51 protein-coding genes, 3 tRNA genes and 2 rRNA genes (2 of these 56 running past the window's edge) are annotated in these 57,671 nt (G+C 28.8%); 41 read left to right on the forward strand and 15 right to left on the reverse strand.

The window, feature by feature from the left end:
- The 19 genes from HTZ87_RS00500 to HTZ87_RS00590 all read left to right on the forward strand — a co-directional run.
- Positions 1 to 1,302, forward strand: partial view of an ABC-F family ATP-binding cassette domain-containing protein gene (locus HTZ87_RS00500; RefSeq protein ID WP_174892622.1) — the 3' portion only. Its footprint begins 327 nt before the window's first position; only the last 1,302 of its 1,629 coding nucleotides appear in the window; its start codon lies beyond the left edge, outside the window; the stop codon is at positions 1,300 to 1,302.
- Positions 1,302 to 1,991: a 16S rRNA (uracil(1498)-N(3))-methyltransferase gene (locus HTZ87_RS00505; protein ID WP_174892623.1), complete on the forward strand. Its 690-nt coding sequence runs from the start codon at positions 1,302 to 1,304 to the stop codon at positions 1,989 to 1,991. The genes HTZ87_RS00500 and HTZ87_RS00505 overlap by 1 nt, the downstream gene beginning before the upstream one ends.
- Positions 1,992 to 2,125: 134 nt before the next feature.
- The gene (gene pyk / locus HTZ87_RS00510; RefSeq protein WP_174892624.1) at positions 2,126 to 3,559 is read left to right on the forward strand and encodes a pyruvate kinase; all 1,434 of its coding nucleotides are present in this window, start codon (positions 2,126 to 2,128) and stop codon (positions 3,557 to 3,559) included.
- Between the two features lie 115 nt (positions 3,560 to 3,674).
- Positions 3,675 to 3,758 (forward strand) — tRNA-Tyr (locus tag HTZ87_RS00515).
- Between the two features lie 5 nt (positions 3,759 to 3,763).
- Positions 3,764 to 3,838: transfer RNA gene (locus tag HTZ87_RS00520), tRNA-Gln, on the forward strand.
- A 97-nt stretch (positions 3,839 to 3,935) separates the two neighbouring features.
- On the forward strand, positions 3,936 to 5,384 hold the full coding sequence (gene proS, locus HTZ87_RS00525; protein WP_174892625.1) for a proline--tRNA ligase: 1,449 nt from the start codon (positions 3,936 to 3,938) through the stop codon (positions 5,382 to 5,384).
- A 128-nt stretch (positions 5,385 to 5,512) separates the two neighbouring features.
- Positions 5,513 to 5,965 carry an MG284/MPN403 family protein gene (locus tag HTZ87_RS00530; protein ID WP_174892626.1) on the forward strand — a complete coding sequence of 151 codons (453 nt, stop codon included), beginning with the start codon at positions 5,513 to 5,515 and terminating at the stop codon, positions 5,963 to 5,965.
- A complete protein-coding gene (locus HTZ87_RS00535; RefSeq protein WP_174892627.1) occupies positions 5,934 to 7,040 on the forward strand; it encodes a hypothetical protein in 1,107 nt (368 codons plus the stop codon). The genes HTZ87_RS00530 and HTZ87_RS00535 overlap by 32 nt, the downstream gene beginning before the upstream one ends.
- Positions 7,018 to 7,422 carry an MHO_1590 family protein gene (locus HTZ87_RS00540; RefSeq protein ID WP_174892628.1) on the forward strand — a complete coding sequence of 135 codons (405 nt, stop codon included), beginning with the start codon at positions 7,018 to 7,020 and terminating at the stop codon, positions 7,420 to 7,422. Before HTZ87_RS00535 ends, HTZ87_RS00540 begins: the two co-directional genes overlap by 23 nt.
- 16 nt (positions 7,423 to 7,438) lie before the next feature.
- Positions 7,439 to 7,672, forward strand: coding sequence for a phosphopantetheine-binding protein (locus HTZ87_RS00545; RefSeq protein ID WP_174892629.1), 234 nt, complete (start codon positions 7,439 to 7,441; stop codon positions 7,670 to 7,672).
- Positions 7,673 to 7,713: 41 nt separating this feature from the next.
- The gene (gene truB / locus HTZ87_RS00550) at positions 7,714 to 8,562 is read left to right on the forward strand and encodes a tRNA pseudouridine(55) synthase TruB (protein WP_174892630.1); all 849 of its coding nucleotides are present in this window, start codon (positions 7,714 to 7,716) and stop codon (positions 8,560 to 8,562) included.
- Positions 8,550 to 9,374, forward strand: coding sequence for a YcsE-related riboflavin metabolism phosphatase (locus HTZ87_RS00555; RefSeq protein ID WP_174892631.1), 825 nt, complete (start codon positions 8,550 to 8,552; stop codon positions 9,372 to 9,374). The genes truB and HTZ87_RS00555 overlap by 13 nt, the downstream gene beginning before the upstream one ends.
- A 1-nt stretch (position 9,375) precedes the next feature.
- Complete coding sequence (locus HTZ87_RS00560; protein WP_174892632.1) at positions 9,376 to 10,242, forward strand: FAD synthase; 867 nt, start codon at positions 9,376 to 9,378, stop codon at positions 10,240 to 10,242.
- Between the two features lie 125 nt (positions 10,243 to 10,367).
- The gene (gene rpsO, locus HTZ87_RS00565) at positions 10,368 to 10,634 is read left to right on the forward strand and encodes a 30S ribosomal protein S15 (protein ID WP_174892633.1); all 267 of its coding nucleotides are present in this window, start codon (positions 10,368 to 10,370) and stop codon (positions 10,632 to 10,634) included.
- 61 nt (positions 10,635 to 10,695) lie between these two features.
- On the forward strand, positions 10,696 to 10,887 hold the full coding sequence (gene rpmB, locus HTZ87_RS00570) for a 50S ribosomal protein L28 (protein ID WP_174892634.1): 192 nt from the start codon (positions 10,696 to 10,698) through the stop codon (positions 10,885 to 10,887).
- Positions 10,888 to 11,112: 225 nt separating this feature from the next.
- Positions 11,113 to 12,618: ribosomal RNA gene (locus tag HTZ87_RS00575) — 16S ribosomal RNA — on the forward strand.
- 311 nt (positions 12,619 to 12,929) lie between these two features.
- Positions 12,930 to 15,816, forward strand: a 23S ribosomal RNA gene (locus tag HTZ87_RS00580).
- Together the 16S and 23S rRNA genes form the textbook arrangement of a ribosomal RNA operon.
- A 165-nt stretch (positions 15,817 to 15,981) precedes the next feature.
- On the forward strand, positions 15,982 to 16,953 hold the full coding sequence (gene recA, locus HTZ87_RS00585) for a recombinase RecA (protein WP_174892635.1): 972 nt from the start codon (positions 15,982 to 15,984) through the stop codon (positions 16,951 to 16,953).
- A 53-nt stretch (positions 16,954 to 17,006) separates the two neighbouring features.
- Entirely contained in the window at positions 17,007 to 17,558 is a 552-nt protein-coding gene (locus HTZ87_RS00590; RefSeq protein ID WP_174892636.1) for an inorganic diphosphatase, read from the forward strand.
- Positions 17,559 to 17,609: 51 nt separating this feature from the next.
- Here the strand turns inward: HTZ87_RS00590 and HTZ87_RS00595 are convergent.
- Positions 17,610 to 17,685 (reverse strand) — tRNA-Lys (locus HTZ87_RS00595).
- 62 nt (positions 17,686 to 17,747) lie between these two features.
- On the opposite strand from HTZ87_RS00595, the gene gltX reads away from it, so the two are divergent.
- Together gltX and HTZ87_RS00605 are read left to right on the forward strand one after the other, a co-directional pair.
- A complete protein-coding gene (gene gltX / locus HTZ87_RS00600; protein ID WP_174892637.1) occupies positions 17,748 to 19,157 on the forward strand; it encodes a glutamate--tRNA ligase in 1,410 nt (469 codons plus the stop codon).
- Position 19,158: 1 nt separating this feature from the next.
- Positions 19,159 to 19,530 (forward strand): hypothetical protein, encoded by a 372-nt coding sequence (locus HTZ87_RS00605; protein WP_174892638.1) that lies wholly within the window; start codon positions 19,159 to 19,161, stop codon positions 19,528 to 19,530.
- 48 nt (positions 19,531 to 19,578) lie between these two features.
- On the opposite strand, the gene HTZ87_RS00610 is transcribed toward HTZ87_RS00605, so the two are convergent.
- A complete protein-coding gene (locus HTZ87_RS00610) occupies positions 19,579 to 22,473 on the reverse strand; it encodes a hypothetical protein (RefSeq protein WP_174892639.1) in 2,895 nt (964 codons plus the stop codon).
- A 265-nt stretch (positions 22,474 to 22,738) separates the two neighbouring features.
- Between HTZ87_RS00610 and HTZ87_RS00615 the strand changes: the two genes are divergently transcribed.
- The 11 genes from HTZ87_RS00615 (at position 22,739) to rplA (ending at position 34,214) form a co-directional block, all read left to right on the forward strand.
- A complete protein-coding gene (locus tag HTZ87_RS00615) occupies positions 22,739 to 25,225 on the forward strand; it encodes a valine--tRNA ligase (protein ID WP_174892640.1) in 2,487 nt (828 codons plus the stop codon).
- The gene (locus HTZ87_RS00620) at positions 25,213 to 26,043 is read left to right on the forward strand and encodes a bifunctional 5,10-methylenetetrahydrofolate dehydrogenase/5,10-methenyltetrahydrofolate cyclohydrolase (protein WP_174892641.1); all 831 of its coding nucleotides are present in this window, start codon (positions 25,213 to 25,215) and stop codon (positions 26,041 to 26,043) included. The genes HTZ87_RS00615 and HTZ87_RS00620 overlap by 13 nt, the downstream gene beginning before the upstream one ends.
- Positions 26,044 to 26,060: 17 nt before the next feature.
- Positions 26,061 to 27,035, forward strand: coding sequence for a 6-phosphofructokinase (gene pfkA / locus HTZ87_RS00625; RefSeq protein ID WP_174892642.1), 975 nt, complete (start codon positions 26,061 to 26,063; stop codon positions 27,033 to 27,035).
- A 360-nt stretch (positions 27,036 to 27,395) separates the two neighbouring features.
- The gene (locus tag HTZ87_RS00630) at positions 27,396 to 28,385 is read left to right on the forward strand and encodes a LacI family DNA-binding transcriptional regulator (RefSeq protein WP_254616017.1); all 990 of its coding nucleotides are present in this window, start codon (positions 27,396 to 27,398) and stop codon (positions 28,383 to 28,385) included.
- Positions 28,386 to 28,425: 40 nt separating this feature from the next.
- On the forward strand, positions 28,426 to 29,508 hold the full coding sequence (locus HTZ87_RS00635) for a potassium channel family protein (protein ID WP_174892643.1): 1,083 nt from the start codon (positions 28,426 to 28,428) through the stop codon (positions 29,506 to 29,508).
- Positions 29,501 to 30,328 carry a deoxyribonuclease IV gene (locus HTZ87_RS00640; protein ID WP_174892644.1) on the forward strand — a complete coding sequence of 276 codons (828 nt, stop codon included), beginning with the start codon at positions 29,501 to 29,503 and terminating at the stop codon, positions 30,326 to 30,328. Before HTZ87_RS00635 ends, HTZ87_RS00640 begins: the two co-directional genes overlap by 8 nt.
- Positions 30,329 to 30,444: 116 nt before the next feature.
- Positions 30,445 to 30,597 carry a 50S ribosomal protein L33 gene (gene rpmG, locus HTZ87_RS00645; RefSeq protein ID WP_174892645.1) on the forward strand — a complete coding sequence of 51 codons (153 nt, stop codon included), beginning with the start codon at positions 30,445 to 30,447 and terminating at the stop codon, positions 30,595 to 30,597.
- Positions 30,598 to 30,696: 99 nt separating this feature from the next.
- On the forward strand, positions 30,697 to 31,779 hold the full coding sequence (locus HTZ87_RS00650) for a M24 family metallopeptidase (protein WP_174892646.1): 1,083 nt from the start codon (positions 30,697 to 30,699) through the stop codon (positions 31,777 to 31,779).
- A 13-nt stretch (positions 31,780 to 31,792) separates the two neighbouring features.
- Positions 31,793 to 32,686, forward strand: a complete 894-nt coding sequence (locus HTZ87_RS00655) for a MurR/RpiR family transcriptional regulator (RefSeq protein WP_174892647.1) — start codon at positions 31,793 to 31,795, stop codon at positions 32,684 to 32,686.
- Between the two features lie 233 nt (positions 32,687 to 32,919).
- Positions 32,920 to 33,516: a 50S ribosomal protein L11 gene (gene rplK / locus HTZ87_RS00660; RefSeq protein WP_174892648.1), complete on the forward strand. Its 597-nt coding sequence runs from the start codon at positions 32,920 to 32,922 to the stop codon at positions 33,514 to 33,516.
- Positions 33,517 to 33,530: 14 nt separating this feature from the next.
- Positions 33,531 to 34,214, forward strand: coding sequence for a 50S ribosomal protein L1 (rplA, locus tag HTZ87_RS00665; RefSeq protein ID WP_371813983.1), 684 nt, complete (start codon positions 33,531 to 33,533; stop codon positions 34,212 to 34,214).
- 264 nt (positions 34,215 to 34,478) lie between these two features.
- Here rplA and obgE read toward each other — a convergent pair whose 3' ends face one another.
- From obgE to HTZ87_RS00690, 5 genes are all read right to left on the reverse strand, one after another.
- On the reverse strand, positions 34,479 to 35,747 hold the full coding sequence (obgE, locus tag HTZ87_RS00670) for a GTPase ObgE (RefSeq protein ID WP_174892650.1): 1,269 nt from the start codon (positions 35,745 to 35,747) through the stop codon (positions 34,479 to 34,481).
- A gap of 143 nt (positions 35,748 to 35,890) precedes the next feature.
- On the reverse strand, positions 35,891 to 37,870 hold the full coding sequence (uvrB, locus tag HTZ87_RS00675) for an excinuclease ABC subunit UvrB (RefSeq protein WP_174892651.1): 1,980 nt from the start codon (positions 37,868 to 37,870) through the stop codon (positions 35,891 to 35,893).
- 46 nt (positions 37,871 to 37,916) lie between these two features.
- Positions 37,917 to 38,642, reverse strand: coding sequence for a glucosamine-6-phosphate deaminase (nagB, locus tag HTZ87_RS00680; protein ID WP_174892652.1), 726 nt, complete (start codon positions 38,640 to 38,642; stop codon positions 37,917 to 37,919).
- Between the two features lie 2 nt (positions 38,643 to 38,644).
- Positions 38,645 to 39,766 (reverse strand): N-acetylglucosamine-6-phosphate deacetylase, encoded by a 1,122-nt coding sequence (gene nagA / locus HTZ87_RS00685; RefSeq protein WP_174892653.1) that lies wholly within the window; start codon positions 39,764 to 39,766, stop codon positions 38,645 to 38,647.
- Entirely contained in the window at positions 39,759 to 40,610 is an 852-nt protein-coding gene (locus HTZ87_RS00690; RefSeq protein WP_174892654.1) for an N-acetylmuramic acid 6-phosphate etherase, read from the reverse strand. Before HTZ87_RS00690 ends, nagA begins: the two co-directional genes overlap by 8 nt.
- 250 nt (positions 40,611 to 40,860) lie before the next feature.
- Between HTZ87_RS00690 and HTZ87_RS00695 the strand changes: the two genes are divergently transcribed.
- A complete protein-coding gene (locus tag HTZ87_RS00695; RefSeq protein ID WP_174892655.1) occupies positions 40,861 to 41,154 on the forward strand; it encodes a hypothetical protein in 294 nt (97 codons plus the stop codon).
- 2 nt (positions 41,155 to 41,156) lie between these two features.
- Entirely contained in the window at positions 41,157 to 42,812 is a 1,656-nt protein-coding gene (locus tag HTZ87_RS00700) for a PTS transporter subunit EIIC (RefSeq protein ID WP_371813978.1), read from the forward strand.
- 81 nt (positions 42,813 to 42,893) lie between these two features.
- On the opposite strand, the gene tsaD is transcribed toward HTZ87_RS00700, so the two are convergent.
- Genes tsaD through HTZ87_RS00720 form a run of 4 tightly spaced genes read right to left on the reverse strand, consistent with a single transcriptional unit; the run spans position 42,894 to position 45,618 of the window.
- A complete protein-coding gene (gene tsaD / locus HTZ87_RS00705; protein WP_174892657.1) occupies positions 42,894 to 43,826 on the reverse strand; it encodes a tRNA (adenosine(37)-N6)-threonylcarbamoyltransferase complex transferase subunit TsaD in 933 nt (310 codons plus the stop codon).
- Positions 43,826 to 44,383, reverse strand: a complete 558-nt coding sequence (locus HTZ87_RS00710; RefSeq protein WP_174892658.1) for a hypothetical protein — start codon at positions 44,381 to 44,383, stop codon at positions 43,826 to 43,828. Before HTZ87_RS00710 ends, tsaD begins: the two co-directional genes overlap by 1 nt.
- A gap of 1 nt (position 44,384) precedes the next feature.
- Positions 44,385 to 44,768 (reverse strand): tRNA (adenosine(37)-N6)-threonylcarbamoyltransferase complex ATPase subunit type 1 TsaE, encoded by a 384-nt coding sequence (gene tsaE / locus HTZ87_RS00715; protein WP_174892659.1) that lies wholly within the window; start codon positions 44,766 to 44,768, stop codon positions 44,385 to 44,387.
- Positions 44,752 to 45,618, reverse strand: coding sequence for a DegV family protein (locus HTZ87_RS00720; protein ID WP_174892660.1), 867 nt, complete (start codon positions 45,616 to 45,618; stop codon positions 44,752 to 44,754). The genes tsaE and HTZ87_RS00720 overlap by 17 nt, the downstream gene beginning before the upstream one ends.
- Before the next feature lie 48 nt (positions 45,619 to 45,666).
- On the opposite strand from HTZ87_RS00720, the gene tapR reads away from it, so the two are divergent.
- Positions 45,667 to 46,257, forward strand: coding sequence for a TyrS-associated PheT N-terminal domain-related protein TapR (gene tapR, locus HTZ87_RS00725; RefSeq protein WP_174892661.1), 591 nt, complete (start codon positions 45,667 to 45,669; stop codon positions 46,255 to 46,257).
- Positions 46,242 to 47,483: a tyrosine--tRNA ligase gene (tyrS, locus tag HTZ87_RS00730; RefSeq protein ID WP_174892662.1), complete on the forward strand. Its 1,242-nt coding sequence runs from the start codon at positions 46,242 to 46,244 to the stop codon at positions 47,481 to 47,483. Before tapR ends, tyrS begins: the two co-directional genes overlap by 16 nt.
- Before the next feature lie 50 nt (positions 47,484 to 47,533).
- On the opposite strand, the gene HTZ87_RS03560 is transcribed toward tyrS, so the two are convergent.
- Together HTZ87_RS03560 and HTZ87_RS00735 are read right to left on the reverse strand one after the other, a co-directional pair.
- A complete protein-coding gene (locus HTZ87_RS03560) occupies positions 47,534 to 48,238 on the reverse strand; it encodes a DNA topoisomerase (RefSeq protein WP_371813984.1) in 705 nt (234 codons plus the stop codon).
- Positions 48,138 to 49,388: a type IA DNA topoisomerase gene (locus tag HTZ87_RS00735; protein ID WP_371813979.1), complete on the reverse strand. Its 1,251-nt coding sequence runs from the start codon at positions 49,386 to 49,388 to the stop codon at positions 48,138 to 48,140. The genes HTZ87_RS03560 and HTZ87_RS00735 overlap by 101 nt, the downstream gene beginning before the upstream one ends.
- A gap of 187 nt (positions 49,389 to 49,575) precedes the next feature.
- On the opposite strand from HTZ87_RS00735, the gene rpsF reads away from it, so the two are divergent.
- From rpsF to rpsR, 3 genes are read left to right on the forward strand one after another with little or no spacing between them, the layout of a single operon-like run.
- Positions 49,576 to 50,001 (forward strand): 30S ribosomal protein S6, encoded by a 426-nt coding sequence (rpsF, locus tag HTZ87_RS00740; protein ID WP_174892663.1) that lies wholly within the window; start codon positions 49,576 to 49,578, stop codon positions 49,999 to 50,001.
- Between the two features lie 25 nt (positions 50,002 to 50,026).
- Positions 50,027 to 50,581, forward strand: a complete 555-nt coding sequence (locus HTZ87_RS00745) for a single-stranded DNA-binding protein (RefSeq protein ID WP_174892664.1) — start codon at positions 50,027 to 50,029, stop codon at positions 50,579 to 50,581.
- A gap of 17 nt (positions 50,582 to 50,598) precedes the next feature.
- The gene (gene rpsR / locus HTZ87_RS00750) at positions 50,599 to 50,859 is read left to right on the forward strand and encodes a 30S ribosomal protein S18 (RefSeq protein WP_174892665.1); all 261 of its coding nucleotides are present in this window, start codon (positions 50,599 to 50,601) and stop codon (positions 50,857 to 50,859) included.
- Between the two features lie 119 nt (positions 50,860 to 50,978).
- Here the strand turns inward: rpsR and HTZ87_RS00755 are convergent, their stop codons facing one another.
- Complete coding sequence (locus HTZ87_RS00755; protein WP_174892666.1) at positions 50,979 to 53,363, reverse strand: putative immunoglobulin-blocking virulence protein; 2,385 nt, start codon at positions 53,361 to 53,363, stop codon at positions 50,979 to 50,981.
- Positions 53,364 to 53,379: 16 nt separating this feature from the next.
- The gene (locus HTZ87_RS00760) at positions 53,380 to 55,752 is read right to left on the reverse strand and encodes a putative immunoglobulin-blocking virulence protein (protein WP_174892667.1); all 2,373 of its coding nucleotides are present in this window, start codon (positions 55,750 to 55,752) and stop codon (positions 53,380 to 53,382) included.
- Positions 55,753 to 56,142: 390 nt separating this feature from the next.
- Here HTZ87_RS00760 and HTZ87_RS00765 point away from each other — a divergent pair, with 390 nt between their 5' ends.
- Positions 56,143 to 56,592 carry a hypothetical protein gene (locus HTZ87_RS00765; protein WP_174892668.1) on the forward strand — a complete coding sequence of 150 codons (450 nt, stop codon included), beginning with the start codon at positions 56,143 to 56,145 and terminating at the stop codon, positions 56,590 to 56,592.
- 19 nt (positions 56,593 to 56,611) lie between these two features.
- Positions 56,612 to 57,671: the beginning of a hypothetical protein gene (locus tag HTZ87_RS00770; RefSeq protein ID WP_174892669.1), read on the forward strand. It continues 10,112 nt past the right edge of the window; only the first 1,060 of its 11,172 coding nucleotides appear in the window; its start codon is at positions 56,612 to 56,614; its stop codon lies off the right edge, out of view.

The raw sequence follows: 57,671 nt of genomic DNA on the forward strand, positions 1-57,671 counted from the left end.
ATGGAAGATTATACAAGAGCAGGAGAATTGGAAGATAAATATGGTGAATTGGGTGGATGAACAGCTGAAAATGACGCTCAAGAATTATTAAGTAATTTATCTATTCCAAAAGAAAAATGAAACGTAAACATGAGTGAGTTAACAGCTAACCAAAAAATTAAGGTTTTATTAGCTAAAGCCTTATTCGGAAATCCAGATATTTTAATAATGGATGAGCCGACTAACCACCTTGACTTACGTTCAATTAAATGATTAGAAAACTTCTTGATCGATTATCCTAACGTTGTTATTGTTGTTAGTCACGACAGCGATTTCTTAGATTCAATTTGTACACATATAGTTGATATTGACTATAGTGAAGCTAAAATTTATACAGGTAACTACAGTTTCTGAAAACAATCTTCAGAATTAGCACGTGAAATGATGAAACAAAGTAACCTTAAAAAAGAAGCTCAAATGGAAAAACTTAAAGATTTCATTGCTCGTTTTAGCGCTAATGCATCTAAATCAAAACAAGCAACATCTAGAAAGAAAGCTTTAGAAAAAATTTCATTAGATGAAATTAAGCCTTCAAATCGTAAATATCCATATATACGTTGAGACATGAATCGTGAACATGGAAAACAAATTTTAAATGTTGAAAACTTAACATACAAAAACGATTTAGGACAAACATTATTTGAAAATGTTTCATTTACATTGAGGCCAGGTGAAAAAATGGTTATTGTTGGTGACGATGATATCGCAAAAACAAGATTATTAGAAATAATTTTTGGTGAACGTGAAGCAACTTCAGGAACAGTTGAATGAGGTCAAACAATTACACCAAGTTATTTCCCAAATGATAACGCAAAATACTTCAATACTGATGAAAACATTTTAGAATGAATTTCGAAATGACCACTTCTAAATAAAATTAAAGAAAACCAGGAAAATGATGACGCTAGAATGCGTGGATTCTTAGGTAGAATGTTATTTAGTGCTGACTCAGTATTCAAAAAAGTTAATGTAACTAGCGGGGGTGAAAAAGCACGTTTAATGTTCTCTAGAATGATGCTTTTAGAATCTAATTTTATTATTTTAGATCAACCTTTAGATCACTTAGATACAGAAAGTATTGATTCAGTTATTGAAGGTGTTCAAAACTATAAAGGTGGAGCTATTTTCACAACTTACAACAGAGCATTTGTTAACCAATGTGCTGACGTAATTTTAGAATTACAATCTCCAACAAAAAGCTTTTTATTTAGAGGTACTTTAGAAGAGTACGAAGAAATTATGATGCAAGATCAGGATAAATAATGAACCGTTTCTTTGTTAAAGAAAAACAAGATAACTATTTTATTTTAGATAAAGAGGCTCAAAAACATATAAAAGTTTTAAGACTCGATGGTAAAAAAATTATTTGTGTATACCAAAATAGTTTTTTTGAATGTCAAGTAGAGTCAAATAGAGCAATTATTCTAAAGCAAATAGAAGAAAATCATGAATTTCAAAACGATGTAATTTTATTAATGAGTTTAATTAAATACGATCGTTTTGAGTGGCTTTTGCAAAAAAGTACAGAATTAGGTGTTAAAAAAATAATACCGATAATAACCGAACATACAAATGGTGAGCTATATTCTTATAATAAATTTGAAAAAAAACGTCAAAGATTTGAAGAGATTTTAAAAAATGCAGCTGAGCAGTCATTTAGAAATCAGATTCCGGTTTTAGGTGAATTAGTCAAGCTATCACAATTTAATTTTGATGACGATTATGAAATTTATTTAGCACACGAAAAAATTGATTCTAAAAGTCAATTAATTCCTGATTCTATACAACAAAATGTTTATTATGTTGTTGGTCCAGAGGGTGGGTTTTCTGATTCTGAACTAGATAAGTTATCAGAAAAACAAAAAAATATTAATTTTGTCTCTTTAGGTAATAGAATTCTAAGAGCAGAAACAGCTGCTATTTATATGATTTCCAAAACTAAAAATTCTTAATATCATTAAGTTACGCTTGAAAAACTTAATATATCAAGAATTTTTTTAAATATACTTTAAAATCATTATCATAAAAGCATTTTTTTGGTAAAATAATGAATATAAAATAATCAAAATAATTAGGAGAAAATTAAATGAAAATTATAGATAAAAGAACTAAATTAGTTGCTACTATCGGACCTTCAAGTGATAATATTGACACATTACGTACATTAATTGAAAATGGTGTAACAACAATTAGAGCAAACTTCAGTCACGGTTCACACGAAGAACAAGCAAACAAATTCAACATGGCAAAACAACTTTCTAAAGAACTTAGAATTCCTGTTTCTTTAATGTTAGATACAAAAGGACCAGAAATTCGTGTTGGAAAAATGAAAGATGGTGCTCAAGTTGTTGAAGCAGGTTCAACAGTTTTAATTCACACAACACAAGATAAATACCTTAACTTTGAAGGTATCCCAACAGAAATCACAGTTGCATATGACATGGATAAAGATTTAGTTGTTGGAAACCAAGTTTTAATCGATGACGGTAAATTATCAACAGTTGTAACAGAAGTTGGTGAAGGATACGTTAAAGTTAAAGCAGAAAACACACACAAAGTTAAAACAAACAAACGTGTTAACTTACCAGGTGTTGACTTCTCATTACCATTCTTAGCAGAAAAAGATATCAATGATATTAAATTTGGTATTACACAAGGAATCAACTATGTAGCTGCTTCATTTGTTAACTCAGCAAGAAACGTAAACGAATTAAGACAATTATTAAATGAAAACGGTGGATCACACGTTCAAATTATTTCTAAAATTGAATCACACTTAGGATGTGTAAACATCGATGAAATTATCGAAGCATCAGATGGAATCATGGTTGCTCGTGGAGACTTAGGTCTTGAAATTCCTTACTACGATGTTCCATATCACCAAAAAAACATGATCAGAAAATGTCGTGAAGCAGGTAAACCAGTTATTGTTGCTACACAAATGTTAGACTCAATGGAAAACACACCACACCCTACACGTGCAGAAGTAACAGACGTTTACTACGCAGTTGAATTAGGTGCTGACTCTACAATGTTATCAGGTGAAAGCGCAAACGGACAATTCCCACTTGAATCAGTTAAAACAATGACAGCTATTTCAAAACGTGCAGAAAAAGAATTTTACTCAAGAAACTACTACGAAAGACAATTAGAAAAAGTTTGAGGAAATTCAAATCAATCAGATAAAAGAACTAAAATAGCTTATGAAATTGCTAAAAAAGCAAAAGATGGTGATTACAAATTTGCAGTTGTTTTATCAAGAACAGGTGAATTATTAAAACAAGTTTCTAAATTTAGACCTAATACAATCACAATTGGTATTTTAAATGATGAAAAATTAATTAACGGATTTGGTGCATACTCAGGTGTATTCGTGTCAGTTGATTCATTAGACTTATTTGATAAAGTTAAAGCTGATAACTCATTAGCTGAAGAAGCTTTAAAACCATACGGAATCCAAAAAGGTGATAAATACTTAGTGGTTGAAAACGAAAGTTTTACAGAACACGAAGTTAAATAATATAATACAAACTAAAAGTGCTTAGGCACTTTTTTATTTACTTTTTATTAAAAAATAAATAAAAAAATCCTTGACGCAAATGATTTATATGTTATAATATTAAAGCAAATTACATGGGGGGATAGCAAAGCGGCCAAATGCGGGTGGCTGTAACCCACTTTCTTAGGATTCGGGGGTTCGAATCCCTCTCCCCCCACCATTTTTTGTCCCATAGCCAAGCGGTAAGGCATCGGGTTTTGGTTCCGACACGCGTTAGTTCGAATCTAACTGGGACAGCCATATCACTCTGAAAAGAGTGTTTTTTTATATTTTTTTTGGGCAAAAATTTACTTATTGCATTTTTTTAAAATATATTTTGTTATATAATTATGATAATATGAATAAAGAAAAACAAATAGATAAAATAACTCCAATGGAGTTTGATTTTGCTAAATGATATACAGATGTTGTTAAAAATGGTGATCTTATAGCTTATGGGCCAGCAAAAGGTTCAATTATTTATAAACCAAATTCTTTTGGTATTTGAGAATTAATACAAAAAGAATTAAACAACATATTTAAGTCAAAAGGAATTCAAAATGTTTATTTGCCTCTTTTAATTCCTGAGAACTTATTTCAATTAGAAAAAGAACACATTGAAGGTTTTAACCCAGAATTAGCAACTGTAACTAAAGTAGGTGATAAAGAATTAAGTGAAAAATTATTTATCAGACCTACATCAGAAGTTTTATTTGCTGATTTATTTAAAAAATCAATTAACTCATACAATGATTTACCAATTGTGTACAATCAATGAGCTAATGTTTTAAGATGAGAAAAAACAACAAACCCATTTTTACGTACTAGAGAATTTTTATGACAAGAAGGACACACATGTCATGATAATCCACTTGAAGCACGTAAATTAACACGTGAAATGATTTCTACATATGCTAAATTCTTAAAAAATTATTTAGCTATACCAACAATAGTAGGTAAAAAAACACCAAGAGAAAAATTTGCTGGTGCTTGTTCTACATATACAATTGAAGCTATGATGAAAGATGGTAAAGCTTTACAATCTGGAACAAGTCACTACTTAAATCAAAATTTCTCTAAACCATACGGAATTAAATTTAAAAATAAAGAAAATAAAGACGAATTCGTATACCAGACTTCATGAGGTATTTCTACTCGTTTATTAGGTGCAATTATTATGACTCATGGTGATAATAGAGGTATAATAATTCCTCCTAGAGTTGCTCCAATTCAAGTTGACATTCTTGAATTATTTGCTAAAAAAGAACCTAAAGTTCATGAAGTTGCAGCTGACTTAAAAGCAAAAATTGGTCGTAAATTCAGAGTGCGTTTAGATTCTACCGATAAAAATCCTGGTTACAAAGCTTCAAATAGTGAAATACAAGGTGTTCCATTACGTATCGAAGTTGGACCAAGAGATCTTGCTGAAAATAAAGTATTAGTTGTTAGAAGAGATACTTTAGAAAAACAATTATTAGATATTGATGAATTAAAAGATTTAATACCAACATTACTTGATGATATTCATAATAATTTATATGATTTAGCACAAAAAAGATTAGAAGATAATACAGAGTACGTTTATAACTACGCTGACTTTAAAGAAAAAATTAAAGAAAATAAATTTATAGTAGCTCCATTTTGTTGTGATGACTACGTAGAAGAAAAAATTAAAGAAGAAACAGGAGCTACAGCAAGATGTATTCCTATTAAATTGTTCAAAAAGCCATTTAAAGATAAAAAATGTTTTATTGATGGTTGTGATAAACAAACTAATAGATACGTTGTTTTTGCGAAGGCATATTAAAAACTGGTAAAATTTTCATTTTTCGCAAAATTAAAAAGGAAAAATCGGCATTTTTTCCTTTTTTTGTTCATTTTTAAGAAATTTCCAAAAAAATTTATATAAATAAAAGTGGAAGGAGAATTAGAAAAATGAATAATGTAAGTGTTGATCCAGAAGTAAAAGCATTTGAAGAGTTGAGATTACATGATATTGTAAAAGATGTTGAAAACGACAAAGAGCTTTATGCTTATGAGTATAAATTGGTTGAAATGATTTTCAAAACACATTGAAAATTTAGAGAGATATTCAAAAGAAAATTAATGGGAGAAAATTTTAAAGAGAGGTTTTATCATAAAAAATTAAACGACGAACAAAGAGAGTGGCTGCTTAAAATGGCAGAAGGTAAAAATAGCATTGTAAGAATGATTTTAGATAATATGACACATAAACATTCGTGAATATTAGAAAAATGTTATTTAGATAAAAGTACAATGGATAATACTTTGTGATATGAACAACATTTTTCTAAGACAACTTTTTACAAAGTTAAACGTGAGGCGGTAAAAGAGTTTGTTTCATACTATACAGGAATATTCAATTAGAAACAATGAATATGTTTCTAAAAATTTAGTTTATGAATATAACGATTTTAGAATTAATAGAAAAGTTTATGAAGATGGTCTAAATTTAGATTATCATTTGGAAATTTTTAATTATAAAAATAATAAAGATCTATATTTATTTTGTGATTTTATAAGTAATAGAGAAACTAAAGATTGGGTCGTAGAATTATGATTTAAAGGAATTAAACAAATAAGTTCAAATAATTCTAAATTTATCACAAATCTTTCGTCACTAACAAAATCTAAAAATGAACATTTAGATAATTTTAAGATTATCATTAAATCTGTTAAAACGAATAAAATAGTTGAAAGTGCAGAGTTTACTCGTTATATAAATGATAATCAAGAAATTTTCAAAATGCAAAATAAGAGCAATCTTTTAAAAATACAGTATTCTACTATTTTTAGAATCAAAAATAATCAAGTATTGACACACAAAAAATACTGGAATTTAATATTTGATCTTGAAAACTTAAAAAATGCTATACCCATTTTTAATGTTTTAAATTTATTTGTAACATTCGACGCAAATACCGTATCTTTAAAATCTTACCAAACTAGTTCTTTAGATTTTAATGTAAATAATATATCTTTAAACATAAACGGTCTGGGTTTAAAAAACGAAAAAATAAAACTAAAAAGCATAAGAAATACCTTAAAAAATAACGAGAATAAATTTGACTTGTTAAATTTTTATATTGATGAATATATTAAATATATACCTGATGAACAAAAATATATAAAATCTCTAGATGAGAACAGTAATAAGAAAATTGTTATTCCAAAAAATTACAACGGTAAATTAGTTTTTATATTTGATATAGATACTACTTTTGGAAGTTTCAAAATTTTAAAAGAAATGAATTTTGAAAATAGTTTATCTGTTGAAAAACAAAAAACTAAAAAATTTGAATTAAATGATATAACCGATAAGAGAATTTTTTTGAGTAAATTAAAATATACCATTTCTTTTAGAGATTTTTATGATCTTAAAAATAAAGCTAATATTAGTTATTTTTTAAAGAAAAATGATGAATATCAGGTTAATTTATAAAATCGGATCTTTTATTTTAACTTCAAGTATTGTAATTGGTTTGGTTTATTTAGGTTATAAAAAAATAAAGAATAAAAATATAGGATCAAATAGCGAAGGTGAAATAAAAGATAAAAAATATAATTCTAGCGATTCTTTTGTTTTTCCGGAAATAGATAAAAAATCTTTGATTAAATTTATTAAAAAAGATGAATTTGGTGAAAATTTTATTGATCAAGAAATCGTTAAAAATTTAATATATAATTTGATACTTAATGCAAATGAAAATAATGCAGAATTAAATTTTGATTTTATACAAAAAAGTAATACAGAGATAGAAGTTTATATCGAAGTATCTTACAAAAACGAAAAATACTACAAAGTATATGAAATTAAAATTTAATTGATATAATTAAAATATGAGTTTAGATTATCAAAAATGAATTATTAGTCAAATAGAACGTTTATCAAAGAAAAAAGTCGAATATGATGCATATATTAAGGATATTAATATTGACTCTTTAGACTTAGCAGAAGTAATTATTAATCTAGAAGAAAAGTACGGAATTGTAATTTCTGATGAAGAAATTATGAATATTGAAAAAGTAAAAGATGTACTAGAATTAGTCTCAAAAAAGGTTGACGAAAAGTAAGCTATTTTAATTTTTAATTAGAATAGCTAACTTTTTATTTTATGTTTTATAAATATCATAAAGCAACAGGAACAATGACTAATAAGAGTGTTAGAGGTTTATCTAAAGTTTTTTTTACCAAAAAAATAGGTCATACTGGAATTTTAGACCCATTAGCATCGGGGTTAATTGTTGTTGCAACCGAATATGATACTAAGTTGTTAGAATATATTAATCACAAAAATAAAATTTATATTGCAACTTCTCAACTTAATTTAAGTTCTGATACTTTAGATATTGATGGTGATGTGACTATACATAATTTTCCTAAAGTAACTTTAGAAGATTTAAAAAGAGCAATAGAAATTGTTACAAAAAGAAAAACACAAATACCACCAAAATATAGTTCTAAAAAAATAAATGGTCAACACGCCTATGATTTAGTTAGACAAGGTAAGGAATTTGAATTGAAACCTCAAAATATTGAAGTTATTGATTATAAATTAATTGATTTTGACTATGAAAAGCAAGAATATAAAATAATGTTTAATGTTTCGGAAGGGACTTATATTCGAACTTTATTGTACGATATTTCGTTAGAGTTAAATAATACTAGTGTAATGACTTCATTAAAAAGAACTGGCGTTGGTAACGTGAATCTTGATGATTTAGATATCGAAGATTATAAACAAATAGATTTTGACTTACTCTTCGATATTGAATCAATTTATCTAACCGAAGAGTGATCTAAAAAGTTATTTAACGGTCAAAGTTTCAAAATCTCAAAAGAAGACAAAGATGTATTTTTTATTAAAAATACTAACAATGAAGTTTGTTGTGTCGGGAGAATTGAAAGCAACTTTTTTTATCCTAAAAAAGTTTTTACAGAAAGGCTATTATGGAAAGCGTAAAATTAGAAAATATTATTAAATTAGCTGCATTTGATGTGGATGAAACTTTATTACCAAATGGATATACAAAGTTTTCAGAAAATACAAAATCTATCTTTAAAAGTTTAAATGATAAAGGTATTAAAACTGTTGTTTCAACTGCTAGAGAATTTGCTACAATAGGTGATTTTTTAGAGCAGCTATCACCTGTGGATTATTTTATGGGAGCAAACGGGGCATTTATCTGAGATGTAAAAAATAAAAAGTTTATTTTTAAAAATACATTAAAACGTGAAGATGTTATTAAACTTTACGAAAAATTTGGAGAAAAAGTTAGAGGATTTGCGGTAAGTGATTTTGATAAAATTTATAATTCTGAGGGTATGAATTTAAACACTTGATTCATAAAACCTTTTGAAAAAAATTATCGTGCATTTCAACCTGAATTATTAAGTGAAGATGACTTATATTTAGTAACAATTACTTCTACAGAAAATATTAGAGAATTACATGAAGAATTCAAAAAATTTATTGAAGAAAATAATCTAAATATGGAAATATCATCACGTTGATCTCAAGGTTTCTTTATAAACCCGTTATCAGTTAATAAAAGTAATACTTTAAAATTTCTATTAGATAAATTAAATTTAACTTATGATAACTTAATTAGTTTCGGAGATAGCTCAAACGATTTCGAAATGATTAGGGATGCTTATTATGGTGTTGCAATGCAAAGAGCTGGCGAAAAAATAAAAGCTGTTGCAAATGATATTGCATTGGACGCTATTCACGATGGTGTTTATTTAAAATTAAAAGAATTGAAATTGATTTAAATTGACAAACGATTTACTTATTTATAATTTAAAAAATTTTGAAGCACAAGAAAACGATGCTTTTTTAATCGGAGCCTTCGAATCTTTTCATTTAGGACACTATCAACTTTATAAGGAATTATTGAATTATAAAGGCAGAAAAATATTAATAAACTTCAACAACGACGATACTAAGCATTTATTTGATAAAGATATCATTTACACAAATGAATCAAAATATTTTTCTATTTTGGAACTAGAATTTGATGCGATAATAGAACTTAATTTTTCTGAAATAAAGAATTTAGATGGTATTGAGTTTATTAAAAAAATTGCACAAAATAAGAAAGTTTCATTTATTGCTGGTAATGATTTTCGTTTTGGGAAAAACGCACAATATAAATTGCAAGATATTCCCAAATATATTGAAAATATAGAAGTTAAAAATATCGAGATTTTTAAACTATTAAATATCAAAATAAGTTCCTCGATGATTAAAGATTCTTTAAAATTTGGTGATATTGATTTGGCAAATAAATTATTAGTAAGAAATTATATTTTTAATGGAGTTCTAAAGGAAAATATGACTTTAGAATTACCTAATAATTTATTAAGAATGCAACCCGGAATTTATACATCCTTCATGCATATGAATGATTTTACTTTTTTCTCACTTCTATATATAAATTTAGAAAGCGAATATCAAGTCCTATTATTTGAAGCTGACCAAGATTTTGATTGACATTCTTTTCACAATAAAGAAGTTTTCGTTGAAGTTCTAAGACAGTATAGAAAAATATCAGATAAAAATTCAGATAAAATTTTAGATACTGATTTTATAGATAATAAAAAATACTTTTTAGAAAAATATTCAAATGATAAATATTAAATATATGTTATAATTCAAAAGCATTTAACAAATAAAAGTATGCAAAACATAAATTTTAACTAGGTTTAATTTTAAATTAATAATTATGCTTGGTTAAAACATAATTTTAAATTTTAAGGAGAATTATGGTTTCAAAAACTAGAAAAGCTGAATTAGTTTCACAATTCGGTAAAAATGCAAAAGATACAGGAAACATTTCTGTTCAAATTGCTATTTTAACTGAAGACATTGAAAAATTAAAACCACATTTTTTAAACAATCCAAAAGACAATCACTCACGTAGAGGTTTCTTAGCTAAAATCTCACAACGTAAAGTTTTATTAAAACATTTAAAAGCATCTGATTTAAACGAATACAACAAAGTAACTGATTTATTAAACATTCGTAAGTAATAATCTTTTATATTATATTTACACAATAATAATTAATTTAATATAACAAGGAGATTAATATATGTCAAGAAGATGTCAAATATCAGGTGTTGGACCACAATCAGGTAACAAACGTTCACACGCTTTAAATGCTTCAAAAAGAAAATTTAATGTTAACTTACAAAAAGTGAGAGTTACAATCGATGGACAAAGAATGTCATTAAGAGTTTCAGCTAAAACTTTAAAAACTTTGAAAAACCAAGGTTTAATATAAAAATAAAAAAAGTGCGAAAAAGCGCTTTTTTTATTTTTGTTTTAGGTTATAATTATTCCAACACATTTATCCAGATAAATATTCTATATTTATAATTATTTAAAAAAATAAAAAAATATTTCTTGTTATTTGATTTATGTGCTATAATAATTGAGCTACCCATTAAGAAGGTAGACAAAAAGTTCTTTGAAAACTAGATATATACAATAAAACATGACAGTCAATTTTTTCGAGAGTTTGATCCTGGCTCAGGATGAACGCTGGCTGTGTGCCTAATACATGCATGTCGAGCGGAGTTCTTCGGAACTTAGCGGCGAATGGGTGAGTAACACGTACTTAACGTGCCCTCTAGATTGGGATAACGATGAGAAATTATCGCTAATACCGGATACTTATTAGTTTGGCATCAAACTAATATAAAAGGAGCGTTTGCTTCACTAGGGGATCGGGGTGCGGAACATTAGTTTGTTGGTGAGGTAATGGCTCACCAAGACGATGATGTTTAGCGGGGTTGAGAGACTGATCCGCCACACTGGGACTGAGATACGGCCCAGACTCCTACGGGAGGCAGCAGTAGGGAATTTTCCACAATGGACGAAAGTCTGATGGAGCGACACAGCGTGCAGGAAGACGGCCTTCGGGTTGTAAACTGCTGTTATAAGGGAAGAAAAAGCAATAGAGGAAATGCTATTGCCTTGACGGTACCTTGTCAGAAAGCAACGGCTAACTATGTGCCAGCAGCCGCGGTAATACATAGGTTGCAAGCGTTATCCGGAATTATTGGGCGTAAAGCGTCTGTAGGTTGTGTGTTAAGTCTGGCGTTAAAACTTGGGGCTCAACCCCAAATTGCGTTGGATACTGGCACGCTAGAATTGTGTAGAGGTTAGCGGAATTCCTAGTGAAGCGGTGAAATGCGTAGATATTAGGAAGAACACCAACATGGCGAAGGCAGCTAACTGGGCACATATTGACACTGAGAGACGAAAGCGTGGGGAGCAAACAGGATTAGATACCCTGGTAGTCCACGCTGTAAACGATGATGATTAGCTGATAGAGAACTATCGGCGCAGCTAACGCATTAAATCATCCGCCTGAGTAGTATGCTCGCAAGAGTGAAACTTAAAGGAATTGACGGGGACCCGCACAAGCGGTGGAGCATGTGGTTTAATTTGAAGATACGCGTAGAACCTTACCCACTCTTGACATCTTCCGCAAAGCTATAGAGATATAGTGGAGGCTAACGGAATGACAGATGGTGCATGGTTGTCGTCAGCTCGTGTCGTGAGATGTTCGGTTAAGTCCTGCAACGAGCGCAACCCTCATCCTTAGTTAAATATCCTAAGGAGACTGCCCGAGTAATTGGGAGGAAGGTGGGGACGACGTCAAATCATCATGCCTCTTACGAGTGGGGCAACACACGTGCTACAATGGATAGTACAAAGAGAAGCAATACGGTGACGTGGAGCAAATCTCAAAAAACTATTCTCAGTTCGGATTGTAGTCTGCAACTCGACTACATGAAGTCGGAATCGCTAGTAATCGTAGATCAGCTACGCTACGGTGAATACGTTCTCGGGTCTTGTACACACCGCCCGTCACACCATGGGAGCTGGTAATGCCCGAAGTCGGTTTTGTTAACTACGGAGACAACTGCCTAAGGCAGGGCCGGTGACTGGGGTGAAGTCGTAACAAGGTATCCCTACGAGAACGTGGGGATGGATTACCTCCTTTCTACGGAGTACATAAGTTACAATTCATTTTAGTAACAATTACTAACTTTTAAGACCATTTTTATTTATTTAATATTTGAGTCATGGCTTTCTTTAATGGTCAGAAAGATTTATATATCTAGTTTTGAGAGAACTTCTCTCTTTGTTCTTTGAAAACTGAATAGTAAAGATAAATTAATATAACAACGACATCAAAAAAATAAATTAAATTAGTCAATTTGTTTTGTGATACCGAGTAATTATTATTAAAATAATAATTTATTAAAATGTCTTTGAATACATCAACAAACAATAGGAAAATATTGAAATAACTTTTAAATAAGTAAGAGTGAGTTGTGGATGCCTTGGGTCTGGAAGTCGAAGAAGGACGTGATTACCTGCGATAAGCCTCGTGGAGCTGGATATAAGCTACGATACGGGGATTTCCGAATGGGGAAACCTAATTAGAGTAATATCTAATTGCATTAGAATGAATACATAGTTCTAATGACGAGACACGTTGTGAACTGAAACATCTTAGTAGCAACAGGAAGAGAAAATAAATAATGATTCCATTAGTAGCGGCGAGCGAACATGGAAGAGCCCAAACCAACATTTATGTTGGGGTTGTAGGACTATCTACATGAAGTTACAAAATTTTGTCATAGCAGAATAAGTTGGGAAACTTTAGCATAGAGGGTGATACTCCCGTATGCGAAATGGCAAGATCTTCTGATAGTATCCTGAGTAGGGCGGGGCACGTGAAACCCTGTCTGAATCTGCCGGGACCATCCGGTAAGGCTAAATACTAACCAGACACCGATAGTGAACTAGTACCGTGAGGGAAAGGTGAAAAGAACCCCGGGAGGGGAGTGAAATAGAATCTGAAACAACTTACTTACAATTAGTCAGAGCGCGTTAATGCGTGATGGCGTACATCTTGCAGTATGGACCGGCGAGTTATGTTAACATGCGAGGTTAAGTGGATAAAAGCGGAGCCGTAGAGAAATCGAGTCTTAATAGGGCGCTTAGTATGTTGACATATACCCGAAACCATGTGATCTATTCATGAGCAGGCTGAAGCTTGGATAACACCAAGTGGAGGGCCGAACCGTAGTACGCTGAAAAGTGCCCGGATGACTTGTGAATAGCGGAGAAATTCCAATCGAACTTGGAGATAGCTGGTTCTCCTCGAAATAGCTTTAGGGCTAGCGTGTGATGTTAAACTTTGGTGGTAGAGCACTGAATATGGAATGGCCGCGCCTAGCGGTACTGACTATAATCAAACTCCGAATACCATTGTGTATTATCATGCAGTCGGAACCGGGGTGCTAACGTCCCGGCTCGCGAGGGCAACAACCCAGATCGTCGGCTAAGGTCCCAAAATCGTGTTAAGTCAGAAAGGTTGTGAGTTTTCATAAACAACTAGGAGGTTGGCTTAGAAGCAGCCACCCTTTAAAGAGTGCGTAATAGCTCACTAGTCAAGAGAACTTGCGCCAATAATGTAACGGGAGTAAAACACGATACCGAAGCCACGGGTACGAAAGTACGTTAGAGGAGCGTTCTTAGTGCGGCGAAGTCAGACCGTGAGGACTGGTGGAGCGCTAAGAAGTGAGAATGCCGGTATGAGTAACGATTTGAGGTGAGAATCCTCAACGCCTATTGGGAAAGGTTTCCTGGGGAAGGTTCGTCCACCCAGGGTTAGTCAGGACCTAAGGAGAGGCCGAAAGGCGTATCCGATGGATAACAGGTTAATATTCCTGTACTGGCTGTACGTAGTGATGGAGTGACGGAGAAGGATAACACTACCACTTAATGGATTGTGGGGTAAGTAACGACTGGTGGATATAGTTAAATGCGTATCCTCTAACCGGGAGTTGCGAGTCATAGGCCGAAAGGCTGAATTGTGTGATTTCATGCTTCCAAGAAAAGCTTCTAAACGTTTAAACGTATGGTCACCTGTACCGAGAACGGACACACGTTCCCAAGATGAGTATTCTAAGGCGAGCGAGAAAACCAATGTTAAGGAACTCTGCAAATTAACCCCGTAAGTTCGCGAGAAGGGGTGCCAACTTTTGGTTGGCCACAGTAAATTGTGAGGGGCAACTGTTTATCAAAAACACAACTCTCTGCTAAACCGCAAGGTGATGTATAGGGGGTGAAGCCTGCCCAGTGCCCGAAGGTTAAGTGGATGCGTTAGCTTATGCGAAGCGTTGAAATGAAGCCCGGGTGAACGGCGGCCGTAACTATAACGGTCCTAAGGTAGCGAAATTCCTTGTCGGCTAAATACTGACCTGCACGAAAGGCGCAATGATCTCTCAACTGTCTCAACATTGGACTCGGTGAAATTATGGTCCCAGTGAAAACGCTGGGTACCCGCATCAAGACGAAAAGACCCCATGGAGCTTTACTACAACTTCGTATTGGAACTTGGCCTAACATGTGTAGGATAGGTGGGAGACGCTGATGCTAAGACGCTAGTCTTAGAGTAGTCGACCTTGAAATACCACCCTTGGTATGTTGAGTTTCTAACCTGTCGCCGTCATCCGGCGAGGAGACAGTGCGTGGTGGGTAGTTTGACTGGGGCGGTCGCCTCCTAAAAAGTAACGGAGGCGTTCAAAGGTACACTCAATACAGTCAGAAACTGTATGTAGAGCGCAAAGGTAGAAGTGTGCTTAACTGCGAGACCTACAAGTCGAGCAGGTGCGAAAGCAGGACTTAGTGATCCGGCTGTACGTCATGGAACGGCAGTCGCTCAACGGATAAAAGTTACCCTGGGGATAACAGGCTTATCTTGCCCAAGAGATCACATCGACGGCAAGGTTTGGCACCTCGATGTCGGCTCATCGCATCCTGGAGCTGGAGTCGGTTCCAAGGGTTTGGCTGTTCGCCAATTAAAGCGGTACGCGAGCTGGGTTCAGAACGTCGTGAGACAGTTCGGTCCCTATCTGATGTGGGCGTTGGAATATTGATGAGAGCTGCTCTTAGTACGAGAGGACCGGAGTGGACGTACCGCTGGTGTTCCAGTTGTTCCGCCAGGAGCATAGCTGGGTAGCTAAGTACGGAAAGGATAACCGCTGAAAGCATCTAAGTGGGAAGCCTCCTCAGAGATAAGTATTCCCTTGAAATTCCTTGTAGACTACGAGGTTGATAGGATGGATGTGTAAGTGTAGTAATACATTTAGCTGACCATTACTAATAAATTGATAGGTTTAGAAGTTAAGGTGTATTTAAGACATTTTAATGAATTATTAATTTACTATTCAGTTTTCAGAGAATAAGCCCAGAAGGGCATTTTTTTATATAATTTATTATATATTTTAATAAAAAGTGTTCTTTTATAGTGCTATTTTAGTTTTACAGACAATTATTATTCGGAGGAATAATGAATAACGATCAAGAATTAAAAAATATTATAAATATAATTGAGAAAAAATATGGTAAAGAAACTATCATGTTTCTCGGAGATGTACCAGAAATAGATTTAGAAACATTTCACAGTGGGAGTTATATACTTGATAACTTGTTAGGAGGATTCGGGTATCCAAAAGGTAGAATTATAGAAATATACGGACCAGAAAGTTCAGGTAAAACAACTCTAACTTTACATGCTATTGCTGAAGTTCAAAAACAAGGAGGTTTAGCTGCTTTTATTGATGCTGAACACTCTATTGATCCTAGTTTTGCACAAAAAATTGGGGTAGATACAGATCAGCTAATTTTATCTCAACCAGATTCAGGAGAACAAGCTTTAGATATTGTTGATATTTTGGTTAAATCAGGAAAAATTGACTTAATTGTTGTAGATAGTGTTGCAGCTTTGGTTCCTGAATCCGAATTAAATGGTGAGATGAGTGATCAACAAATCGGTGCACAAGCAAGACTTATGTCAAAAGCACTTAGAAAAATAACTGCAAATTCAAACAAAAATAAAACTACTATAATATTTATTAACCAAATAAGAGAAAAGGTAGGAGTTATTTTTGGTAGTCCTGAAACAACACCAGGAGGACGTGCTTTAAAATTCTATTCATCAATTAGGGTTGAAGTTAGAAAAGGTAGTCCGATTGTTGAAAATAAAGATATTATTGGTGCAGAGATAAAATTAAAAGTTGTAAAAAATAAAATAGCACCACCGTATAAAAATGCACAAACTGAGTTCTTTTTTGATTCAGGAATTGATAAATTAAATGAACTTGTTGATATGGGTGAACTATTAGGTAAATTTACTAAAAAAGGAGCTTGATACTATGTTGATGGAAATAGTGTAGCTCAAGGTAAAAAGAACATGAAGGAATATTTAAAAGAAAATACTGAATTACAGCAGGAAATAATTAATTCTCTTAGAAATAATTAAAGTTTATTAGTATTAGTTTAAATATTGTCTTTAAATTATTGTATAATATAGGAATGAAAAATATAATAGATGTAAAAATTGAAATACAAAAAAATTCAAGAATAAAATATGAATACAATAGAAAAACAAAAGCTATAGAAGTTGACCGTATTTTACGTGGAGACTTCGTTTATCCATGTAATTATGGTTTTGTTCCAAATGCTCTTGATTGAGACGGTGATGAATTAGATGTTTTATTATATTCTGAAGAAACATTCCAACCAGGAGTTTCATTAAAAGCTAGAATTATTGGTGCAATGAAAATGATTGATGATGGTGAAACTGATACAAAATTAGTTGCAGTACATGCTGATGATTATCGTTTAGATAACATAAAAACTTTAGAAGATCTACCGGAACCATTTTTAAAAACAGTTGAAACATTTTTCAGTACTTATAAAAATTGAAAAAGACCAGGGATTACAAAAGTATCTGGTTTTGAAAATGTAGATTGAGCTTTACAAGAATATGAAGAATGTGTACATTTAATGAACGAATACGGTTCAATGGATAAAAAAGAATTTATAACAAAAATGCAACAAGAACATCCTGAAAAGTATGAATAATATAAAAATGCTAGGTTGCTAGCATTTTTGAATAAAAAAAGTATAAAAAAATGGTACATCATACAGGGTTCGAACCTGCGACCCACTGGTTAAGAGCCAGTTGCTCTACCCGCTGAGCTAATGATGCACTAAAATTATATTCTTTTTACAAAAATATAAATTTATTTTTTAAAAAAAGGAAAATACAATATGAAAAAAATTAGAACAAGATATGCACCTAGCCCTACAGGGTTTTTACACATAGGTGGTGCTAGAACTGCGTTATTTAATTATTTATTTGCTAAACATAATAATGGTGATTTTATTTTCAGACTAGAAGATACTGATATTAAAAGAAATGTTGAAGGTGGAGAAGAATCTCAATTAGAAAATCTTGCTTGACTAGGTATAGTGCCAGATGAATCACCACTTAAACCAAATGAAAAATATGGTAAATATAGACAAAGTGAAAAGTTAGATAGATATAGAGAAGTTTTAAATCAATTATTCGAATTAGGTGTTGTTTATAAAGCGTATGATACTACTGAAGAATTAGAACAACAAAAATTAGAGAGTGATCAAAAAGGAATTCCTAACTTTAGATATGATAAAAACTGATTAAAAATCAGTGATGAAGAACGTCAAAAAAGAGATAAAAATGGTGAATATTCAATAAGATTAAGTATTCCTAAAAATGAAGAATTATCTTGAAATGATATTGTTAGAGGTAAAATTTCATTTAACTCAAGTGATATCACAGATTGAGTTGTATTTAAATCTGACGGGTATCCAACTTATAATTTTGCGGTTGTTGTTGATGATCATGACATGGAAATTACACACGTTTTAAGAGGTGAAGAACACATCGGGAACACTCCTAAACAATTAGTTTTATACAATTACTTAAAATGAGATAGACCTGAATTTGGACACCTAACCATTATTACAAATATGGAGGGTAAAAAGTTATCTAAACGTGATACATCATTAAAACAATTCATTTCTGACTATAAAGAAGAAGGGTATGTTCCACACGGTATATTTAACTTTTTAACACTATTAGGTTGAACCGCACATGATGGTAGCGAATTAATGTCTCACGAAGAAATAATTGCTAAATTTGAAGCAGAAAGATTAAGTAAGAGCCCTACAAAATTTGATATCTCTAAAATGAACTGATTTTCAAAACAATATCTAAAAAACACTGATAGTACAGAATTACTTTACTTATTTGAAAACGAAAGTAACTTTTCGAATGAATGATTAAATATCTTTATAGATACATTTAAGCAAAGTTGTGCAACAACAAGTGAATTACTTGCTAATTTAGATATCTATAAAAATCCTATTAATACAAAAATTGAATTTTCACAAGAAGAATTAGAAGTTGTGTATAAGTTTAAAGAATTACTAGTTAATAAAGTCAAAAACAACTTGTTCACAATTGAAGACATTCAAGAAGTAATTCAAAGTGTTCAAAAAGAATTAAATGTAAAAGGTAAAAAGTTATTTATGCCTATTAGATTAGCAGCAACTTCACATGAACATGGTCCTGAATTAGCTAAAGCAATTTATTTATTTGGACAAGATTTTATTTTAGAATCTTTAAATAAGTACTAATATGAAATTAAAATTTTTATCAATAATTCATCAAAATGGTGAAGATAACAAAATTGAATTTGAAGTAGAATACCAAAAAGCAGTTGATGGTAAATTTACTTCATATGACTTTTTAGATCCGCAAAGTAAAGATAAAAATAGAATTGAAATTAGCGAAGATGAAATAAATATTTTTTCATCTAATGCAAGCATATTTTTAGCTTACCAAAACGAAGTTGACTTTGAATACGAAATAGGTGAACAAAGTATCTCTTTAACATCACACTGAACTTTTAAAGACTTTAATGATACTAAATATCAATTTAAATATTCTTTAAGTAGTAGTGGAATGGAAATAGGTAATTACGATATTACAATTGAATTAATAAAATAATTAAAAATACTAAGCGTTATTGCTTAGTATTTTTACATACATTAATTATTAAATATCTTTAATTAATTCAAGTAGTGTATTATTGATTTTAAATGTTGGTTCATCGACAAAGTAACCATCATCGTAACTGTTATTTTTAAAATTAAAGTTTTCAGTAAACGCATTTCATATAGTACTCATTCTATCGTCTGTATATTGGTCCGAATTTATGAATTTAGCTATTTTATATAAAACATAAATTATTTCATAATTGATTAATTTATCATCATAATATTTATTTATAAAGTTTTTAAAGTTTAAATATTTTTCTTCAGCTGATGAAACATCACCATATTCAAATTGCTTGTTGACTACATATAAACCTCTTCAATTTAAAATATCACTTGGGTTATGTATTATATTGAAATCCATTTCTTTTGAATTAATAAATATATTCTCAATTTTTTGTCTTGTAATATATGCAACTTTTTGTTCGTCAGTTAAAGCGTCAATTAATGATTTAAAGTGTTTTTTAATATCTTCTTGATAGAAGTTATATTTTTCTTGTTGGTTTCCTTCAAAGAAATTATTAGTTTTACTTCAATAGAACTTTTTATCAACTTTGTTACTTTCAAAGAAATCTGCTTTTTTAGCGAATGCTTGATCGATGTAATCATAAATTTCTTTTAAATTTAATTTATTATTGTTATTTGAAAGGTTATAAATAAATGAATCAAAACCGTATTGTAAATTAAGTCTAAAGTTTTTGCCTATTTTATCTGTGTTAAAACTTAAAATTTTACTTCATATTTCAGGTTTATTATTTAAATCATGATTATAATATTTTTTAACTTCGGGATCTGTTATATCTTCACCATTTGGATGGATATAATCAATTCCAAAGAATAAATAAGATGTATTGAAGAATATTGAATCATTGATATTATTTTTGAAATCTGACAAGTAATTATAAATATTATCTTTAAATTCTTTGTTTTTATTTAAATATCATTCGTTGTATGTTTTTTCTAAGTATTCATTTGATTTTTTAACATCAATTGAATTTGAAGGGTTTTTTACATCTTCTGAATTTCTAGGTACTTTATTATTTGAGCTTAATATATTTTTATTCTCATCTAGTTTTAATAATTCTTCGTTAAAGCTTCATAATAGAGCTGAAATATAATGATCTCTAAAGTCACCAGATTTCATCTTATTTAAATCAGAAATACTTAATTCATTATTATCATTTTTCGCTTTTAATTCATTAAGTTTTTCTTTAAAAATATTTTTTATATTTGTAATATCTACCGTTTTGTTTTTAATTGCATCTGGAGTAAATTTCTCAAAATTATTAAGTAATGCAACATAATATTCTTTAAATTTTAAATATTCTTCATCTTTGCTTAATATATCTCAAATTTCACTAGTTGGTTTATGAGATTCGACTAATATTTCTTGGGCATCTAAGGCTGTAGCCATGTAAATTTCTTTAATAAAGTTCTCAGAATAAACTAGTTTTGCAAGATCTAATAATTTCATTTGATCGTTAGTAGATTCGATTAATTCATTTAAGTTTTCAAACTGCTTTTCAAAGATTTCGGTTGATAAAGAATTTATATCATTTAATATTTTTGAAAAATTGTTTGAGACTCTGTTAAAAGTTTTAAATGTCTCAATTTGATTGTTATTATACAACTTGTAGTTTTGTAAATTATCTAATCAATATCAATCAGAATTAACAGTATCGGTTTCTAATATAGATTTATCATTGTAATATTTAGATTTAGAATCAATTTTTGGAATATCTCTATAGTAATTATCTGTAAGTCATTTATATCGGTTATTTTCGACCAACTCTTGTTTTCGACCAAATCTAAAGTGGTCTGTAGCTATATGATATTTATCCATTGTATAATTAGAAAATAGTCATTGGTTAATTATTTTTTCTAATTTTTCTAAATTACTTAGCTCAATTTTGTTGAAGTTAGTTAGAAAATCTTCATCATGTGACATTTTGTTTAAAAAGCTAATTAAACCAGTTTTGGCTTCGACAATATCATTAGGCAATTTTATCTTGTCTTGATCTTCAGTTTTTGTATCATTATATATTTTTATAAAATCAAATATGTATGCATTCTTTTCATCATCAACATTGTAGTTTTCAAAATTATATACTAGATATCTTGAAATCCCTTCTTCAATTGTTTTATTCTCTTTTGAGTAAAAAATATTAAGTTTGTCAAAAGTATTTTTAATTTCTTGAACGTTATTTTTAATTTGATTTTTACGTAAATTTATTTGTTCAGAAGCGTATAATACTTCGGTTTTCTTATCTAAAGTAATTGTTAAAATAGCTTGAATATTATTAACATTTGTTTCGTTCTCGAGTGATTTTTTAGCTAAATTAATATAAGTGTTAGCTTTTTTAGTCACCTCATCTAAAGCAGGATCATTTGTTTCTGTTTCAATTTTTTGAATTTCATTTATAGCGTTATTAAGTTCTTTAGTTACATTTTCTCTTGCTATATTTGCAGGAACATTGATGATTTTGTCTTTTAATTTTTCTTCTTCAACTTCATCTACTTTTTTAGCATCTTCTATTAAGTTATTTATTTCGTTAATTTCACTTAATATTTTTTTGTTATCTCTAATTGTTGTTTTTAAATTCTTGGTTGTATCATTTAATTTATCTTGCAATTTAGTTATTTTTGCATTTTCAACATCGGATGAATTATTTCTTATAAAATCTTGAGCATCAAGTAATTTCTCTGCTAAAGAGTTAATAAGTAAGGTTTTATAGTCTATGCTTACATCATTAGGATCTTTCTCGTTTAAATTAATATACCTATGTAAATCTTTTTGCTTTTTATGTCTTAGCATTACAAGAGCTGTAGTTGTAGCTGAAATACTTAACATAGCAGTACCGATTAACAGTAATTTTGTTATTTTATTTCTCTTCATTTGTTTCCTTATTTGATTTATTAGTTTTTCTTTTATATTTTTATTATATCATTTTATGAATTTAACCCGATTTTGTGGTTAAAACCCGGTTTTTTATTTATTTTTTTCCATTTTTTTAAATTAAATTTATATTATTCCCCTTCAAAAAATATTCATTTTAAAGCTATTTTTATGTAACTTTATCATTCTATTTTTTTGAGTAAAATAATGTATAATTAAAATATTAGATTGATAATAGTTATTTACACTTTAAATAAGGGGTTTTATGGACAAAGTTTATAATCACAAAAAAGTTGAAAATGGTATTGAACAAAAATGAAGAGATAAAAGATTTTTTATGGATCATAACGTAAAAAATAAACCATTTTCTATATTATTACCTCCACCAAATGTTACTGGAAAGTTACATATTGGACATGCTTTAGATTCTTATATACCAGATACAATTATTAGATATAAAAAACTTAAGGGTTTTGATGTTCTATGATTACCTGGTATGGATCATGCTGGAATTGCTACCCAATCAAAAATAGAAGATATTCTATTTAAAACAACAGGACAAACTAGACATGATTTAGGTTATGAAGCATTTATTAACAAAATTTGAGAATGAAAAGAAGAATATGCTAACTATTTTAGAAACCAATGACAAACATTAGGTTTAGCGTTAGACTACTCAAAAGAACGTTTCACACTTGATGATGAAAGTAATGAAGCTGTTCTAAAAGTTTTTGTTGATTTATATAACAAAGGACTTATTTACAAAGGAGTTCGTGCAGTTAGTTGAGACATAAAACTTCAAACAGCAGTTTCAAATATTGAAATTAATAATGTTCCTACTGAACAAAAAATGTTTTACATTAAATATTATCTTGAAAATTCAGATAAATATTTAACAGTAGCTACAGTACGTAGTGAAACTTTATATGGTGATGTTGCTTTAGTTGTTAACCCTAAAGATAAAAGGTTTACTGACTTAGTTGGTAAAAAGGTTATGCACCCACTTAGAAATGTCTTAATACCTATAATTGCGGATACTTATGTAGATCCTAAATTTGGTACTGGTGTAATGAAACTATCAACACACGCCGAAAGCGATATTGAAATAATTCAAAAACATGGTTTTGAATTAATCGAAACAATAGATAAATTTGGTTACTTAAATGTTCCTAATACTCAATTCGATAAAATGGAACGTTTTGAAGCTAGAGAAGCTATTGGACAATACTTAGACAAAATTAATATGCTTGAAAAGGTTGAATTAACCACATCAAATATTTCTGTTTCAGATCGTTCAAAAACAGTTATTGAAACATTAATACTTCCACAATGATTCTTAAAAATGGATACATTTAGAGATTCTATTTTAAAAGATCTTAAATCAAAAGATGGTGTTAAATTCTTACCTAAGAAGTATAAAAAAACAATGAAACAATGAATGGACAAAGTTTACGATTGAACTATTTCAAGACAACTTTGATGAGGACATCAAATTCCTGCTTGATATAAAGATGGAGAAGTTAAAGTTCAAATTGAATCACCCGGTGACGATTGAACACGTGAAACTGACGTTTTAGACACTTGATTCTCTTCAGGTTTAGCTCCTTTTGTTTTCATGGGTTGACCAAAGAAAACAAACACTTTAAAAAGATATTATCCAACTAGTTTAATGGTTGCTGGTACTGACTTAATTTTCTTCTGAATTGCACGTATGTACTTTTTCGGTCTTGAGTTTATGGATGAAATTCCATTTAAACAAGTTATGCTACACGGACTTGTTCGTGATGCACAAGGTAGAAAGTTTTCAAAATCATTGAACAATGGAATTGACCCTATCGAAGTTATTGATAAATATGGTTCTGACGCTTTACGTTGAGCTTTAATTACCAACTCAACTCCAGGATTTGATCTTAAATTTTCTGATGACAAAATCGAAAGTGCTTGAAAAATAAATAACAAACTTTGAAATATTGCAAATTATATTAACGAATTACCTGAAAGTAGTTCTTCTGAAATGGTTGATGCAGATAAATGAATTCTAGATAAACTCTCATTATTATCAAAAAACATTAATCGTTTAATGAAAAAATATGATTTTACAGTTATAGGTTCTGAAATTTATAAATTTATTTTTAATGATTTAAGTAGTTGATATTTAGAGTTTATTAAAGTTAATAATAACAAAAAAACAACACTTGAAATCTTTAGAAAAGTTTTAGTGATTCTACATCCGTTTATGCCGTTTATAACTGACAGAATTCATTCAGAGTTATACAATAAAGAACTTTTAGAAACTAAATGACCTAGATTTTACAAAAAAGACAAGTCAAAATATGTTGATAATATTATTTTAGTTGTTAACGAAATTCGTAAGTATCGTGAAGAATATAACATTTCTAAAAAAGAAACTATTAGTTACTTCACTGATTTAGAATTAGATGATAATGCATATAACATTATTAATAAAATGACAAATTCAAATGTAAAAGAAAATAATGATTATTTAATTTCAATAAATGGTAAATCTTTATTTATTGTTGTTTCTGAAGATCAAAAACAACAGAATAAAGAGTCATTATTAAAGAAAATCGAGACAACAAAATTCGAAATAAATAGGGCTGAAAAAATTCTTTCAAATCAAAGGTTTGTTGAAAGTGCACCTAAAGAAAAAGTAGATGCCGAAAAACAAAAGTTAAAAATGCATCGTAGTAATTTAGAAAAATATGAAGAGGAATTAAAATGAAAATATTAAGTGGTAAAGAATTAGCAAGACAAGAAACTGAAAAATTAAAAGAACTAGTTAAGAAAATCGACCCAGATGAATTACCAGTTCTTTCGATAGTTCAAGTTGGTGATAATCCTGCTTCAACAAAATATGTAAATGCTAAATTAAGAAAATGTGAAGAAATCGGAATTAAAGGTGTATTACATAAATTCCCAGAAACAATAAGTCAAAATTCATTGCTTAAAAAATTAGACATAATTAATGAGGATTCTACTGGTGTTATTATTCAATTACCTCTACCAGATCACATTCCACAACAAGTTATTTTAGATGCTGTCCCAACAACTAAAGATGTTGACGGATTAAGTAGTCGTAATGAATTTATACTATATAATGATATTGAAGAAAATCACTTTGTTCCAGCAACTGCACGTGCAGTATTAGAATTAATGGAACATTATGAAATTGACGTTAAGGGTAAAAAAGTTTGTGTGGTTGGTAGAAGTCACGTTGTAGGAAAACCACTTGCACACATAATAAAAAGAATGGGAGCAGATGTTGCTACATATAACGAAAACACTGGTGTTAAAGGTGTTGAAACAGGTGATATAGTTATAGTTGCAATTGGTGTTGCCGAATATTTTAAAGAACAAAATATAAAAGAAGGTGCAATAGTTATAGATGTTGGTACTAATTTAGATGCTCAATTAACTGAAAAATTAGTTGGAGACGTGGATGCTGAATCTGTTTCTACAAAAGCTTCAGCACTATCACCTGTTCCAGGTGGTGTTGGACCTATGACTGTTGTTTGTTTATTAAAAAACTTAATAGATATTTATAGATAATTAAAAAAGGATACAAAATGAGAAAAATAGCTATTTTAACATCTGGTGGTGATGCTCCAGGTATGAATAACGCCGTTAGAGCGGTTGTTAAAGGTGCTAAATCAAACGGTTTAGAAGCATTCTTGGTTTATGAAGGATATAAAGGTTTATATAACGATAACATTGTTAGTGCTGATAATGTAGATTTAGATTTATACTTAAATCAAGGTGGAACAGCAATTTATTCAGCTAGATTCCCTGAATTTAAAGACCCAGCGGTTAGAGAGGTTGCAATTAACAACCTTAAAAACAGAGGTATCGATGCTTTAGTTGTAATTGGTGGAGATGGAAGTTACCAAGGTGCTCAATTATTACATCAATCAGGAATTAAAACAATCGGATTGCCTGGTACAATTGATAACGATATCGCTTCAAGTGATTTTACAATTGGTTATGACACAGCATTAAACACAATTGTTGACGCAATTGATAAAATTAGAGACACAGCACGTAGTCACAAAAGAATTATGGTTGTTGAAGTTATGGGTAATGGGTGTGGTGATTTAGCACTTTACTCAGGTTTAGCAACAGGTGCCGAAATTATTGCTACAAAAGATTTCCAACCTTCAATGGATGAAATTGCAAACACAGCGTTAGAATTAACTAAACAACCTAACCGTAGAAGTGTTATTATTGTAGTTTCAGAAAAATGCTACGATATTAAAGAACTTGAAAAAGTAGTTCAAGCAAAAACTGGTTGAGATACACGTTCAAATCCATTAAACCACATTCAAAGAGGTGGAAAACCTTCAGCTCAAGAGAGAGTTTTAGCAACTTTATTAGGTTCTAAAGCGGTTGAGTACTTAATCGAAGGTAAATCAGGTTTAGCAGTTGGAATTTTAAATAATGACGTAGTTGGAATTCCTATTTTAGAAGCTTTATCAATGGAAAACGCTTCAAAAAGTAAAGCTGTTCAAAGAGCAATTAAATTCAATAAATTAAACCAATCATAATAATTTAGCAATTAACTATTTGTTAATTGCTTTTTATTTAAAAAATCAAATTTATTTTTGAAAAATACAAATTTATGTTATAATAATATTGATTCTTACGTAACGTAAGTGTGAGATTTATTTAATAAATCGCTTCTTGAGATATAACCCTCATTTCACGTAATAATTTGAATACCGCATATTTATGTGGTATTTTTTATTAATTTAAAGTTGTTTATTTGCACTATTAAACACACCTTAAGAAAGTAATTTTAATTTCATAATCAATCACAATGCTTATTCCATATATTTTCTGATAAAAATAACGTTTTTAATTTGTTAAATATATTAAAATAGATTTTTTTAATATATAATAATTTTATGAAGAAAAAAATTTCATATAAAGATATTGCAGAACAAGCAAATGTTTCTGTATCTACCGTTTCAAGATTTTACAACGACGGTTATGTTTCAAAAAAAGCAAGAGCAAAGATTACAGAAGCAATAGAAAATAACAATTTTTATCCTAACACAGGTGCTAGAATAGTCAGGGGAAGGGACAATTCGGTTTTTATTATTATGCCAATTTGAGCTCAAAACCTTTATTCTTCAATTGTTAGTGGTATTACAATTGCGTGTGCTCGTAAAGGTAGAAGGGTTAATACTACATATGCTGGTAATTCAACAAAAGAGTATATGGATGCTATTAGATATGCCTTTTCATGAAAACCTACTGCAATAGTTGTTTTTGTGCCTCAATATCACAAAGAGTTGTTTGATTTTCTAAAAGGTTTAGAAGACGTAACAGTTATTTTATATGAACATCAAGTTAATGGAATTAACTCAATTAAAGTAGATATTACAAAAGGTTTTTACACTTTAACAGAGAAATTACTTAATTCATCAGTGAATAGAAATGAAGATGGTTCTTTAGTTAGCAAGAAAGTTGCCTTTATAAGTGATGGTAGACTTTCAAGTACTCAAAAAACTGAAAGATATCAAGGTTTTGAACGTGCATGTGTGGATAATAATTATGAATATTATGAATATGCTTTTAGCTCTAAAAAAACTTTAGAAGATATATCACAAATTTCAAAGTTTTTAAGACAACATAATATTCATAATATAGTTTGTTCAACCCATGAAACATATGTCGCTTTAGCTCAAGCGTTAGGAACAAAAGAATACAACTACACTGATATTGGATATCAATCTATTTATGATAATATTAAAAAATATGTTGTCAAAATTTTTATTGATTACCCAAGTTTAGGCTTCAAAATAGAAGATATGATTACAAAGAGTAAGATGAATAATGAAGTCTTAACAAAAACAATACCAATTGAAATTATTGGAACTGCAAAAAGATAAAACTTTTTGGTTTATCTTTTTTTAATTACAAGGAGGACAAATGAAAAATAAAAAATACAAAACGATTTTTGAGTTTCTTACGCCAATAGTTTGAAACGTAAAAGACGAAAAACACGATAGAAAAAACATATATAAAACACAATTAAAAATATTTAAATTTGTTTATATATTATTAGTAGTTTTAGCTTCATTAGTATCAATTTTATCAATTGCTACTACAGGTAAAACATTTAGCCAAGGTTGAAAAAACTTTATTACAATACTTCAAATATTTACATTCTTTTTCTTTATAATGGATTATGTATTACACTTTTTAACCTATAGGACATATAAAAAAATAGATAATAAAACGATGGTTTATAAAAGTTCTTATAAGTTCATATTTTCACTTAAAGGTATTGTAATATTTCTCTCAATTTTATCATCCTTACATATTATTGAGTACTTTATTGTATTAGATTCAACTTCACAAAAGGCATTTGAGCTTTTCAAATTATTAAACTTTTTTAGATTTGCAAGACTATTTTGAGTATTAACAATTTTTACACCATTTGCAATAATAATTGCAGCATTCAAAAAGCAGAAAAAAGTGTTAAGCTATGTTTTACTTTTAACTATATTATTAATATTTATTTTTGCAATTATAATTTGAAGTAACGAAATATCTTACTTAGAAGAACAAAGAAATAGTTTCTTATTATCAAAAGGAGTAAATCCAAAAGAGATATACTGAGATATTTACCTTGATGCTATTGGATCAGGAAACAAAGAGGTTTATTTAAAAAATAATTTCCCAGAATCTATGAGTGATAAAATAGCTCTATATGATGCAATTTATCCAGAATATGATTCACTAAAAGCGGGATATGTAGTTAGTTTCATAGATGCTTTATACTTCGCTACAATTACACTTACAACAATTGGTTATGGTGATTTATTACCTCATTCACCAATTACAAAAATTATAGTTTCGGTTAATGCTTTAGTTGCTTTAGCAATAATCGCAATACCATCCGGTATTATTGCTGGTTCTTTCTTAAATGAAATGCAAGAACACTTGAAAAAACCAAAAAAAGAAAAAAACAAAAATAAAAATAAAGAGAAGGAAGAAATTAATGATTAAATTAGGTTCACACATATCATTTAAAAGTCCTGGATATCTAGTTGATTCTGTTAAAGAATCAATCAAAAATAAAGCTAATACAATGATGATTTACTTAGGTGCTCCACAAAACACAAGAAGAGTTAGTGTTGATAAATTTAACTTGGAAGAATATGAAAAAGAGTTCGAACAATTTATTGCAAAAGAAGACATTGTGGTTCATGCACCTTATATTGTTAATCCTGCGTCATTAGAAAAATCTAGCTTTGCAAAAGAATTTTTAATTGATGAAATTAAAAGAATGAATTATCTAGGTTTAAAATATTTAGTTTTACACCCTGGAGCTTATACAGTTTATAGTGAACAAGAAGCTTTAGATGAGTTAGTTCAAAGTTTAAGATACATAATTGAAAACACTGAAGATGTAGTTATATGTATTGAAACAATGAGTGGAAAAGGGACAGAAATTGGAACAAATTTTGAACAACTAAAATTTTTACTTGATTTTGTTAATTCTGAACGTTTACAATTATGCTTAGATACTTGTCACATGTGAGATGCTGGTTACGACTTACAAGATTATGACGAATTTAAAAACGAATTAAAAAAATGAGACATTTTAAAAAATGTCAAAGTTATACATTTAAATGATTCTAAAAACGAAGTTTTTTCACATAAAGATCGTCATGCAAACATTGGAGAAGGTACAATTGGACTTGATACATTAAAGAAATTTGTACATGATCCTGATTTTGATAATATACCAATTATTTTAGAAACACCTATCCCTGAAGGTGGGCCTATTTATGATAAAGAAATTGAAATGTTACTAAATAAATAAAAAGTTTATTTTAAAGCAATTCAAATTAAAAAAAATATTTTTAAAAAAATAAAATTAAATTATAATATAAATACTATTTATACAATATTTAAATAAAACATGTAAAGGAGCATATTATGGCAAGAGAAGGTTATACATTAGTTTGTACAGTATGTAAAATGGAAAATTATATTTCTAAAAAGAACAAAAAAACTCACCCAGAAAAAATTGAATTAAATAAATTTTGTGCAAAATGTGGTGCACATACAGCTCACAGAGAAAAGAAATAATAATATTCTTGATGCTTTTAGCATCTTTTTTAATATTTTTATTTAAGGTTACATAATAATATATAATTTATATATACTATACGAAAGAAGGTAGAAGAAATGAATAGAACAAAACTTGATATTTTTTTCAAGAACAACCCAGAAGTGGATGCCCTTATATCTGAAGCTCCACAAACTAGATTATGATATGCTGGTGTTGAAACAACAGATGGTTACATTATAATTGAAAGAGATAAAGCAACACTTTTTGTTGATGGTAGATACATTGAATATGTAAGAGCAAATGCTAAAAACGTTGAAGTGCGTTTATTAGAAAGAACTAAAAATGGTAGTTCAATAAAAAGATTCTTTGATGAAAAACAATTTAAGAAAATTGCTTTAGAAAAAGATTACTTAATTAAAAGTGTAGAAAACTACTTGTTAGCATTAACAAATTTAACAGTAAATGACGTTGTGTGAGTTAGTGCTCAAGAACTTAGAATTTTAAAATCTAAAGAAGAATTAGAAATATTACAAGAAGCTGTAAATATTTCATTAAAGTCTTTAGAAGAATTAAAACAATGAATTAAACCAGGAATGAATGAAAAAGAAGTTGCTGCTAAATTAAACTATTTATTAAAAATGAATGGTGCAGATAAAGAAGGATTTGACGAAATCGTTGCTGCTGCAAAATATGCTTCTGAACCACACCATCATCCAAATAAAAACAATTTAATAGTAGATAACCACTTATTGAAAGTTGACTTTGCTGCAAGATACAAAGGATATACAGCGGATATCACAAGAACATTTGTTGTTGGTGATCCAGAAAAAACAAACCCTGAACTATTAAAAATTCTTAAAATAGTTGAAGAATCTGCTGCTGAAGGACGTAAAATAGTTCGTCCAGGAATTAAAGCGTCAGAAATTGATAGAGTTTGCCGTGAATACATTGAATCAAAAGGATACGGTCAATATTTTGTTCACTCTACAGGTCATGGTTTAGGAATAGACGTACATGAATTTCCAAGTGTTTCAGCATCTAGTGATGTTATTTTGGAACCAGGAATGGTTTTAACAGTTGAACCAGGTATTTACATCGAAGGACTTGGTGGAGCTAGAAATGAAGATGACGTAGTTGTAACTGAAGATGGATACTACGTATTATCAAAACCGGAGGAAAAAAAGAATAACTTCTTTTAATTCGGAGGAATGTATGGAATTTAATATTATTGATTTAGAAAACCTTAATGAAGAAAAAATTGATAAAGTATCAATTGACACTATAAAAAAGATAAGGAATTTTATAGAAACTAATACTGAAGATTTTTTAAAAATTAACTCATCAGAGCTAGCTGAATTACTTGATTTATCACAATCAACTATTTCAAGATTTGCAAAAGGGTTAGGGTTTAAAAGTTATTCAGATTTTAAGATATATGTATCAAAAAGGTTGCAATTAAAAAATGATACATATAACAATATAGATAACTCAGATATACTTTCAATTAACCAAGTGTTAACTAATATAAAAACACACTATATTTACTCTGTTCAAAAAACCGTCGAAAGATTTATGAGTAATAGTGATTTAATGAATTATATTAACACTATGAGAGAGAATAAAGTTAATGTTATTTTTGCTATTGGTGAATCTGGTATGGCAGGTCGTTATTTTTCTTGAAGTATCCGTAAAATAGGGTTTAATACTATTTTTGTGGATAACATTCACTCATTTTTTGGGTACTCAAGTTTAATAACTTCATATAAGAAAACACACGTAACAATAATTTCAAAAACAGCTAAAACTCTTGAAGTTAAAAATGTTATTAATTTTTTAATCAAGAATAATGTAAATTATTCAATTTGAACAAAAAATACAAAAATACAACCCGAAAATTGTAAAAACATATTACTTCTAGAAAGTATTGAACAAAATTATAGAATTATTCATATTGGTTCAAAAATTTCAGCATTTTTAATTAGTGATATTATTTTTTCTTACTTATCATCTCTTATAGACCAAAAGAAAATAATTTTCAAACAAATTAACAAACAAATAAATGAGTGAAATTCATTACTTCCTGATATTGAACAGAAGGAAGAATAATAGAAAAATATCAACATTTATTGTTAAATAATAATGATTTATTTTTAAAATAATTTTTAAAATTTATATAAAAAATCTTTTAATGCTTAATTGGAGTGTTAAAAGATTTTTTCTACCGTTACTTAAAATAAAATATTAATATATAATATTAAAGCAATATACTAACATATTGCCAAAGTGGGAGATATTTTAACTAATATCGTTTGACCACAATATCGAAAGGATACTTAAATATGGCAAAAAAAGAAATTCAAAGAATTGCTAAATTGCAATTCCCTGCTGGTAAAGCTAAACCAGGTCCAGCTTTAGCTGGAGTTGGTGTTAACATGCCAGAATTTACAAGAGCATTTAACGACGCAACTAGAGATAGAGGGGACGAACCAGTTCCTGTAAAAATTACTGTTTTCAAAGATAAAACATTTGAATTCCAATTATTCACAGCTCCTGCATCATACAAAATTAAACAAGCTGCTAAATTACAATCAGGATCAAAAAACTCTAAAACTACAATCGTTGCTACAATCACAAAAGATCAATTAAGAGAAATTGCTGAATACAAATTACCTGACTTAAACACAAATGATATTGACGCTGCTATGGCTACAGTTGCTGGAACAGCAAAACAAATGGGTGTTTTAATTGAAGGATATGATGATATTTTCAAAGCTAAAGCTGCTGCAAAAGCTGCTGCAAAAGCAGAAAAATTAGCACAACTTAAAGAAGCTGAATTAGAAGCTGACTTAGCTAACTTATCTGAAACAAAAGGTCAATCAATCGAAGTTAAAACAATCTCAGATGAAGAATCTGATGAAACAGAAGGAGATAACTAATTATGGCTAAAAGATTATCAAAAAACCTTAAAAACGCACGTGAATCATTCGATAGAACAGTTGCTTATGAATTAGAAGAAGCCATTGAATTAGCTAAAAAAACTTCATACGCAAAATTTGACGCTTCAATTGACTTAGCTTTTAACTTAAACTTAGACGTTCGTAAAGCAGACCAACAATTACGTGGTGCTGTATTACTTCCACACGGAACAGGAAAATCAATCACTGTATTAGTTGCAACAAACAATGTAGAAAAACAAAAATTAGCTAAAGAAGCTGGAGCAGATTTCGTATTAGACGGACCAGCTCTTGAACAAAAAATTAAAGAAAACGACTTTAACTTTGATGTTATGGTTGCAGATCCAACAATGATGCCTTTATTAGGAAAATACGGTAAAGTTTTAGGACCAAAAGGTTTAATGCCTAACCCTAAAACAGGAACTGTTACTCCTACACCAGAAAAAGCTGTTGAAGAACTTAAAAAAGGTAAAGCTAACTATCGTACAGATAAAGCAGGTATCGTTCACTCTTTAATTGGAAAAACAAGTATGGATACAGACAAACTAGTTGAAAATGCTAAAACTCTTATTTCTTTAATCAAAAAACTTAAGCCAGCTGCTGTTAAAGGTACATATATGTTAAACCTTACAGTTTCAGCATCAATGGGACCAAGTGTTAAGATTAAAATAGAAAAATAAAAATAATAGGTCAACCGACCTATTTTTTTATTATTTATTAATATTAAAAAAGTTCACACAATTAAGTGAACTTTTTTTGCATTTATTAAATATGATTAAATATTAATGCTAAAATGAATGTAATACCAACTCCAACGCTTACGCCAAAAATTGATGTTAAAAATAAATTATTTTTTACTTTAAAATTTTTTTTCATGATTATTTGTCCTTAATTCTTTTATTTAAATATATTTTAATTATAACATTATTTTTAAAAAATAATTGTTATTCTTCGTCATCCCATTCGAATTCAAAACCGAAAATCGAAACAGTATCACCTTTTTGAATGTTTTGTTTAATTAATTCGTCTCAAACACCTATTTTTTTCAAGATGTTATTAAATCTAACTAAGTTATCATATGTATTAATTGGTGTTCTATGATATAACTCTTCAACCTTTTTACCACTAACATCAAAGTAACCTCTGTGTTGTTGTTTAACGATAAAGTCTGGTTCGAATTCAATTACTTTAACTTCTTCTTCGTCTTCTTCCTCTATAGTTGAATAATCGAAGTTTTTAATTAAATCTCATAATTTCCCTTTAAGCTCATTTAGATTTTCTCTAAAAATAGCTGAAATTTTAATGATTGGGATTGATGGATATTTTTCTTTGAATTTACTTATATTTTCTTCGAAGTTAGGTAAGTCGCTTTTGTTGGCAACAATTAATTGTGCTTTGTTTTCTAATTTTAAGTTATATGAACTTAATTCGTTATTTATTACTTCGTAGTCTTCAATTGGGTTTTTTTCTTCTGAACCAAAATCTATAATGTGAGCAATAACTTTACAACGTTCAATATGTTTAAGGAATTGAGTTCCTAAACCTTTACCTAGTGATGCACCTTTGATAAGACCAGGTAAATCAGCTACAGTATATGAATTTTCAAAATATTCTACCATACCTAATTGTGGCACTAATGTTGTGAATTCATATTCAGCTGCTTTTGCTTTTGCGTTAGATATAGCACTTAATAATGTTGATTTTCCTGCTGAAGGTTTACCAACAATACCAACGTCTGATAATATTTTTAAAACAATTTTAGCTTCAAAACTTTCACCAGGCATACCGTTTTCACTAATTCTTGGAGCGGTATTTTTTGGTGTTTTAAATTTATTATTACCACGACCACCTTTACCACCTGAAGCAATTAAATATGGTGTATCAGCTTCAATGATATCAGCTATTTGTTTATCGTTCTTGTAAACTAATGTACCTACAGGAACTTTGATATATGTATCCTTAGCATTTGCACCATAAAGGTTTTTAGGACCACCTTTGACACCATCATCCGCTTGAATGATTTTGTTACTATAAAAACTTAAAAGTGTATTTTTTCCAAGGTCTCCAACAAAGTAAATGTGACCACCACGACCACCATCACCTCCATCAGGACCACCTCTATCAACATGGGCTTCACGACGGAATGAAATCATACCATCACCACCTTTACCAGCTTTTAGTTTTACTGTAACTTCATCGATAAATTTTGCCATTTTTTACCTCCTATTTTTATTTTTTAATTAATTATTATTAGAAATTTATTTTTCTATTAAGAATTGTTTTTTTATATAAAAAACAATTGTATTAATTATATCATATTTATAAAAATGAATTTCAAACCTTAATTTATAAAAAGTTATTTTTTATCCCTTTTTAATTCATAAATCATATCTCTAAGTTCAATGGCTTTTTCATAATCTCTTTGTTTCGATGCTTCTTCCATTTTTTTAGTTAATTCTTGAATTATATCTACTATTTCTTTTTTCTTAAATTTAGCTTTTTTATTTAAAATTAATTGTAAAGAATTAGAAGTTCCATCTCCATAAATAGATTCAGGTATATCCTTTAAAATAGTTTTAGGAATTATGTTGTGTTTTTTGTTATATTCCTCTTGTATTGTTCTTTTTTCGATATTATCTTTAATACATTCTTCCATGGCTTGTGATATTTTATCTGCATAAAATACGGCTTCACCATTTGCATTTCTTGATGCTCTACCAACTATCTGTTTTAAACTAGTAGCACTACGCATAAAACCTTGTGCATCGGCCTCTAAAATTAATACCTTAGTTAATTCAGGAATATCAATACCTTCTCTAAGTAAATTTATACCAACAATAGTTTCGTAGTCTCCAAGTCTAAATTTTCTTATAATTTCATTCCTTTCAAAAGTGTTATGTTCTGAATGCACATATCAACTTTTTATGCCTAAATTAATTAGGTATTCGTTTAATTTTTCAGCACTTTCTTTAGATGTTGTTAAAACGATACTTCTACCATTATTATCTCTTTCTTTAACGATTGTGTCATATATATCATCAATTTGATTAAGTGTTGGTTTAATAGTAATTTTAGGGTCCAATAAACCCGTAGGTCTAACGTACATTTTAGCAACATTATCTTTTGAAATGTTCATTTCATATTCGGATGGAGTAGCTGAAATAAATATTTTAGTAAAATCAAAATTTTCAACAACTTCATCATAACTAAGTGGTCTATTCTCTTTTGCGGAAGGTAATCTAAACCCATAGTTAACTAAATTATCTTTTCTTGCTTGATCACTTTTATGCATACCACCCATTTGAGGTACTGTAAGGTGTGATTCATCAATAACCATTAGCGAATCTTTTGGTAAGTAGTCTAATAAGGTGTATGGTCTTTGACCAATCTCCCTACCATCTAGGTACATTGAATAATTTTCAATTCCCTTACACATACCAAATTCTTCCATTTCGTCTATATCTGAATTTATTCTTTGACTCAATCTTTGAGCTTCTAGAATTTTATTATTATCATTGAAATACTTTAATTGTTGTTGTAATTCTTTTTTAATTTTAGGAATTATTATATCGTAGACATTATTATCAACGGCATATTCATCACCAGGAGATAAAATGTATGAAACGTGTTTCTTTATAAGGTTTTTATTAAGAGGATCAATGTTAGCTATCTCTTCAATTTCATCGCCAAAGAATGAAACTCTTAATGCTTCATTTTCTTTATCAGATGGATAAATAAACACACTATCACCTTTAACTGCAAAATCCCCATTAGAAGGAGCTACATCATTTCTATTATATTTAACTCTAGTTAAATCACGTATAAATGTTTGCAATTCAATGTTTTGACCTCTAAAAAATCTATAAAAACTCTTTTTATAAATTTCTGGATTTAAAGCACCGTATATAGCACTAACACTAGCCACAACAATTACATCTTTTCTATTTAAAAGTGAGTTAATTGTACTTAAACGCATTATTTCTATTTGTTCATTTGTTTGCGATTCTTTTTCTATATATGTGTCTGTGTCTGGTTTGTAAGCTTCCGGTCTAAAATAATCAAAGTATGAAATATAGTATTCTACAGCATTATTTGGAAAGAATGACTTTAATTCCGAATACAACTGACTTGCTAAGGTCTTGTTATGTGATATTACAATGACAGGTTTATTTACTTTTTTTATTACGTTTGCTATTGTGAATGTTTTTCCTGAACCTGTAACACCGTTTAAAACTATATTTTTTTCATTTTTTTCTATTTTATCAACTATAAATTCAATAGCTTCTGGTTGGCTACCGGAAGGTTTCATGTTAGTTTCTAATTCAAATTTACTCATATGCTAATTATATATAAAAAAACGAACAAAAAGTTCGCTTTTAGTTCTATTTTAAAAGTTTTGCCGCATTTTTATCAACTATTACAGTAACATCTTTGTGTGTTTGTAAAAAGCTTGCAGGAACATCTTCGGTAACTGGACCTTGAATCATTTTAAATATAGCGTCAGCTTTATGTTCACCATCGGCTAATAAAATAATTTTTTTAGATTCTAAAATTGTTCCTATTCCCATTGAAATAGCAGTTTTTGGAACATCTTCTTTTTTCTCGAAATATACTTGGTTTGATTCGATTGTGCTTTGTGTTAAACTAACTTCACGTGTACGGTCTGTTATTTTTGAGCCTGGTTCATTGAAAGCTATATGTCCGTTTGTACCAATACCTAAGATTGTAAAGTCGATTCCACCTTTTTCTTTTATTAGTTGCTCGTATTTTTCAGCGTTTTCAACGATATTACCATTACCTATAGGTAAATTAATATTTTCTTTTTTAATGTTAATGTGATCAAATAAAACATCATGCATAAAGTAGTAGTATGAACATTCGTTTTCACGTGAAATACCCACGTATTCGTCTAAGTTAAAACTTGTTAATTCTGAAAAGTCCAGTTCTCCTTTTTTGTAATACTCTATTAAATTTTTGTATGTTGCAATTGGTGAATTACCAGTTGCAAAACATAGGTTTGTATCTTTTTTATTGTTAATTTGTTCTTTGATAATTTTAGCAGCTTCGTAAGCTACTTCTGTTGCGTTTTCTTTAATTATTACTTTCATATTTATCCTTTTATTTTTTTACCATCGATATATACTTCTTTTATTTTTAGTGATTCTTTATCTAGAATAATTAAATCGGCTAAAAATCCTTTTTCGATTTTACCTAAATTATTAATTTTTAAATATTTTGCAGAATTGTAAGATGTCATTTTAACAGCATCGTTTAATGAATACCCAATTTTTACAATGTTTTTAAATGCATCATGAATAGTTATCCCTGAACCTGCAATTGTTTTAGTCCCTTTTAAAGTAATTAAATTACCTTTTTTAATAACCGGAATGTCACCAGAAATATTTTCACCATCAGGCGCGTATGCAGGTTTAATAGAGTCAGAAATTGCTATAATTTTATCTACACCTTTTAGTTTGATTGAAAAGTCAATTGATTCTTTTGATACGTGTAATAAGTCAATAATTAACTCTGTATAAACATCATCATTATAAAGTGAAGCTTCTAATAGTCCCGGATTACGTGAATCAACTCCAGACATTGCGTTTCACATATGACAAACAGAATAACAACCATTTTTGAAGAATTTATCAGCCGCTTGGTAAGAAGCACTACTATGACCGATTGAACCAATTATTCCTAATTTGTCTTGCATATATTCGAAAACATCTAAATCAACCATTAATGGATCAAAAGATATTTTTTTAAGCATATTATTTGAAACTTCATACATTTTATCTATTCTATTTTTTGTTCCTTTAATTAAATATTCAGGTTTATGAGCACCTTTTTTAGACATTCCGATAAATGGACCTTCAATATGTATTCCTAAGTTACGAGATACTCATTCTTTGTTTAAAGACACATCTTTTAATGCTTTTAAAATTGTTTTTCAAGAATTTGTCATGGCTGTTGGCATAAATGATGTAACACCATGTTTAGCAAGTTTTTTAGATATTATTTTTACTGCTTCGGTACCATCCATAACATCTTGATTGTAGATTCCGTGAATATGTGTATCAATAAAACCGGGTATTAATATATTTTCACCTTCACCTTCTTTTTCGACAATTTCATATATGTTATTATCCATTAAATATACATCTGCATTTTCTATAGTCTGTTCAGGGTTAATAATTTTTACATTTTCTATTTTGACAATATTTTTATTCATTTTCGATGACCTTTCTTAAATTTGAATTATTTTGTTCTAATATTTCAACTGCTTGTTCATAATTTAGGTTTTTTAAAATCATAACTATAGCTATTTTAGCATTTTGTTTAGCTTCATTATATTTTTCTTCTGCGTATTCAAAATCTACTTTGGCAATATTTACAATCATATCAATCGACCTTAAAACTAGTTTTTGGTTTATAGGTTTTACATCAATCATATATTCATCATAAACTTTACCAGTTTTAATCGCTGTCATTGTTGAAATTGCATTTAGTATTAATTTTTGCATTGTTGCAGATTTTAATCTAGTTGATCCTGCAATAACCTCACTATCTAATTCTAACACTAAAGTATAGTCTGAAAATTCCTCAATTGCTCCTTTTTTATTATTAGCAATTAAAACCGTTTTTGCTCCTTTTTCTTTTGATTTTGATAAAAATCCTTTTACATATTTTGTATTTCCGGAAGCGCTTAAACCAATTACTAAGTCGTTTTCATCTATATTATTTTCTAGAGCGTTAGTTTCACCTAATTCGAAGTCATCTTCGTTCATTTCTAATGAATTTAAAACAGCGTCATCGCCACCAGCGATTACATACCTAAATCAATTTTTTTCACCATAAGTAGGATAAAAATCAAGTGCATCAAGTAATCCTATTCTACCACTCGTTCCAGCTCCTACATAAAATATTCTACCTTTATTATTTATGGTCTGGATACACATAGAAGCTATTTCTTCTATATTTTTTGCTTTTTCTTTATAAACGTTTGCAATCTTATAATTTGCTTCAATAAATAACTCATTTAATTCATTTAAATTGTATTTATCTAGTTTTTTCATGTTAGCTCCTTGATTTTTTTATTTTATAAACTCAAACATATTTTAATTTCAAAACATACTATAAAAGGTAAATGCATAATATATGTTAATATCTTTTTGAACTATGTCGAAAATTGTTTTTTATGAAAAATAGATGAATACTTTATGCAAAAATAAGGCTCATAACCCTAAAAATGTTTAAATAATATTGAGCAATCGCAAAAAGTTGCTCAACAAATGATTAATGAAAGGTTATTTTATTTAATTAAAAATGTCTAAAAAATTCTCAAATAAATTATCCTCATTACACAAATCACAATATTCATACATTGCTTTATGGGTATTATTCGCAATTTTACTTGTAGCTGTAGTTTTAATTAGTACACTATATGTAAAACCTAGTGACGCAGAAGCTATCGCTGCTAGAGCGAATACCATTGCAGCAGTTGCATTATTATTCGTAATTGTGTTTTTAGGAGCAATCGTTGCTACAGTTTATGTACACGGTTTTGTGCTTAAAAAAGCTCAAAAAAATTCAATTTCAAAATCTGGAGGTAAAAAATAATGATGTCAATGTCAAAAAATAACCAACAAACCAGTTTTTGAACAAAAGTAATGTCAAAATTAAGTTCAATTGGTGCAACACTTATGTTCCCAATCGCTGTTTTACCAGTTGCAGCCGTTCTTTTAAGAATTGGTGCTGAAATTCCAACTGATACAGCATTCTCAAAATTAATTCAAGAAATTATTATCAAACCTGGTGCTGCAGTATTTGATAACTTACCAATTTTATTTGGTGTAGGTTTAGCTTTTGGATTTACAAAAGATAAACGTGCAGAAGCTGCATTCGCAGGATTAATAGCTACTTATATAGTTATTGCCTTGGTACCTTCATTCACAACAGGATTCTACGGAAAAATTAATTTTAGTGAAGGTCAAGGATTTGCCGCATTATTTGGTGGTAAATACAATGCAGTTTTAGGAGGAAACGTACTTAACGGACTTGCAATTGGTGCTTTAGTTGCTTATGTATACAACAATACAAACTCAGTTAAATTACCTAAAGTTCTTGGTTTCTTCTCAGGAAAAAGATTAGCTCCAGCATTAGCAATCATTTCTGGTTTAGTATTCTCATTCGTATGAGCAATTATTTTCCCTTGAATAGCATACGTAATCTATGTTATTTCAAAAGCTATGTCAGATGCAGTTTCATTTAAAGAAGGTACAAGCTTTGAATCTGTAAGATGAACAAGAGCAGGAATTATGGGTGTTTATGGATTCATCAACAGACTATTTATTCCATTTGGATTACACCACATTCCAAACAACTTATTCTGATTCCAATTAGGATCATGAGCTAAAGAAGGTGGAGCAGCTGGTGAAACAGTTAACGGTGATATCTTCATCTTCTTACAAGGGGTTGCAAAAGGAAACCCTGGAGGAATTTTCCAAGCAGGATTCTTCCCAATGATGATGTTCGGATTACCAGCTTTAGTTTTAGCATTCATTAAAACAGCTCAAACAAAAGAACAAAAAACAAAAGTTATCGCATTATTCGGTTCAGCTGCCGTAGTTTCATTCTTAACAGGTATTACAGAACCAATCGAATTCGCATTCTTATATGTTTCTCCACTTCTATACTTCATTCACGCAATATTAACAGGGGTATTTGCATTTATTACAGGTGCATTTGGAATTCAATTAGGATTCGGATTCAGTGCTGGATTCATGGACTTTGTTCTATCAATTCCTAAATCATTAAGAATTATTAACGAATCAGGTTACACAGGTGCTGCTAAAGTAATGGCAAACCCATTCTGAATCATTCCATTAGGATTATTAACAGGTGCTGCTTACTACTTCACAGGTTACTTCATGATTACAAAATTAAACTTAAGTACACCAGGACGTGGAGCAGGAGTTATTGCAGATAGTGAAGAAGAAGCAGTTGAAGCATCAACTGAAGGTGAATTATCAGCAAAAGCTAAAAAAATCGTTAGTGCATTTGGTGGATGAGACAACATCGTTGAATACAACAACTGTGCAACAAGATTAAGATATACAGTTAAAGATGCTTCTAAAGTTAATGAAGAAGAACTTAAAAAATCAGGAATCTTTGGATTATCAAAAGTTTCAGATACTGGTTATCATGCAATCGTTGGTGTTGAAGCTGAAAGTTTAAACAACGAAATCGTTTCAAACAAAGGTGCAAAATTACAATAATTTAAAATAATAAAAAATTCAAGCAAAATATTTATAGTAATGCTTGAATTTTTCTTTAATTAAAAATCTAAGTAATAATTTTTACTTAGATTTTTTTAAGTTTAGATAAGCTACTTGAGAAATCATTGCACCATTATCTGTTGCATATTTTAATGACGGTATTATAGCGTTTGGGTGTAAGGTTAAGAAATTAGTTCTTAGTGAACTATTTGCACTCACTCCGCCACCTAAAACAATGCTTTTAGGATTATATTTTTCAATTGCTAAAGCCATTTTTTCACATAAGTATTCAACCGCTACCTTTTGAAAACTTGCAGCGATCTTTTCTTTATCTACTAAACTATTTTTCATTTTTGCAGAATTAATTAAATTTAATACTTGTGTTTTAAGTCCGCTAAAAGAAAAATCAAATTCATGTTCTGTTTTAGGTTTGGTAAAGGTGTAATAGTCACCTTGATAATTTTGTGAAATTTTATCAATAAGTGGACCTCCTGGAAAACCTATTCCAGTTCTCGAAGCAACCTTATCGAATGCTTCACCAACTGCATCGTCAAGTGTTTCTCCAACTATTTCAAAATCATTATAATCTTTTGCATATAAAATTTGTGTATGTCCACCCGAAACTAATAAACATAGTGAAGGAAAAACTATTTCATTAGTTATTGTGGCTGATAAAAAATGACCATGTAAATGATTGACGGGAACAATAGGTTTATTAAGAGAAATGGACAATGCGCTTGCAAATAAATAACCTATTTGTAATGAACCGATTAATCCTGGTTCCTTAGTATAAGCTATATAGTCAATTTCATTTAAATCGTATTTTTTAAGTATTTCTGCTTGTAATATTCCGATATTTTTAACATGTTCTCTAGAAGCTAATTCTGGTATAGTTCCGCCATATTTTTCAAAAATATCAGTTTGAGAAATTGATCACATATCTAAAATTTTGCCATTTTCCATTATTGCAATGGATGTGTCATCATGAGAAGTTTCAATACCAATTATTTTCATTATTTTAACTCTCCTATTTGTGGCATTTTTATATATAATGGTTCAATTTCTAGTAAATCATCAGTTTCGAATATGTTTTTATAACTTACAAAATTATCTTTCATTTCAAAGTAATCAATTTTAGTAATTTGTTCGTCTCCTGAAACAACAACTTCAATTGATTCTTTTATATTTTCACTTGCATTATTTTTGTCATAAAAATATCTTTTTTGGCCTTGTGCATCGATAAAAAAGGTATTTTGGTTTGGGTTTTGTGTTTGCAAAATAAAAAAAGTATTTGTGTAAAATAATTTTTTGTTTTCTAACATACACATAGTTCTTAAAAAGACTAAACTAGATCTTACTCCAGTAAAAAAGCCAGGCCCTAGGTTTGTATAATAAGCATTAATATCACTATTGGTTAGGTTGTTTCTTTGTAATAAATCTTTATATTGATCAACGATTAAATCAACTTTTTTCTTGTAACCTTGTAAAATTATTGAATCAAGTACTTTAAATTCATCATTAAATAAAAACAAAACAAAATCAGTTGAAGAAGTGTCTAAAAATATATTCATATTATTTTTCCTCTCATTCTATAATTCTGTTTTGATCAATAATGCTTATTTTGATTTTTAAATAATTATCAAATTGATATTTTAAGTACTCAGATCATTCTATAGCCACAATATTATCTTCAAAATAATCTATAAATTCATCTAGGTCACCCTTGTAATTGTATAAATCTATATGAACTAGACCATCATAAGTTTTCATGTAATTAAAACTTGGAGAAGTAATTTTATCTTTTATACCAAGCTCTTTTGCTAACAACTTGACAAAAGTTGTTTTTCCAGATCCTAAATCACCATATAGTAATACAATTTTGTTTTTTTGAACTACAGGTAATATGTTTTTAACAAATTTTTCTAATTCAGCTATTGATTTAATTTCTTTTTTCATTTTCAAATTCTCAATATTGACTTATATCTTTTTTAGTTGCTATCACAAGTGCTTCAGGACCAACATGAATTAGGATAACAGATGGTATAAATGCATATTTAGCTACAATGTTATATTTATTTTTTATATAATCAAGGTAATAATTAATAGTTTCCATTTCTGATGAAATTATTAATATATCTGTGTCGTAATTTTCTTTTTTTAATTTGTTTTCAATTTCTTTTTCAACGGTTCTATTAAAAACAATACCCTTACCTTGTTTTAAAAGCTGCCCTTCCTCAAATCTAATCATTGGGACTACTTTAAGTAGCTTAGCTAAAGTTGCAGCTGCAGGTGTTAAACGCCCACCTTTAAGTAAATAATTATTATATTTAGGTATTAAAGTAACATCTAGTTCATTATCTCATGGTTCTACTTGTGAAATTGAATATTCTAAATCTTTTGTTTCGCTATATAACTTAATAAATTTATTAACTTGAATTTGTAATGTTCCTGAAATATTAATTGATTCAATAACTCTAAGTTTAGGGTAATCTTTTTCTAAGTTTTTTAATATTGAATACTGCCCAGATAAATGTTTAGAAATTGGAAAAACAACTATATTGTCATAGTTTTCAGATAATTCTTCAATCATTTTACAAGAGTAACCAATTGGTGTAGCAGATGTAGAATATGTTTTAGTTTCTAAATTAAATTTTTCAAAGATATTATGATGACTAATATCGATACCATCATAATATTCTTTACCATCTATTTCGATTATTAAAGGTAAAAAATATAAGCCCTTTTCATTAGCTTCTTTTTCTGTTAAACCTATTGATGAATCTACTACTATTGCTATTTTTTTCATACGTATATTATAATATAAATTAGCAATTAAATGTGTTATAATATAAAAATGATTATATGCAATGTTTTAAATGAAAATTTCGCTAATACAAGCATTGTTTTTGTTGATTCAAATATCGATAACAAAAACAAAATATATGGCGATAAAATAGTATTTTTTGTTGATAAAAACAACAATATTTCTTCAATAAATATTTTAGATAATAATAAATATTTAATTGACAACAATAATAAGTTTTTTAAGTTAAACGAAGATCAAATTAATATTATTAAAAAGGAATCAGAAAGACTTGGTTTAAACTTAAACGAAATTAAAATGTTCCAATATGGAAAAATAATTAAAAGAACAGTACATCCAAAAAGTGATAAATTATTTGTTTTAGATGTTGATTTTAATGAAGAAAAAACAACTCAAATTATTACAAATACACTTGAAACATTAGAAGGTGAAGTGTGTGTGTTTGCAAGAATTGGAGCAACTACATTTGCCGGATTAGAAATCGTTAGCGGTAAAGTCATGAATGTTGAAAGTAACGGTATGGTTACAAGTTATAAAACTTTAGGTATTAACAAAGAAGGATTAATCTTTGGTAATGATGCAAAAGTAGGACAGGAGTTTGATTTATGTCAAGACATTTAGTTTTAAAAGACCTTGAAAAAAGAGGTATATTAAAAGATACAAGTAATATTGATAAATTCTACAATACCGATGAAAAAAGTGCTGTATACGCAGGTTTTGACCCTACTGCAGATAGTTTACATCTTGGTAACTACATTCAAATTTCAATACTTTTAAGATTTAAGTCTTACGGTTGAAATGTTATAGCTGTTTTAGGTGGAGCAACTGGTATGATTGGTGATCCTTCTTTTAAAGAAAGTGAACGTCAATTATTAGATAACGATACTATTAATAACAACAAAAACAAAATTAGACATCAACTCGAAAGTTTTGGTATTCAAGTTATTGATAACTATGATTTTTATAAAGATATGAATTTTTTAACTTTCTTGAGAGATGTTGGTAAATTAGTTAATATTTCAACAATGATTAATAAAGACTCTGTCGCAAGAAGACTTGAGACAGGATTAAGTTTTACAGAGTTTTCATATCCTTTAATTCAAGGGTGAGACTTCTTACAACTTTACAAAAAACACAATGTACGTGTGCAATTTGGTGGTTCAGATCAATGAGGTAACATCACAACTGGGTTAGATATGATTTCTAAAGTAGTTGGAAATGATCATGAAGCTTTTGTTTTTACTTCTCAGTTATTAACAGATGAAAATGGTAATAAGTTTGGTAAGTCAACAGGTGGTGGAAGTTTATGACTTGATAAAGATCGTACAAAACCTTTTAACATGTATCAATTTTTAATTAAGCAAACTGATACCATAGTTGAAAAACTCCTTTTATGATTAACATTTTTACCAGTTGAAAAAGTTGCAGAAATTATGGAACAACATAATTCAGACACATCTAAACAATATGCGCAAAAAGTATTATCATATGAAGTTATTAAGAATATTCATGGAGAAAACGAAGCGAAAAAAGCAAAAACTATAAGTGAAATTTTATACAATAAAAAACTTGACTTAAATGACTTTGATTTAAAAACTATATCATCTTTAGAGCAAGATATTCCATTTGTAGAGTTAAATAAAAATTCTAATTTAATTGAACAATTAATTGATAAGAAAATTTTAAAATCAAAAAGAGAAGCTAGAGAGTTTATCCAAAATAAGGCTGTTAAATTTAATTTAAACCCTATAACCGAAGAGTTTGAAGTACATTCAGATTACTTTAATAACGAATACGCTTTACTACATGTTGGTAAAAAAATAATTTATATAGTTAAAATATCTTAAGTAACGTAATGTTACTTTTTTAATAAAAAAATCGCATTTTGCGATTTTATCTATGCTTCATCATATTCTTCTACGTTATCTGAAGTATTATTTTCTTCATAACTAGCAGTATATTTACAACTTGGGAAATTACTACATCCGATGAATTTTTGACCTCTCTTGTTATTTCTAACAAGTAATTTATTACCACACTCTGGACAACTTTCTTCTAATTCGATTAATTCAAATTGAACTACACCCATTTTATCTGTAGCTTGTTCAAGTGCAATTTCGAATTTATTTCAAAATTCTTCCATTAAACTATTTTTCTCAAGTTCATTGTCGGCAATTTTATCTAGTTGTTCTTCAACTGTCGCTGTATATAATTCATTAAAAATATCTGGGAATGAATTAATTAATGAATCACTAACTTTCATACCAAATTCAGTTGGAACAAGTTGTTTTCCTTGCATATTTACATATGCTCTATCTTTAATAATTTTAATAGTAGATGCAAAAGTTGAAGGTCTACCAACTTTTATTTCATCTAGTTTTTCAATAAGTGTTCCATCATTATATCTTGGAGCAGGTTTTGTTTCATGTTGTTCAAAATTAAATTGTTCAACATCAACAATTTGATTTAGACTATAATTTGGATCATTTTGATCTAATTCTTTATTTGTAACAACGTAGTAACCATCAAAAATAATTTTTGAATATGTGTTTTTTAAATAAATAGTCTTTAGTTTGATATGTATATTGTTTACTTTCTCTAATTGGTTGTTTTATTAGTGCCATTAATGTGTTTTCGTAAATTAATTTATATACTTTTAATTCGCTATCTGACATTTCTGGGTATTTATATTTTGCTAATTCTGGTGTAAGTTCAAGATCTGTAGGTCTAATTGCCTCGTGGGCGTCTTGATCACCACCAAAACCTTTAATTTCTTCAGCTATATAATCTTTACCTCATTTTTTGTCGATAAATTTATGTGCTTCATTTATGAAAGTTTGTGAAAGTCTTGAACTATCTGTTCTTGGATAACTGATTAAACCGCCATCACCATAACCTTCATAAAGGCTTTGAGCTGCAGATTGTGTTGATGAAGAACTAAGTGGGCTTTTTTTGTATAATGTAGCTTGTTTAAACGGTGTTAATGCACCTACTTTTCTTTGACTTGTTGCAATATTAATAACTTCTAATTTTAAGTCGATATTTTCGAAATCTTTTTTGATTTTATCAATATCTTTTGTTTCGATTCAATCTCTTTTTTCTGAACTATTTTCAGGGTTAAAATAGATTGCTAAAACGTCGTTATTAACTAGTTTAGCATTCAATTTGTAGTATTGTTCCGGAACGAAAGCCATTATCTCTTTCTCCCTATCCACAACTAGTTTTAGTGCGATTGATTGTACTCTACCTGCTGTAGGTGTACCTGGTGAATTCTTGAATTTTTTTCTAATTAATTGACTTACTCTAAAACCAATAATACGATCAAGCATTCTTCTTGATTTTTGAGCATCAACAAGACCAGCATCTAGCGCCCCTGCTTTTTCTAAAGATTTTAAAATAGCATCTTTAGTAATTTCGTTGTATTTTATTCTTGAATACATATCTGGTTTAATTTTAAAATATTCAACGATGTGTGAACCTATTGCTTCTCCTTCACGGTCAGGGTCAGTTGCAATATAAACGTGATTTGCTTCTTTTATAGCACTTTTAATACCACTAACTAATTTACTTTTTCCTCTTTCAAGTGAATATGTAGGTTCTCAATTTTCAAAATCTATCCCTAAACCATATTGACCGCTTGTTTTCATTTTTAAAAAATGTCCAACAGAAGCGATAACTTCGTAATCGTCACCTAAATATTTTTTAATTGTATTTACTTTGTTTGGTGACTCAACAATAACTAAATTTTTCATAACCATAAATATATCACAATTATTGAGTTTTTTATCAAGTTTTTCATTTTAACATTACTTAAATTTATAATTTAAATTTATTAAAATAATGTTAAGAAAATATCCAAAATTTTATATAATTAAATACGAGTATGTATAGAGTACTCCTTGGCAATTGTTGCCCAGAAAGACCAAAAGGAGATAAAAAATGGTTAAATACGAAATTATGATGATCGTTGATCCTAAAGCAGACTCTAAAATTGCATTCGACTTACTTAACGAAGTTTTCGGAGCAGGAGTTAAAAAAGCTGAAAAATTAGAGAAAAACGAATTAGCATACGAAATTAATAAATCAAAATTTGCACAATACATTCAAGCAGAAGTTGAAACAAACGCAGACTTACCAGCTGAATTTACACGTCGTGCAAATATTATCAAACAAATTTGAAGAACACTTGTAATCAATTTAGATAGTGAAAAAGGTTTAAATAGTTCTAAAAAAGAAAAACCAAACAAAAAAAGAAGAACTTTCAAACCATACGATAGAAATACAAGAAATGAAAATAACTCAACTGAAAACTCTGATAAACCAAGAAGACGTCCATCATTCAAATCTGACAAAGTTGAAAAATAATTTTCAAGAAAGGTAGTTATTAAACATGAATAAAGTTATTCTAATTGGTAGATTAACATCTACACCAACATTAAATGCAACAAGTTCTGGAATTTCATATTCAAGATTTACACTTGCAATTAATAGAAAAATTTCAGGTAATTCAAATAACGAAGTTACCGATTTTGTTAATATTATTGCATGAAGAGGCGCTGCCGAAATCATTGCGAAAAATACAACAAAAGGTTCTAAAATAATGGTCGAAGGAAGCATTCAAACAAATACTTATACTTCTAGAGACACAAACCAATTGGTAAGATCTTTTGATGTTATTGTTGAATCATTCGAATTCTTAGAATCAAAAGATGAGTTCCAAAGAAGATTAAGAACAAATAATGATAACTTTAGCCAACCTAGTCAACCAGGTGCAGGTTACAGTAATAACTATCCTAAACAACAACAAAATAACTTCAATAATCAAAATCAAAACCAATGACAAAATAATAATGTGGTTCAAAATAATCAAGTTAATGCTATGCATGATTTTGATGATGTTCAAGATATGAACAATGAACCCAACGATGAAGAAGTATTTGGTTAAAATTTAAGGAGATTAATATGGCTTATAACAAACGTAAAAAAGTTTTTTCAGGTAGAAGAAGAGTATGTTCATTTTGTGAAAGTAAATCACAATACGTTGATTACAAAGATGTAGAATTATTAAATAATTTTATTTCTGCAACAGGACAAATTAAAGCTAGATCAATTACAGGTACATGTGCAAAACACCAAAGAAAAGTATCTAATGCTATTAAAAGAGCAAGATTTATCGCTTTCATGCCTTACACAGTTGTTCGTGTTCGTAATTTATCAAAATAATTATTAAAACGAATTTAAAGTATCACAGATTGATGTGATACTTTTTTAATATCTTTATAAGAGTTACTTACTAAAAGAGTAATTAAAAACTCACAGCTATATTGCTGTGAGTGGAATAATTAACTGAATTGAAGATCTTCTTCGTTTCCATTAACTACTTTATATTTAAATCCGTATTTTTGAATTTCTTTTTGTAATTCAATATCATCTTTTAAGACTTCAATTATTACATTATTTCTATCGAATGTTTTATCACTATAATCAATCATAGTATTTAAGTTTTGCACACCTTCGCTAGTTAATAATTTGGTTTTGTCTGTTGAAACTATTCTTATAAATTTAGTTTCCTTACCATTACTATAAATAATTTTTGAAGGTGGTACTCCAGGGAATACTTGTTTATCAAGAACAGTATTAAATTGCGCTTCATTCAATTGTTCTAAATTAATTTGATAATAAGGTTTATTGTTAAAGAAGACGATTCTTCTTAACATTCTTGGTGTTGCTTTTTTATTTTTAGAGTTACTAAAAACTAAATTTTGTAATGATTTAACTTCTTCTACTCTAGAAAAATCTAGCCCTTGTGGATAACCATTTCCTGATTCATTATGATCAGGGTGTAAACCTGGTCCACTCGAACCTTGGAATATTTTTTCGTTATTTCTAACTCAGTAAGCCATTCTTAAACCGTCATTGATTTTAGATACATTTAATGATCCGTCTGGATTATATGATAAATCTTCTTTATCAAAACTCAGTGTGTCAAATGTAAGTCTGGTTACTACTTTTACATTTTTACCAAAATCAAAACTTACGTTATAGTCTGCTGTATTAACGTATGAAACATTTTTAAGTGCTCAAGGATTTATATTTCATTCTTCAGCTAAAGAGTTTAAAGTTGTATAGAAACCAAGCTCTTTAATTCTTTTGTTTCTTAATTCAGATACCGCTGAAGTATTAAAGCTTTCTAAGAATAATTCTAAAAGAGGTAATTCTTCTGGTAGTTCCCTAAAAATTTCTCTAAATTTTTGTGAACTATTATTTTTACCAATATTTTTAAATCTATATGCAGTTATTTGAGCATTTTGTTCTTTTAGTTTTAAAATGATTTCTTTTGCTTTTTTATAACCTTCATCGTTACTTGCGTCAATTTCGACTGCTATTCCTGAGTTTAATTTACCTGTTTGATCTGGTACATCTCTATCAATATCATCAATTCTGATTCCGTCTGTATTAGTTAACCCAAGTTTAAATTTTTCGTTGTAGTAAGAAGTTCTGTCGTATCTAGTTCAACCTTTGTATTCTCCATTAGCAATACTTTCAGGACTTCTACTTTCATAACTGTTATTACCAAAAACTCTTTTCTCACTGTTATTTCTAGTTAATTCAGCTACAACTTTATTATATAAAGGTGAATATGCTGCCGAATCCAATTCACCATTTTCATTAACAAAAATATTTCTTTCATCCGGGTCTATAAATAAACCTTTTGATAAATTATGAACTGTATTAGCGGAAGGTTTAGTGAATTTATCGTAGTCAATATAATTTAATATAGCTAAATCACTAAAAGTTAAAATACCATTGTTATGTTTGTATACGCCTGGTATTTTTCTAAGTTCAGGGTATAATTTTTGCCCTTCCTCGGTTAGGAATTCTTTAATTTTGTCACCGTTTCTTAATAGTCTATGGAATCTAAATCATCAATTAAATCAAAAGTCTTCATGGTTACGTATTCTTAGATGTTTATCAGTATCAGTTCAATCGCTTGAAACTATAAAACCAGATCATGCTTCTTTTCCTCTACTTTGTAGAGCTCTTTTAGCATTATATGCAGCTGTTTGCTTTAACTTTTCAGTAACTTGAACTGATGTTACATTCGGAAGAATATCAGCAACGTATCTATCAGGGTTAACTATACCTTTATCAATGTCTTCTTGGTCATATACACGATCAGGCGGAATAGTAGCTTTAACTTTTAAATTTCTATAGTTTTTATAATTAAGCGCACCTGTACCATCACTATCTAATAGTGTTTTAGTTTCATCATCGACTATTTCTGGTTGTATTATTTCGGCTACTTTTTCAATTGGTTTTGGTTGTGGTTCTACTTTTTTCTCAATTTCATTAGGTTTTGGTTTTGGTTTTTCTACTTCCTTAATTACTTTTGGAACAACTATTTTTTCTTTTGGTTTATTAATAGGCTCAATTTTAGGTGTTTCTATAATAATCTTTTTCTTTATTTTTTCTATTTTTGGTGGTTCAACAATTTTTTTCTCAAAAACAGGTTTTAAATTATTGTCCACATTAGTATTTTGACTTTTAGAAAAATCTAAATTTTCTTGATTTATAAGCTTAGGTGAGTCCACTTTATATTCTAATGAACTACCACTTTTAATATATGTGTTACTGTTATAAATTAATGTTGCTAAAAATGATGAGGCAGAAATTGATAAACCTATTATCAATAAATTTAATTTAAATTTTCTTGTTTTAATTTTCATATTTCTCCTTTATTAATTATGTGAAAACAAGTTCGCTTTCACCTTCGTTAACATAGTTAACTGTGTATGAACCAGATAGTTGGTTATATAATTCTGTAGCATATGTAGGAACTTCTATTACTAAGTTTTCACGACTAAAGTTACCGTCACTAAATTCGATTAGAGTACTTAAGTTTGCGAAACCTGAACTAGTAAGTTTATGGATACCTCTTTTTGGTATGATTCTAATTTTATTTGTTTGTTTTTTATTGCTAAAAACTATTTTTGATCTTGGAGCAAAATTAGATTTATCTAATACAGTATCGAATTGTGCATCATTTAATTCATCTGTTGCTATATCGAAATAACCTTTATTGTTAAAGAAAACAATTTTATTAAGTTTTCTTGGTTTATTTTTAGGGTTTCTAATGTCGTGGAATATCAATCCTTTTAGTGATTTAATATTTGGTGTTCTTGAGAAATCTAATCCCATTTGATATCCGTTGTTACCTTCGTTGTGGTCTGGATTTAACCCTGGTCCCATACTTCCTTGGAATATTTTTTCATTATTTCTAACTCAATAAGCCATTCTTAAACCATCGTTAATTTTGCTTACGTCATTTGATCCATCAGCTTTAGTTGAAACGTCTTCAGGATCAAATGAAAGTGTATTAAAGGTCAATCTTGAAATTACTTTAACATCTTTACCAAAATCAAAACTTACGTTATAGTCCGCTGTATTAACATATGAAACGTTTTTAAGTGCTCAAGGGTTAAAGTTTCATTCTTCTGATAATGAATCACCTGTTGTGTAGAAACCTAATTCTTTAATCTTTTTATGTCTTAATTCAGATAATGCTGAAGTATTATAACTTTCTAAGAACAGTTCTAATAACGGAAGTTCTTCGGGTAGTTCTTTAAAAATATCTCTAAATTTTTGTGAACTATCATTTTTACCAATATTTTTAAATCTATACGCAGTTATAGATACTTTATTTTCTTTAAGGTCTTTAATTAATTTAAGTGCTTTTTGATAACCGGAGTTATTACTTGCGTCGATTTCAACTGCAACACCTTCATTAATTTTACCGGTATTATCGGTTTCAGCTCTAACTAATTCATCAATTCTTATTCCATCATTACTTGAGATACCTAAATTATATTTTGAATCATATTTATCTGTTTGGTCAAATTTGTATCAACCGTCATATTCACCGTTAGCAATACTTTCTGGACTACGACCGTAGTAAGTTTTATTTCCGAACACTCTACGTTCACTATTGTTTCTTGTTAATTCTGCGATAACACCATTATATATTGGTGTATAACCGTCTGATTCTAATTCACCGTTTTCGTTTAATAAAATACCATCTTCACCAGGTACAATGAACGCACCTTTAGCTAGGAAGCTAATTGCAAATTCCGAAGCTTTAGTGAACTTATTAAAATCAATGTAATTGATGATTGCTAAATCACTAAATTTAACATCTCCATGGCTGTGTTTGTAAACACCTGGAATTTTTTTAAGTTCTTCGTATTTTTCTTTTCCTTCATCAGTAAGGAATTCTTTTACTTTATCACCATTTCTTAATAATCTTAGATATTTAAAGTAATAGTTAAATCAAAAATCACCATTATTTCTTAATCTTGATATTTTATCGGTATCAGTCATTTCTTTATCTAGAATTCAACCTAATCAAGCTTTTTGTGCATAATCTCTCAAACCTTCTCTGGCGTTTAATGCGGTTGTTTCTCTTAATTTATCTGTTACTTTAACTGCTCTAACGTTAGGAAGTATTTCTGCAGCATATCTATCAGGGTTGACTAACCCTTTGTTTATATCTTCCTCACTATATTCTCTTTCTTTAGGGAAATCTACTGTAACGTGTAAGTTTTTATAGTTTTTAAAGTTAAATGCACCGGTTCCTTCGTCGTTTGATCTACTATCAGGAGTTTCATTTGGTGTTGGTTGTGGTTGTTCGACTTTTGTAACTTCAACAACTTTCTTTGGCTCAACTTTGGGTGGTGTAACTATTTCTTCTTTCTTTATTTCTTCTTTTTTAGGTTCTTCTTTTACTATTTCAGAAACAACTTTTTTGATTGTCTTTGGTTTTTCTTTTATTTTAGGTGTTTCAATGATAACTAAATTTTTAGTTACCTTTTTTTCAACTATAGGTTCAGGTTTTGGTAATGGTTTTAAATTATTGTCAACTATAGTTCCGATGCTCTCTTTAAAATCAAGATCACTATTATTCACTATTTTCGGGTTTGAAAACTTAAATTTAAAAACATCATCACTATTTTTAGAAGATAAACTATAAAAGAATGTTGCCATCGAACTTGATAAAGTTACAGATGAAATTAATGTAATAATTAATAATCTATTTTTTCTATTTTTGAATAATTTCATATTAATAACGCGATTATTATAATTTTATAATCCGCCCTCTCTTTCTTATTTTCCTAAAATAACTTCTTCCAAAATAATTATATTATTTTTTTCATTTATAAAAGCTATTTATATGTGGTAAGTTTTTCATGGTAAATTATATATAATATTTTTTATACGAAATTTTAAATTTTTAGATTTTTTACACTTGTTTTTAGGGTTAAAAACTCTAATTATCAACTTATTTTTTTAAAAAAGTAAAATAATATTGAATTTATTTAATATTTAGAATAGCTCGTTTTTACCACAAAAATAGTTTTATGTCTATTTTGATATAATAAACCTATATTTATTTTATTTGTTATTTTAGAAATTATTCAAATAACTTATAAAAAGGAAAAGGAGCTATTCATGGCGAAAAAGAAAAATAAATCAACGTTAATACTTTCTAGTATAGCAGCAACTGGCTCAGTAGTGAGCGCAGTTGCAATTTTATGAAATTGAAGTAATAAAAACAATGATTATGAATTAAAGTATAAAACTTTGAAAGAATTAATCTCAAAATTAAGTATTGATAACAAAAAATTTGTTTCTGATTTTTCAAAATTAGAACCAAAATTTACAAACAACAAACAATTTGTAGTTTTAAATAAAATTAAAAACAGCGTATTAGATGAATTAAAAGCATCTATTTCAAAAAGAGAGAAAACATTATCTGATAATGATTTTAATTTAGTATTCAATAGAGAACAAGAATACAAAAATAACGGAAATGGTTTTGAATTAAATGACTATCATAAATCATTAATTATTGCAGAAGAAATTAATGATTTAATGAAAACAAATTCAAAATCAAAATAAAAAAGATGAATTTACAAATATGGTAGTTGAAGATTTAAAATCTAATTTTCAATCTATCTTAGATAAAACCAACGTAACGAAAGAAGAAGTTTTAAATTATTTAAACGAACAAAACAAAGAAATAGAAAAATGAAAAAAACTTGATAGAGATTTAATTAATTCATTACCATCTGTTTTACACGATAAATTTAATAATAAATTAAACAACGCCGGAGATAATATCACTTCTCTTAAAAAGTTATATGAAGAATTAAAAGAATATCAAAGAGTATCTAATTTAGCGACTAAAATTAATGATATTTATACACAAGGAAATATCTTTCGTGATATAAATTCGAGTAATTTAAGTGAATTACCAGCTATTGAAGAACAAATTAAGAAAATTTTAGAAGAACAATCAAAATCAGAATTTCAAAAATTAAAAGAACAAGTAATTGAATTAAATTCATTAATTAAAGACAAAGAAATTCATGATGGTTTTGCAGAAGAAATTAATATTGCTGCAGAAGATGAGTCAATTGAGAAGTTATTAAAAACTAAAAAGAAAATTGAAGATTATTTAAAAGAACACGCAGGTGCTAATGGTTTTATAGAATTCAAAAAAGAAGCATTAAAAGAAAAGGTTAATAATTCTAATTTAAGTGAAGAAGTTAAAAATAATTTTTTAGAAAAAATTGATGCTGTAACTGAAATAACAGAATTAAACAAATTAGAGAAAAAAATTGATGATGCTATTAAACTTTTAACTTCGATTGAAGAAGCTGAAAAATTAATTAAATTATTAAATAACCCTAAAAAAGATGAGTTATTAGAACAATTATACGATTCAAAAATTATTGAAGATGTTTATATACCAGCTAGTGAAGCTGCAAAAATATTATCTGAACAGAAGAAAATAGCAAAAGATAAAATTAAAAGATTAGATGGTGATTTTGAAACTAAAAATAACTTTATTTCCAGATTAACTGAAGCTAAAAAAGAATCTGAATTTATTGATCTTGCAGCACAAGTAGATCAATACTTTGTTGATTTAACTCAAAAAGTTCAAGATGAAATTAACAAAATAGATCAAAACGATG

Source organism: Mycoplasma sp. OR1901 (assembly GCF_013348745.1).
Lineage (GTDB): Bacteria > Bacillota_I > Bacilli_A > Mycoplasmatales > Metamycoplasmataceae > Mycoplasmopsis.